The sequence below is a fragment of the Maccoyibacter intestinihominis genome, from assembly GCF_040096355.1.
Taxonomy (GTDB): Bacteria; Bacillota; Clostridia; order Lachnospirales; family Lachnospiraceae; genus Maccoyibacter; species Maccoyibacter intestinihominis.
Map to the genome: position 1 here is coordinate 1 of NZ_JBBMEX010000010.1, position 57,671 is coordinate 57,671.

General features: G+C 42.8%; 54 protein-coding genes, 3 tRNA genes and 1 rRNA gene (1 of these 58 running past the window's edge). 7 read left to right on the forward strand and 51 right to left on the reverse strand.

Annotated features, from left to right (window positions below):
- From WMO43_RS10115 to WMO43_RS10190, 16 genes are all read right to left on the reverse strand, one after another.
- Positions 1-157: ribosomal RNA gene (locus WMO43_RS10115) — 16S ribosomal RNA — on the reverse strand; the annotation flags it as partial.
- A 280-nt stretch (positions 158-437) separates the two neighbouring features.
- Positions 438-527, reverse strand: a tRNA-Ser gene (locus tag WMO43_RS10120).
- 44 nt (positions 528-571) lie between these two features.
- A tRNA-Ser gene (locus WMO43_RS10125) sits at positions 572-657 on the reverse strand.
- Positions 658-759: 102 nt separating this feature from the next.
- On the reverse strand, positions 760-1,554 hold the full coding sequence (gene ispD / locus WMO43_RS10130) for a 2-C-methyl-D-erythritol 4-phosphate cytidylyltransferase (protein WP_177963544.1): 795 nt from the start codon (positions 1,552-1,554) through the stop codon (positions 760-762).
- Positions 1,554-2,582, reverse strand: coding sequence for a tRNA (adenosine(37)-N6)-threonylcarbamoyltransferase complex transferase subunit TsaD (gene tsaD / locus WMO43_RS10135; RefSeq protein ID WP_177963543.1), 1,029 nt, complete (start codon positions 2,580-2,582; stop codon positions 1,554-1,556). Before tsaD ends, ispD begins: the two co-directional genes overlap by 1 nt.
- Positions 2,575-3,156 carry a DUF6715 family protein gene (locus tag WMO43_RS10140; protein WP_353531086.1) on the reverse strand — a complete coding sequence of 194 codons (582 nt, stop codon included), beginning with the start codon at positions 3,154-3,156 and terminating at the stop codon, positions 2,575-2,577. The genes tsaD and WMO43_RS10140 overlap by 8 nt, the downstream gene beginning before the upstream one ends.
- Entirely contained in the window at positions 3,153-4,067 is a 915-nt protein-coding gene (locus WMO43_RS10145) for a ribonuclease Z (protein ID WP_353531087.1), read from the reverse strand. The genes WMO43_RS10140 and WMO43_RS10145 overlap by 4 nt, the downstream gene beginning before the upstream one ends.
- 13 nt (positions 4,068-4,080) lie before the next feature.
- Positions 4,081-4,287: a hypothetical protein gene (locus WMO43_RS10150; RefSeq protein WP_177963540.1), complete on the reverse strand. Its 207-nt coding sequence runs from the start codon at positions 4,285-4,287 to the stop codon at positions 4,081-4,083.
- A gap of 40 nt (positions 4,288-4,327) precedes the next feature.
- On the reverse strand, positions 4,328-4,789 hold the full coding sequence (gene rimI, locus WMO43_RS10155; RefSeq protein ID WP_353531088.1) for a ribosomal protein S18-alanine N-acetyltransferase: 462 nt from the start codon (positions 4,787-4,789) through the stop codon (positions 4,328-4,330).
- Positions 4,790-4,794: 5 nt separating this feature from the next.
- The gene (gene tsaB / locus WMO43_RS10160) at positions 4,795-5,505 is read right to left on the reverse strand and encodes a tRNA (adenosine(37)-N6)-threonylcarbamoyltransferase complex dimerization subunit type 1 TsaB (RefSeq protein WP_177963538.1); all 711 of its coding nucleotides are present in this window, start codon (positions 5,503-5,505) and stop codon (positions 4,795-4,797) included.
- Positions 5,506-5,515: 10 nt separating this feature from the next.
- Entirely contained in the window at positions 5,516-5,941 is a 426-nt protein-coding gene (gene tsaE / locus WMO43_RS10165; RefSeq protein ID WP_177963537.1) for a tRNA (adenosine(37)-N6)-threonylcarbamoyltransferase complex ATPase subunit type 1 TsaE, read from the reverse strand.
- 10 nt (positions 5,942-5,951) lie between these two features.
- A complete protein-coding gene (locus WMO43_RS10170; protein WP_177963536.1) occupies positions 5,952-6,449 on the reverse strand; it encodes a YcxB family protein in 498 nt (165 codons plus the stop codon).
- A 6-nt stretch (positions 6,450-6,455) separates the two neighbouring features.
- Positions 6,456-7,058 carry an ECF transporter S component gene (locus WMO43_RS10175; protein WP_177963535.1) on the reverse strand — a complete coding sequence of 201 codons (603 nt, stop codon included), beginning with the start codon at positions 7,056-7,058 and terminating at the stop codon, positions 6,456-6,458.
- A gap of 24 nt (positions 7,059-7,082) precedes the next feature.
- Entirely contained in the window at positions 7,083-9,230 is a 2,148-nt protein-coding gene (locus WMO43_RS10180; RefSeq protein ID WP_353531089.1) for a Tex family protein, read from the reverse strand.
- A 158-nt stretch (positions 9,231-9,388) separates the two neighbouring features.
- A complete protein-coding gene (locus WMO43_RS10185) occupies positions 9,389-9,592 on the reverse strand; it encodes a hypothetical protein (protein ID WP_353531090.1) in 204 nt (67 codons plus the stop codon).
- 136 nt (positions 9,593-9,728) lie between these two features.
- Complete coding sequence (locus WMO43_RS10190; protein WP_353531091.1) at positions 9,729-10,166, reverse strand: hypothetical protein; 438 nt, start codon at positions 10,164-10,166, stop codon at positions 9,729-9,731.
- Between the two features lie 182 nt (positions 10,167-10,348).
- On the opposite strand from WMO43_RS10190, the gene WMO43_RS10195 reads away from it, so the two are divergent.
- The 3 genes from WMO43_RS10195 to WMO43_RS10205 are packed head-to-tail and all read left to right on the forward strand — an operon-like array spanning position 10,349 to position 11,963.
- Positions 10,349-10,729 (forward strand): hypothetical protein, encoded by a 381-nt coding sequence (locus tag WMO43_RS10195; protein ID WP_353531092.1) that lies wholly within the window; start codon positions 10,349-10,351, stop codon positions 10,727-10,729.
- Positions 10,730-10,757: 28 nt separating this feature from the next.
- A complete protein-coding gene (locus tag WMO43_RS10200) occupies positions 10,758-11,210 on the forward strand; it encodes a hypothetical protein (RefSeq protein WP_434784182.1) in 453 nt (150 codons plus the stop codon).
- 24 nt (positions 11,211-11,234) lie between these two features.
- Positions 11,235-11,963, forward strand: coding sequence for a DUF975 family protein (locus WMO43_RS10205; RefSeq protein WP_353531093.1), 729 nt, complete (start codon positions 11,235-11,237; stop codon positions 11,961-11,963).
- A gap of 56 nt (positions 11,964-12,019) precedes the next feature.
- Here the strand turns inward: WMO43_RS10205 and WMO43_RS10210 are convergent, their stop codons facing one another.
- From WMO43_RS10210 to trxB, 14 genes are all read right to left on the reverse strand, one after another.
- Positions 12,020-13,225 (reverse strand): aspartate kinase, encoded by a 1,206-nt coding sequence (locus WMO43_RS10210; protein ID WP_177963788.1) that lies wholly within the window; start codon positions 13,223-13,225, stop codon positions 12,020-12,022.
- Between the two features lie 45 nt (positions 13,226-13,270).
- On the reverse strand, positions 13,271-14,470 hold the full coding sequence (locus WMO43_RS10215; protein WP_353531094.1) for a cofactor-independent phosphoglycerate mutase: 1,200 nt from the start codon (positions 14,468-14,470) through the stop codon (positions 13,271-13,273).
- Positions 14,471-14,482: 12 nt separating this feature from the next.
- Entirely contained in the window at positions 14,483-15,685 is a 1,203-nt protein-coding gene (locus tag WMO43_RS10220; RefSeq protein WP_353531095.1) for a homoserine dehydrogenase, read from the reverse strand.
- A 4-nt stretch (positions 15,686-15,689) separates the two neighbouring features.
- Entirely contained in the window at positions 15,690-16,133 is a 444-nt protein-coding gene (locus tag WMO43_RS10225; protein ID WP_177963791.1) for an ACT domain-containing protein, read from the reverse strand.
- Between the two features lie 653 nt (positions 16,134-16,786).
- Positions 16,787-17,903 (reverse strand): peptide chain release factor 2 gene (gene prfB, locus WMO43_RS10230; protein WP_178024360.1). Its coding sequence is split into 2 segments (ribosomal slippage): positions 16,787-17,827 and positions 17,829-17,903, totalling 1,116 coding nucleotides; the frame shifts between segments, so codons are not numbered across the junction.
- Between the two features lie 23 nt (positions 17,904-17,926).
- On the reverse strand, positions 17,927-19,207 hold the full coding sequence (locus tag WMO43_RS10235) for a S41 family peptidase (protein WP_353531096.1): 1,281 nt from the start codon (positions 19,205-19,207) through the stop codon (positions 17,927-17,929).
- Positions 19,208-19,296: 89 nt separating this feature from the next.
- Positions 19,297-20,562, reverse strand: coding sequence for a murein hydrolase activator EnvC family protein (locus WMO43_RS10240; RefSeq protein WP_178024356.1), 1,266 nt, complete (start codon positions 20,560-20,562; stop codon positions 19,297-19,299).
- A gap of 60 nt (positions 20,563-20,622) precedes the next feature.
- Complete coding sequence (gene ftsX, locus WMO43_RS10245) at positions 20,623-21,531, reverse strand: permease-like cell division protein FtsX (RefSeq protein WP_177963793.1); 909 nt, start codon at positions 21,529-21,531, stop codon at positions 20,623-20,625.
- On the reverse strand, positions 21,521-22,204 hold the full coding sequence (gene ftsE / locus WMO43_RS10250) for a cell division ATP-binding protein FtsE (RefSeq protein WP_177963794.1): 684 nt from the start codon (positions 22,202-22,204) through the stop codon (positions 21,521-21,523). The genes ftsX and ftsE overlap by 11 nt, the downstream gene beginning before the upstream one ends.
- 17 nt (positions 22,205-22,221) lie before the next feature.
- On the reverse strand, positions 22,222-23,310 hold the full coding sequence (locus tag WMO43_RS10255; protein ID WP_177963795.1) for a PucR family transcriptional regulator: 1,089 nt from the start codon (positions 23,308-23,310) through the stop codon (positions 22,222-22,224).
- Positions 23,311-23,451: 141 nt separating this feature from the next.
- Positions 23,452-24,318, reverse strand: a complete 867-nt coding sequence (locus tag WMO43_RS10260) for a YitT family protein (RefSeq protein ID WP_353531143.1) — start codon at positions 24,316-24,318, stop codon at positions 23,452-23,454.
- A 2-nt stretch (positions 24,319-24,320) separates the two neighbouring features.
- Positions 24,321-25,004 (reverse strand): WecB/TagA/CpsF family glycosyltransferase, encoded by a 684-nt coding sequence (locus tag WMO43_RS10265; RefSeq protein WP_353531097.1) that lies wholly within the window; start codon positions 25,002-25,004, stop codon positions 24,321-24,323.
- A gap of 923 nt (positions 25,005-25,927) precedes the next feature.
- Positions 25,928-27,148, reverse strand: a complete 1,221-nt coding sequence (locus WMO43_RS10270; protein WP_177962958.1) for a C40 family peptidase — start codon at positions 27,146-27,148, stop codon at positions 25,928-25,930.
- Positions 27,149-27,273: 125 nt separating this feature from the next.
- Entirely contained in the window at positions 27,274-28,188 is a 915-nt protein-coding gene (gene trxB, locus WMO43_RS10275) for a thioredoxin-disulfide reductase (RefSeq protein WP_353531098.1), read from the reverse strand.
- Between the two features lie 529 nt (positions 28,189-28,717).
- Between trxB and WMO43_RS10280 the strand changes: the two genes are divergently transcribed.
- Positions 28,718-28,906: a YjfB family protein gene (locus tag WMO43_RS10280; protein ID WP_177962956.1), complete on the forward strand. Its 189-nt coding sequence runs from the start codon at positions 28,718-28,720 to the stop codon at positions 28,904-28,906.
- Positions 28,907-29,007: 101 nt separating this feature from the next.
- Here the strand turns inward: WMO43_RS10280 and WMO43_RS10285 are convergent, their stop codons facing one another.
- The 6 genes from WMO43_RS10285 to WMO43_RS10310 all read right to left on the reverse strand — a co-directional run bounded on the left by WMO43_RS10285 (position 29,008) and on the right by WMO43_RS10310 (position 32,999).
- On the reverse strand, positions 29,008-29,925 hold the full coding sequence (locus WMO43_RS10285) for a CPBP family intramembrane glutamic endopeptidase (RefSeq protein WP_353531099.1): 918 nt from the start codon (positions 29,923-29,925) through the stop codon (positions 29,008-29,010).
- Positions 29,926-29,936: 11 nt separating this feature from the next.
- Entirely contained in the window at positions 29,937-30,311 is a 375-nt protein-coding gene (locus WMO43_RS10290; RefSeq protein ID WP_353531100.1) for a RidA family protein, read from the reverse strand.
- Between the two features lie 29 nt (positions 30,312-30,340).
- A complete protein-coding gene (locus WMO43_RS10295) occupies positions 30,341-31,174 on the reverse strand; it encodes a CvfB family protein (RefSeq protein ID WP_353531144.1) in 834 nt (277 codons plus the stop codon).
- The gene (locus WMO43_RS10300) at positions 31,170-31,886 is read right to left on the reverse strand and encodes an acyl-[acyl-carrier-protein] thioesterase (RefSeq protein ID WP_353531101.1); all 717 of its coding nucleotides are present in this window, start codon (positions 31,884-31,886) and stop codon (positions 31,170-31,172) included. Before WMO43_RS10300 ends, WMO43_RS10295 begins: the two co-directional genes overlap by 5 nt.
- Before the next feature lie 330 nt (positions 31,887-32,216).
- Positions 32,217-32,288, reverse strand: a tRNA-Gln gene (locus WMO43_RS10305).
- 57 nt (positions 32,289-32,345) lie between these two features.
- A complete protein-coding gene (locus WMO43_RS10310) occupies positions 32,346-32,999 on the reverse strand; it encodes a YigZ family protein (RefSeq protein ID WP_434784180.1) in 654 nt (217 codons plus the stop codon).
- Positions 33,000-33,169: 170 nt separating this feature from the next.
- Here WMO43_RS10310 and WMO43_RS10315 point away from each other — a divergent pair, with 170 nt between their 5' ends.
- Positions 33,170-35,893, forward strand: a complete 2,724-nt coding sequence (locus WMO43_RS10315) for a transglycosylase domain-containing protein (RefSeq protein WP_353531103.1) — start codon at positions 33,170-33,172, stop codon at positions 35,891-35,893.
- Between the two features lie 128 nt (positions 35,894-36,021).
- On the opposite strand, the gene WMO43_RS10320 is transcribed toward WMO43_RS10315, so the two are convergent.
- From WMO43_RS10320 to ftsH, 12 genes are all read right to left on the reverse strand, one after another.
- Entirely contained in the window at positions 36,022-37,788 is a 1,767-nt protein-coding gene (locus WMO43_RS10320; RefSeq protein WP_353531104.1) for an ammonium transporter, read from the reverse strand.
- Positions 37,789-37,920: 132 nt separating this feature from the next.
- Positions 37,921-40,059, reverse strand: coding sequence for a glutamine synthetase III family protein (locus WMO43_RS10325; RefSeq protein WP_434784181.1), 2,139 nt, complete (start codon positions 40,057-40,059; stop codon positions 37,921-37,923).
- 4 nt (positions 40,060-40,063) lie between these two features.
- Complete coding sequence (locus tag WMO43_RS10330) at positions 40,064-40,237, reverse strand: hypothetical protein (RefSeq protein ID WP_353531105.1); 174 nt, start codon at positions 40,235-40,237, stop codon at positions 40,064-40,066.
- Between the two features lie 147 nt (positions 40,238-40,384).
- Positions 40,385-41,251, reverse strand: coding sequence for a class II fructose-1,6-bisphosphate aldolase (gene fba, locus WMO43_RS10335; RefSeq protein WP_177962949.1), 867 nt, complete (start codon positions 41,249-41,251; stop codon positions 40,385-40,387).
- Between the two features lie 78 nt (positions 41,252-41,329).
- A complete protein-coding gene (locus WMO43_RS10340) occupies positions 41,330-42,220 on the reverse strand; it encodes a diacylglycerol/lipid kinase family protein (RefSeq protein ID WP_353531106.1) in 891 nt (296 codons plus the stop codon).
- Positions 42,221-42,228: 8 nt separating this feature from the next.
- Complete coding sequence (gene whiA, locus WMO43_RS10345; RefSeq protein WP_177962947.1) at positions 42,229-43,095, reverse strand: DNA-binding protein WhiA; 867 nt, start codon at positions 43,093-43,095, stop codon at positions 42,229-42,231.
- Between the two features lie 3 nt (positions 43,096-43,098).
- Positions 43,099-43,974, reverse strand: coding sequence for an RNase adapter RapZ (gene rapZ, locus WMO43_RS10350; protein WP_177962946.1), 876 nt, complete (start codon positions 43,972-43,974; stop codon positions 43,099-43,101).
- A complete protein-coding gene (gene murB, locus WMO43_RS10355) occupies positions 43,971-44,888 on the reverse strand; it encodes a UDP-N-acetylmuramate dehydrogenase (protein WP_353531107.1) in 918 nt (305 codons plus the stop codon). Before murB ends, rapZ begins: the two co-directional genes overlap by 4 nt.
- Before the next feature lie 10 nt (positions 44,889-44,898).
- Positions 44,899-46,293: an aminopeptidase gene (locus WMO43_RS10360; RefSeq protein ID WP_353531108.1), complete on the reverse strand. Its 1,395-nt coding sequence runs from the start codon at positions 46,291-46,293 to the stop codon at positions 44,899-44,901.
- Between the two features lie 31 nt (positions 46,294-46,324).
- Entirely contained in the window at positions 46,325-47,266 is a 942-nt protein-coding gene (gene hprK, locus WMO43_RS10365) for an HPr(Ser) kinase/phosphatase (protein WP_353531109.1), read from the reverse strand.
- Between the two features lie 67 nt (positions 47,267-47,333).
- A complete protein-coding gene (gene uvrC, locus WMO43_RS10370; RefSeq protein ID WP_353531110.1) occupies positions 47,334-49,241 on the reverse strand; it encodes an excinuclease ABC subunit UvrC in 1,908 nt (635 codons plus the stop codon).
- Complete coding sequence (ftsH, locus tag WMO43_RS10375) at positions 49,234-51,303, reverse strand: ATP-dependent zinc metalloprotease FtsH (RefSeq protein WP_353531111.1); 2,070 nt, start codon at positions 51,301-51,303, stop codon at positions 49,234-49,236. The genes uvrC and ftsH overlap by 8 nt, the downstream gene beginning before the upstream one ends.
- A gap of 233 nt (positions 51,304-51,536) precedes the next feature.
- On the opposite strand from ftsH, the gene pyrG reads away from it, so the two are divergent.
- Entirely contained in the window at positions 51,537-53,141 is a 1,605-nt protein-coding gene (gene pyrG, locus WMO43_RS10380; protein ID WP_177962940.1) for a CTP synthase, read from the forward strand.
- Positions 53,142-53,313: 172 nt separating this feature from the next.
- Here pyrG and WMO43_RS10385 read toward each other — a convergent pair whose 3' ends face one another.
- Positions 53,314-53,718, reverse strand: a complete 405-nt coding sequence (locus WMO43_RS10385; protein ID WP_177962939.1) for a hypothetical protein — start codon at positions 53,716-53,718, stop codon at positions 53,314-53,316.
- Between the two features lie 594 nt (positions 53,719-54,312).
- Here WMO43_RS10385 and WMO43_RS10390 point away from each other — a divergent pair.
- The gene (locus WMO43_RS10390) at positions 54,313-54,879 is read left to right on the forward strand and encodes a glycerol-3-phosphate responsive antiterminator (RefSeq protein ID WP_353531112.1); all 567 of its coding nucleotides are present in this window, start codon (positions 54,313-54,315) and stop codon (positions 54,877-54,879) included.
- A gap of 425 nt (positions 54,880-55,304) precedes the next feature.
- Here the strand turns inward: WMO43_RS10390 and WMO43_RS10395 are convergent, their stop codons facing one another.
- Positions 55,305-56,522 (reverse strand): cation:proton antiporter, encoded by a 1,218-nt coding sequence (locus WMO43_RS10395; RefSeq protein ID WP_353531113.1) that lies wholly within the window; start codon positions 56,520-56,522, stop codon positions 55,305-55,307.
- A 517-nt stretch (positions 56,523-57,039) separates the two neighbouring features.
- A protein-coding gene (locus WMO43_RS10400; protein ID WP_353531114.1) for an AAA family ATPase crosses the window boundary here: on the reverse strand, positions 57,040-57,671 show its 3' portion. Its footprint extends 1,753 nt past the window's final position; the window shows 632 of its 2,385 coding nt (coding positions 1,754-2,385); its start codon lies off the right edge, out of view; the stop codon is at positions 57,040-57,042.

Sequence of the window (57,671 nt, forward strand, 5' to 3'; positions counted from 1 at the left end):
CGGTATGGGGCAGGTTCCCCACGCGTTACTCACCCGTCCGCCACTCAGTCACTAAACCGTCATCCCGAAGGAATCGTAGTAAAGTGCTTCGTTCGACTTGCATGTGTTAAGCACGCCGCCAGCGTTCATCCTGAGCCAGGATCAAACTCTCATAAAAAGTTTTTATCCTTCCAGAATCCTCTGGCTGAATATCCGTTCCCCTCTTACCTTAAAGCAAAAGGTTCCCATTTACTGTTTAGGTGCATCTTTCGATGCTGTTCTTTGAATTATTCTCTCTGAATCTTTCAAGGTTATTTCACTGTTCAGTTATCAAGGTTCTTGCCGCATTTTGCTGTCGTTTTTTGTTGACCGCCGTTTGCGTCAGCTCATTTATAGTATCATGTGTTCAAGTGTTTGTCAACAACTTTTTTAATTTTTTTGATATTTTTTTGAGCTAGCGGAGAAGGAGGGATTTGAACCCTCGCGCCGCTGTTAACGACCTGCACCCTTTCCAGGGGTGTCCCTTCGGCCAGCTTGGGTACTTCTCCGAATGAATGTTGTTATTCATTTGCTATGCGCCTTTGGCATATAGCGGAGAGGGTGGGATTCGAACCCACGCGCCCTTGCGGACAAACGGTTTTCAAGACCGCCTCGTTATGACCACTTCGATACCTCTCCATGTGCTCTCTGAATCGACGCAAAAGTTATTCTATCATCATTGATGAATTGTGTCAATAACTATTTTGTATATTTTTTCTACTTTTTCTATTTTCTGCTCTTTTACTGCTTTTTTTCGCAGAGTGCTTCCGCTATTTTCAGGTCTTCCGGGGTGGTGATCTTTATATTCTGATAGCTTCCCCTGACCAGTTTGACCGGTATGTCTGTGAGTAATTCGACAACCATTGCATCATCGGTTACATGCACCTGCCCCCGGTTTTCCTGTAATTTTTTTACTTTCTGCTTATTTAACAGGCTGTCATATGGCAGTGTCTGTTCCGGCTCTGCTGTGTTTTCCTCACTCGTTATCAGGACCCGGTATGCCTGATAGATCAATTCATAGGAAAATGTCTGTGGTGTCTGTATCATCCACAGTTTACTTCTGTCGGGCGTTGCAGCCGCAAATTCTTCTTCATCGGATATTTTGATGGTGTCTTTGACCGGCATTCCTGCCACACATGCCTGATATTCGCGTACTGCCTGTATGTTTCTTTTTATGATCTCCTCATCTAAAAACGGTCTTGCCCCATCATGTATCAGTACATAGTCTGCCCCTTTTATAGCTTTTAATCCACAATAGACAGAGTGATACCGCTCTGCCCCTCCCTCGATAATATGGGATATTTTCTGAAAACCGTATTTTTCTACGATTTCTTTTTGGCAGTATTCGATCTCACCTTTGCCGACCACCAGTACGATCTCCTGTACCGGACTCTCTTCAAATGCCTTTAATGCATAATATAAGACGGGTTTCTCATGTAAAAGCAGGTATTGCTTATGTACACTGCTCTCCATGCGTTTTCCCCGTCCTGCTGCTAATACAACTGCTGCAAAGACTTCTTTTTTTCCTGTCTCCATTATCGTTCTCCCAGTTTGAGGTTCGGAACGGCATTCAGATCCCAGCCATCCCTTCTTCCCTGCAGATACTCATAATACGCCGCTGAACCGATCATTGCGGCATTATCCGTACAAAATATAGGGGACGGATGGTAAAACTGTATTCCGCGCTCTTTACATGCTTTTTCCATTGCCTCACGGAGTGTCTGATTCGATGCGACACCGCCTGCTATGGCAAATTTATCGATCCGGTATTCTTTTGCCGCATGAACGGCATGCTCTACTAAGACATCGATGACTGCTTTTTGGAAGGATGCCGCAATATCTGCCTCGTTGATCTCCTGCCGCTTCATTTTACATCCGTTGATGTAGTTTAAGACGGCAGACTTCAAGCCGCTGAAACTGAAATCATACGGATTTTCTGCCACTTTTGCCTTTGGAAATACGATTGCTTTATCATTGCCTTCTTTTGCTTTTTTTTCAATCTTCGGTCCGCCCGGATAGCCAAGTCCGATGGCTCTTGCCACTTTGTCAAAGGCTTCTCCTGCCGCATCATCCCTGGTTCTTCCGATAATCTCATATTTTCCATAGTCTGCTACTTTTACTAAATGCGTATGACCACCGGATGCAACCAGGCATAAAAACGGTGGTTCTAACTCTTTGTTTTCAATATAGTTGGCACAGATATGTCCTTCGATATGGTGCACTCCGACCAACGGTTTTTTCGCTGCATAGGCGATTGCTTTTGCTTCCGCCACGCCTACTAAGAGTGCACCGACCAGTCCCGGCCCGTAGGTGACACCGATCGCGTCTATCTCTTCTAACGTAGTATCCGCATCCTCTAATGCCTGTGTGATGACCTGATTGATCTTTTCAATGTGTTTACGCGACGCAATCTCCGGCACCACTCCGCCATACAGCGTATGCAGTGCGATCTGGGAGGATATGACGTTAGAACGTACCTCCCGTCCGTTTACCACAACTGCTGCCGCGGTCTCATCACAGGAACTTTCGATTGCGAGTATTTTTACTTCTTCCTTACTACTCATCTGAAGAATCTCCTTTTGTCAGTTGATATCCTAATATTTTCCACTGCTTATTCGTATCTTTCCGAAGCACATATTCTTCATAGGTACGGGTATAGGAATTGCCTTCTTTGACAAAATAAGAGGCTGTCACATAGGCACACTCCTCCCCCTTTACTTTCTGATATTTGATATCACTGCTGTTTGCCACCGTGGTATCTGAAATCGTCTTGCCCTTATCCTTAGAATCCTGAATATCGCTCTCTAACAGCGTCAGGTACTGTTCCTTCGGGTTATTGGCCAATAAAGCATCATCCATAAGCAGACGAGCCTGTCCTCCAAGCTCCTCGATCTCACTTTTGCTGCAATCCTCATTATAAAAACACTGCAGCAGCTTGTTATAAAATTTGACCACTTCCCGCGGAGTCGGTGGATAATCTTTCGCCAGATCCCGGCTTAATGCCTCATCCACTTTGCTGATTTCCGTGCTGTTCTCTACGTCTTTTTTTCCGTGGTTTGACAGATAATAGTAATATCCGACAATGATTCCTATACATATGATCGCAATTCCGACGATCCTGATTCCTTTCTTCATCATTCGTCCTCCTCAAAATCCAGTTCTATGCTTTTTCCATCTTTCCCAAGATAGGATGCCGGAAAAATTTTTCTCACCTGTTCCATGTATCGTTCCGCACCGACTAATGACGGACTGAAATGTGTCAGCCACATCTGTTTTGGCTCTGCTTTTTTTGCCAGCTCCGCTGCCTCATAAAAAGTCATGTGCTTGTATTGTTTTGCCTTTTCTACCTTTTCCGGTTCTGCATACATCCCTTCGCAGATAAATAAGTCTGCGTCTTTGGCTGCATTTGCTATTTCCACAACCGGTCTGGTATCCGTACAATAAGTAACTTTGATCCCTTTTCTGGCAGGTCCAAGCACCATTTCCGGCGTATAGGTCTGTTCTCCGTCTTCGATGATCTCTCCTTTTTGCAGGCGGCTCCAGTATTTTTGCGGTATCTGATGTCTGTTTGCCTCTTCTACGCTGAAACGCCCTGCCCGGTCTATACTGAGGCTATAGCCATAGCATACGATATTATGGTTAACGCGATACGCCTGTATCCTGTAACCGGCAATCGTAATCTCTTCTTTGGGATCGGTCAGTTCTATAAACTCTATTGGAAACGGCAGTTCCGGTGCAATGACCCGCAGTGCACTGACTACCCGTTCTAATCCTTTTGGCCCGATCATGGTCAGTGGCTCCGTACGGTCCGTATTTCCCATGGTCAGAAGCAGTCCCGGCAGTCCGCTGATATGGTCTGCGTGATAATGCGTAAAGCAGATGACATCGATTGGCTTAAAACTCCAGCCTTTTTCTTTGATTGCTACCTGCGTTCCCTCCCCGCAGTCAATTAAAAGATTGCTCCCATTATATCTTGTCATCAGTGCCGTTAAACGGCGGTAGGGAAGCGGCATCATTCCTCCGGTTCCTAACAAACAAACATCTAACATAGTTTCTCCTTTTCTAGAGGAGTTCTGTTAGCAGCTCCTCTTCGAGTGGTATTTTGAATGTTTTTGCGATCCGTTCAAAACATTCCTCGCATATTTTTCCTCTCTGAATTGTTCCATCCCTGTCAGAAAAATATCCCCACTGTTTTTCAATATTGATATATTCTTCCTGTTCCAGTACTCTTCCACAGCAGTTACAGATGCTTTTTCCTTCGTTTCTCATTTGCATACCTCCTAAGATTTTCTATCTCTATTATAAAATCTTAATCCTCTCCCATGGTAGTGGAAATCTCTGGTGTATATACCATAACATAGGCATCTTCTTTTGGTTTTTCATAAAATCCCCTGCGGGTTCCGCAGATGGAAAATCCCATTTTCTGATAGAGTGCGATCGCACCCGTATTACTGCAGCGCACTTCTAAAAAGATACTGTGGGTTCCACGCCCTGCGGCTTCTTTTTGCATTTCTGCCACCAGTGCTTCTGCGATATGGCGCCTGCGGTATTCCATCTCTACGGCAACATTTGTGATCTCCGCCTCATCCGCAGCAAAATAAGCTCCAATGTAACCCACGCAGTGTTCTTTTTTCTTTGCGACGAAAAATACGGTATATTCCTGTTCTAACGCCTCTAAAAAGGACTGTTCTGACCATGGCGTGGAAAATATCTTTTCTTCTATGCGGGCAGCATCTGTGACATCCTCTGTCTTCATTCTGCTAATGACCATTTTTCTTATCTCTCTGCCTTTTCTTTTTCTAAACGTTCCCGTTCTGCCTGTGACAGTCTTAAATAGTCCGGCTTATGCTCTGCTGCACTCTGATATTTTCCCTGCTTATAATATTCCATTCCAAGCACACCGACGGCACCTGCACGCTGTCGGTTTAAATGTGCCGGCGCATAGCTGTAAGGCACTCTGCATTTTTCTTCTATTATAGCACGAAATACGGGAACGCCGTCTCCTAAAAATACAACCGGACGGCCATATTCATTTATTTTTTCTAAAATCTCTTCGATTCCGACGGCACAGGACTCTACCAATATGTTCATGCCGTCTGCCGTAAATTCATACAATCCGGTATAGGTCTGGTTTCTTCTTGCATCCATCAGCGGGCAGACGAAATCTTTATGGCCCCAGAGATTGTATGCAAGCCCGTCCACCGTCGGAACATGCACGATGGGTTTGTCCAGTGCTAGTCCTAACCCTTTTGCCGTAGCAGAACCGATACGAAGTCCGGTAAAGGAACCCGGTCCGCCTGCAACGGCGATCGCATCTATGGACTGCAGATCCAGTTCTATCATTTTTGCCAGTTCATCTAACATCGGAAGCAATGTCTGGGAATGCGTCTTTTTGTAATTCATGGTATATTCACCCATCAGATTTTCATCCTCTATAACGGCAACGCTAGCGGTCAGCCCTGAACTGTCCAATGCCAATATTTTCATGTTATGCCTCCTAAATTGACTCTATTGTAATCTTTCTGTAGTCAAATCCTTTTTCTATATCTTTTTCTATGGTGATCTGCTGATAATGTTCCGGCAAAATCTCTTCGATCAGATTTGCCCATTCGATCATTGTCAGTCCGTCCCCATAAAAATAGTCCTCATATCCAATCTCATCCATTTCTTCGATATCTCCGATCCGGTAGACATCGAAATGGTAAAATGGCATCCTGCCCTCCTCATAGACCTGTACGATCGTAAACGTCGGGCTGTTGATCGGTTCTGTAATTCCGAGACCTTTTGCAATTCCCTGCGTAAATACTGTTTTTCCTACGCCCAGATCACCGATCAGGGTGCAGACGGTTCCCGGCTTTGCTTCTTTCCCGAAATGGATTCCCAGCTCTTCTGTTTCTTCCGGGGAAAATGTTTCTATGACCATAAATAAGCACCTACTTGATTTTCAAACGATAACTTTCTAACTGCTGTTTCATGATATTGCATACGCCCTCGTAATGTTCTCCTAATTCTCTTTTTGGAAAAACATAGGCGTTGACTCTGGTACTGTATACCAAAAGATTGCTCTTGGTGTCTACTACTTTATAGACCTGTTTCCACTCTAAGAGTGCCTCTTCACCATCCTGTGAGATCGTCACGCCTTTTTCATCTATCGTAAAATGCTGTGTATTCCGTAATGCTTCGGAACGCTGCAACAGCATTTTTGCATGAAACCAGAGGCTCAGTGGGATATAACCTATAAAAAGTGCCGCTAACACCAGATAAATCGCGCTGTATGTTGCATCGAGATCGCCCCATGTCACAATGGTTACAACGATGACAAGTGCTGCCATCACGATCGAGAGTATCCCATGAAATCCATGATAGGTATGATACATATTAAAACGGTACATATCCTGAGGGGTCAGGTTAACGTCAAATTCTTCTTTCATGATCTTTTACCTTTCCTGTGCTCCTTTGATGATCGGAGATATGTGTTTGTAAACTAAAAATGTGATCAATACGTTCATCATTCCTTTGATAAAAGTGAACGGCATATTAAAGATCACCAGACACTTTAAAAGTGTGTCTGCCTGTGGCAGTATTACCTGATATGCATTGATGATCGCCTCCATCGGCATAAACGCGGTGTATACCGGATATACGATAAAATAGTTTGATGCCACGCTGACAACTGACATCAGCACTGCTCCGACTAAGGAACCGATCAATGCTGATTTACGACCTTTTCTTTTCTTATAAAAAAGTCCCGCCGGAATGACAAACATTGCTCCTAAGATGAAGTTGGACAATTCTCCGACTCCGCCGGTGGAACTCATCGGAAGATGCAAGAGGTTCTTGATCAGGCAGATGACGGTTCCGCTCAACGGTCCCATTGCAAAAGAACCGATCAGTGCCGGAAGCTCTGAAAAGTCCAGTTTGATAAAGGACGGCATAATCGGTATGCTAAATTCTAACATCATCAGCACAAACGCGATGGCTGAAAGCATGGCGGTCATGGTCATGTATCGTACGTTTACTGGTTTCTTTTTGGTATTCATAATCTAAAATCTCCTTGGTATTATTTATTTTGCAATTTTCATCGTAAGCTGTATTCTCTGTTTTTTCAAGTCTACGGACATGACCTGTACTTCTACAATATCCCCGACACTTACTACTTCTAACGGATGTTTGATATAACGGTCACTCATCTGCGAGATATGCACCAGTCCGTCCTGATGGACTCCGATGTCCACAAATGCACCAAAATCTATGACGTTTCTGACGGTTCCTTTTAATATCATACCTTCCTTTAGGTCTTTCATTTCTAAGACATCTGTTCTTAAGATCGGTTTTGGCATCTCCTCACGCGGATCTCTTGCCGGCTTTTCTAATTCTTTTACGATGTCTTCTAAAGTCATTACCCCAATGCCCAGTTCGTCTGCTAAGGCTGCTTTGTCTTTTATTTTTTTAGAAAGTCCTTTCAGGTTTCCGCCTGCAATGTCTTCTTCCTGACATCCAAGTTTTTTCAACAGTTCTTTTGCTGCTTCATAGCTTTCCGGATGGACGCTGGTTGCATCTAACGGCTGCTTTCCACCTGTAATACGCATGAATCCTGCACACTGTTCATATGCTTTCGGTCCGAGTTTCGGGACTTTTAACAATTCTTTTCTGGTTAAAAATCTGCCGTTCTCTTCACGATAAGCAACGATGTTCTTAGCGATCACTTTGCTGATACCGGAAATATATTCTAACAGGGAAGCGGATGCCGTATTCAGATCCACACCTACACGGTTGACGCAGTCTTCTACTACTCCGCCTAATGCTTCTCCTAATTTTTTCTGGTTCATATCATGCTGATACTGTCCGACTCCAATGGATTTCGGATCGATTTTTACCAGTTCCGCTAACGGGTCCTGAATCCTTCTTGCAATGGATGCGGCACTTCTTTGTCCAACATCAAAATTCGGAAATTCTTCTGCTGCTATTTTGCTTGCAGAATATACGGATGCTCCTGCTTCATTTACGATCACATAACGAACCGTAACCGGAAGCTCTTTTAACAGCTCCACGATGATCTGCTCCGACTCTCTCGATGCCGTTCCGTTTCCAACGGAGATCAGGGTAATGTGATATTTAGCAATGAGCTGCTTTAATACTTTTTTCGACTCCTCTACTTTGTTCTGTGGTGCAGTCGGATATATGACTGTGGTGTCTAACACTTTTCCGGTTGCATCTACAACTGCTAATTTACAGCCTGTCCGAAATGCCGGGTCCCAGCCTAACACTACCTGATTTGCGATCGGCGGCTGCATCAGTAACTGCTCTAAGTTCTTTCCAAAGACACGGATTGCCCCATCCTCTGCCTTTTCGGTCAATTCGTTTCTGATCTCACGCTCGATCGCCGGTTCGATCAGTCTCTGATAGCTGTCTTCTATGGCTTCACGCAGAATCGGTGTGGTGTACGGATTTTGTGCCACAATAACTTTCTTTTCTAAATAGGAAAGGATCCTGTCTTTCGGTGCCTGCACTTTTACGGTTAAGATTTTTTCTTTTTCCCCGCGGTTCAGTGCTAAGATCCGATGTCCCGCTAATTTTTGTATCGGCTCTTCAAAATGATAATACATTTCATAGACAGACTCTGCATTTTCATCTTTTGCCTCTGAGAGCATCATGCCCTCTTTTTCTGTCTGCTTACGGATATGCATACGGTAAGCTGCTTCGTCTGAAATATGCTCTGCTATGATGTCCTTTGCTCCGGCGATGGCTCCTTCTACGGTATGCACTTCTTTTTCTTCATTAAGATATGCTTTTGCTTCTTCCTCGATCGGATGTGTGACCTGTTGCAGTAATATCAGATTTGCAAGCGGTTCTAATCCTTTTTCTTTCGCTATGATCGCTCTTGTCCTTCGCTTTGGACGATACGGACGATAAAGATCATCTACGACTACTAAGGTCTGGGCTTTTTCTATCTGCTGCTTTAATTCTTCCGTCAGCTTTCCCTGTTCTTCAATGCTTGCTAAAACCTGTTCTTTTTTCTCTTCTAAATTTCTAAGATAGTTCAACCTCTCATAGAGATTTCTGAGTACCTCGTCATTTAAGGCTCCGGTTGCTTCTTTCCGGTATCTTGCAATGAACGGTATGGTATTTCCCTCATCGATCAACCGGACTGCGGTCTCTGCCTGAGAAGTTTTTATCTGTAATTCTTCTGCAATCTGTTTTATGATATCCATGTTTTCTTTCCTTCCATGTTATATACCGTTCTATTATAGCGAAAAAGGCTTTTTGCTTCAAGTACGACATAAGGCTTTCCGTGACTCTTTTCGCACAGAAAGCCTTACTTTTTTACTTTTATTTTCTTACTGACTAATAACTTATTTTTTTACGATACTTATTGTAAACGCTTTTTTTTCATCGTCGCAGTCTTTACCTTGCTGTAATTTCCATAAATCTTATTGCCAAACGGATCTTCCACAAATCCTTTGGCCTGTACATAATATTTTCTTAAAATTGGAAAACGGGTAGTTAACGTTACTTTTTTCCTGGAATTACCGTCGCCAAACGAAATGGCTTCTTTTGCAAGATTTCCACTCATATTCTTTTTCTTGGCTACTTTTACATAATATCCCTGGCAGTCTCCACTGTTTTTCAGTTTAACATAAATATCCGTGTAATTCGTTCCGAAAAATTCATTATGTGCCGTACCGCCTACTCCGGTAATTGTTGGCTTTTTAATATTGAGCTGTCTTGCTGGTATTGTTATCCTCTGCTTCCCAGTTTTTAGTCGTCTTATAGGATACTTTTATATCGAAAGATGTTCTCCATGCATAGTAACCATCTTCTACCTTCAGATAATAAGTACGATTTCCTTTTGATGAATAGTTTGGAAGAGAATACGTTACTCCTGATACTTCCGGAATGATCTCATTGTTATTGGAATCATAAAGACTTGCGTCTAATTCCTCATTACCGGTTGGATTGGTATTTTTTATGGTAACTGTAAAGTTTCCGGTATTTGGCACCCGGAATGCATAGACTCTTTTGCCAAATTCCTCGATTGTAATGTTCTTTGTCTCATTTAAGTTCAGAGTCCCATCTGCTGCTCTTACCTCTTTTGGCATACCTAAAAATGTAAGGACACAGCATATTAACAGTGCTCCACACCACAATGGCAATTTTTCATGCTTTTTTCATTTCTACTTTCCTCCTTTGCAGACATTTCCTTATGTCTGAAATCATATCATGTATTCTGACAATTTCAATCTTTTTTCTTCTCTTTTCATGGAATGATTGTCTTTCACTTTTCCCAATGATATAATAAGAAAAAACGAATAGATCTGGAGGTTCTTTTATGAATAACTATGGATTTCAATCAGAACCGGAAAACTCTTTTCATGAGAATTACAACCTTTACCATGATAAACGTTCCCAGTCTTTTGCGACCGCAGGATTTGTATTGGGACTCATCGCTGCTCTGACTCCATACTTTGTATTTACGAGTCTGATCTGCGGACCGCTTGCCATTATTTTCGGTCTGTTGTCCAAAGGCGGGGAAATGACCATGGATACCAAAGGTAAGGTTGCTGTTATTCTCGGGATTATTGGTCTTGTACTGACAGTCCTTATCATTCTTGTAGCTTTCCGTGTTGTGATCATTGATGAATTTGGTGGATTTGAAAACTTTTTAAAATACTATCAGATAAACTCACCATCTTCTTCAGATATGATTTAAGTTGAACGAAAGGAGTGTGGATTTTATGATGATCGGAAATGTTTCAGATGCTTATAACGATTATAAAATTTATCCTTATGCTTTAGGAAATGACCGTGCCGAAAAAGATTCTGCCGTTTCTTCCAGCGAAGAATGCCAGACCTGTAAAAACCGTAAATATCAGGACGGTTCCGATGAAATGGTTTCTTTTAAATCGGCTGCCCATATTTCTCCACAGGCTGCTGCCGGAAGAGTCCGTGCCCATGAGGGCGAACATGTTTCAAATGCTTACGATAAAGCCGCACAAAAAAACGGCACCGTGGTTTATGCCTCTGTTTCCATCCACACCTCTGTGTGTCCGGAATGTGGAAAAACTTATGTTTCAGGCGGAACAACGAATACTGCTATCCGCTATCCGAATGAGGATAACCCATACCAGAAAAACAGAAAGGCCGCAGATGCAACCATCCTTCCGGGGGCAAATTTTGACGTTGCAGTCTGAGGTTAGAAAGGGAGATTTACTACTATGAAAACATCATCTGCTGAACTTAAGAGGACTGCTCGCGAGAATCTGAGCGGCAAATACGGCGTGGCTATGTTAGCCATGATTACTGTCTCATTGATTCCGTCTGCTTTACTCTATCCTTTTGCAGATAACGCCAGTCACGGCGGTGCATCACAAAAGACAATTTATTATCTGGCTTCTATTATTATTACTGTGCTTCAGTTGATTTTAACCTGTGGTCAGTTACGACTTCATTTAAATATCGCAACCAGACAACCTTATCAGTTTTCTGATATTTTCTTTAGTTTCCGTGCTCATCCGCAAAAAATTGTAGGTGCCTACCTGCTTCTAATGCTGTATATGATTCCGGCTGTTTTACCGGGCGGTATTCTGCTTGCCTTGGCTCTGTCGCTGTTTGCAAATTCAGCTCCAATTACCGGGCTGGCAGTCATTGTTCTATTAGCCGGTATGATTATTGATATCCGTATTGCTTTACAGTGCTCACTGGTATTTTTTATGCTTGTGGACAACCCGGATGCTCCGATTCGCAGTACCTTCCGCAGAAGCAAGGAACTTATGGAGGGCAACAAACTTCGCCTGCTTTACTTGCAGCTTAGTTTCATCGGTTTTTATCTGCTGGCTGTTTTAAGCTGTGGTATTGGTTTATTGTGGCTGATGCCTTATATGCAGCAGACCATGGTAAGTTTTTATCTGGATGTTCAGGACGTAAAAGGAGCTGCACATAGCTGATGTAAATCAGCTATGTGCAACTCCTCTTTTCAGGTTCTTTTATAGTTCTATATCTCTTAGTCCTCGATAAATTTGTCATGTACTGCTTTTGTTGCAGTATCTACATCTGCCTCATCGATTAATACGGTGATTCTGATCTCTGAAGTAGCAATCATGCGGATATTGACTCCGACATTATAAAGTGCCTCAAACATCATTCCTGCAACTCCTGCATTAGACTGCATTCCTGCACCGACCACGGATACTTTGGCAACCGTTGTGTCTGTCTCTAATTTTTCAAAAGTCAGTCTGGTTCTGTTTGCCTCTAAGATTTTTTCTACTTCTGCTACATCATCTCTTGCAACGGTAAAGGAAATATCCTTTGTACCATCACGTCCGATGGACTGTAAAATTACGTCTACATTGATGTTTTTCTTTCCTAATAAATCAAATACTTTAAATGCAATTCCCGGCTCATCCTTTAATCCGATTAATGCAACTCTGGCTGCATTTTTATCTACAGCTACTCCGCTAACAAGCATACTTTCCACGTCTACGTCCTCCTTCACCACTGTTCCTTCTGCTCTGTTGAGACTGGAACGAACAACTAACTGTACTCCATATTTTTTTGCCATCTCCACGGAACGGTTATGCAATACTTTTGCTCCGAGGGTTGCAAGTTCTAACATCTCGTCGTATGTGATCTCTTTCATTTTCTTTGCATTTGGCACAACTCTTGGGTCTGCTGTGTAAACACCTTCTACGTCTGTATAGATCTCACAGGCATCTGCATGCAGTGCTGCGGCAAGTGCAACGGCTGTTGTATCGGAACCGCCACGACCTAATGTGGTAATGTCATCATATTTGTTGACTCCCTGGAATCCTGTAACAATGACAATTTTCTTATTGTCTAATTCATGACGGATCCTGTCGGAATCGATTCTTTTAAATCTTGCATTTCCATAACTGGATGAGGTATGCATTGCTACCTGAAATGCATTCAGAGAAACAGATGGAACTCCAAGGGTTGCCATCGCCATAGACATCAGTGCTACGGATGTCTGTTCTCCGGTTGCTAAAAGCATATCCATCTCTCTTTTGGACGGATTTGGATTGATATCATGTGCCATATCAATCAGATGGTCTGTTGTTTTGCCCATTGCAGAAAGTACTACGACAACATCATTGCCCTTTTTATACTCTTCTACACATCTCTCTGCAACGTTGAGAATTCTTTCTTTGTCGGCGACTGAACTTCCGCCGAACTTCTTAACTATCAGCATAACTTCCTCCTAGATGTTTTACATCTTATTCTAAACCCTTCGCTACTATGAAAAAAGTTCATCTATCAGCTTATGACCTTCCTCTTTTAAAATTCCAGTCTCGGCTGCTTCTTTTTCATTGTAATGATAGGTATGATGTTCTTCTTTTCTGCTGTCATATAGCAGATACGGAACATTGTCCGCGGTATGTGTACGGATACAGATTGGTGTCGGATGATCCGGAAGTACCAAAAGTCTGTAATCTTCTCCTGCATCTCCCATTCCCTGTACGATCGGGCGGATGACACGTTCATCTAAGTTCTCTATTGCTTTGACTTTCTTTTCTACACTGCCCTGATGTCCCATTTCGTCAGGAGCTTCTACATGAACGTATACAAAATCGTATCCGTCTTCGGTCAGCACTTTTACGGCTGCCTCTGCTTTTCCTTCATAATTGGTATGAAGTCCGCCATTGGCTCCTTCTACCGTAATGACTTTCATGGATGCACCAACCGCAATTCCTTTTAACAGGTCTACTGCTGAGATCATGGCTCCGCTCTTTCCTGTCTTTTCCTCAAATGAAGACAGTGACGGTTTTGTGCCGGCTCCCCAGAACCAGCAGGAGTTCGCCGGATGAAGTCCTTTTTTTCTACGCTCTACATTGATCGGATGATTGACTAAGATGTCATAGCTTTTTTTCATCATCTCTCTTAAATCCTGATCTTCCGGCAGCTTGTCGCCAATCTTTTGTCCTAAAATATCATGTGGCTGCACTAAATCCACAACCTCGCCTTTATCCCAGATGAGCAAATGGCGGTAGCTGGTTCCTACATAGAACTGATACTGTTCTGTCTGCAATTCTCTTTTTACTGCTTCTAATAAAATTGCCGCATCCTCTGTGCTGATCTCATCGGAACTATGATCGATGATGGTTCTTTCTTCATAGGTATCTTCGTCCTCAGAAAGTGTTACCAAATTGCAGCGCAGTGCAATATCGGTATCTTTCATTGGTGCACCAATACTCAATGCCTCTAACGGAGAACGTCCGGAATAGTATTTTCTCGGATTGTAGCCTAATACGGAAAGATTTGCCGTATCACTTCCCGGTTTCATTCCATCCGGGATCGTATGGACCATTCCGATTTCTCCTAATTGTGCAAGACTGTCCATCATGGGTGTCTTTGCATACTCTAATGGTGTCTTATCTCCTAATTCCGGAATTGGCTGATCTGCCATTCCATCACCTAACACTACAATATATTTCACAAAAACTGCCTCCTAATCTACACGGATCATCTGTTTGATGCCGCTAAGCTGTTTTGCTTTTTCTAAATATGTTTCTTCTTTCATTTTTGCTGTTACAAATGCTGTCTCGCCTGTCACTTCTTTGATCTTGATCAGTGCCGGATTGTCGAAAACGGCTTTGACCTGTTCTTCGCTGTCTGTCGTTCTGACAAAGTATGCGTATTCTGCCTGTTTATAATCCAACAGGTTCATTTTTTCAGCACTGTAGGTGATCATGATATTGCGTTTTAAATGCTTTGCTATGTCTACGATATCTGCTGCTACTGCACTTGCGGTTGGGAGTTTTCCTGCTCCGCTTCCATAGAACATCGCATCTCCTAACATGTTTCCATGTACAAAAATGGCATTGAACACTCCGTTGACATTATTTAACGGATGATCTTCTCCTAACATAAACGGTGCTACCATTGCATAATATCCGTTTCCGTCTCCACGACTGGTTGCTAATAACTTGATGGAACGTCCCATTGCTTTTGCATACGCGATGTCTTCCGGTGTGATCTTAGAAATTCCTTCAGTATGTATTTCTTCAAAATCTACGGTTTTTCCACATACTAAGGATGTTAAAATTGCAATCTTACGACATGCATCATAACCTTCTACATCTGCTGTCGGATCTGCCTCTGCGTATCCTTTTGCCTGTGCGTCCTTTAACACTTCATTATAATCGGAACCCTCGGTACTCATTTTGGTAAGCATATAGTTCGTGGTTCCATTCAGGATTCCTGTAATTTCTTCTACGATATCGGCTGTCAGTGAAGTTACTAACGGACGGATGATCGGGATTCCACCACCTACACTTGCTTCAAACAAGAAGTTGATCTCTCTTTCTTTTGCAATCTCTAAAAGCTCTGCACCATGTTTTGCAACCAATGCCTTATTGGATGTTGCAACGTGCTTGCCTTCTAGTAATGCGCCTTTTACAAAAGTATATGCCGGCTCTACGCCACCCATTGCCTCTACAACGATCTGAATCTCCGGATCATTTTTGATAATTTCATAATCGTGTACGATTTTTTCCTGGATCGGATCTCCCGGGAAATCTCTTAAATCCAAAACATATTTTACTTCAATCTCCTGACCTGCGGTCTGTGTGATATGTTCACGGTTTGTCTCTAAAACTTCTACCACACCGGAACCAATAGTTCCATATCCTAATACTGCAATTTTAATCATCGAATCACTCCCTAGCTAATATTTTTAAATAATGGATTCCTTCATGCTCCTCCATTGTCCGTGTCATTGCCGCAACATCACCGGTTTCCGGCAGCACATCCACACTCAATGTTAAGGATGCGATCCCATTGACCGGAATACTCTGATGTATCGTCAATATATTGGCATGATATTCTGCCACGGTCCGGAGTACGACAGACAAAAGCCCCGGCTCATCATCCATCTGAAGAACCATCGTGATGGTCTTTCCTTTACTGTTTTCATGGAAAGGAAAAATATCATCTTTATATTTGTAAAAAGAACTCCTGCTGATACCTACTCGCTCTGCAGCTTCCTGCACAGATGCGACTTTTTCTGATTCCAGCAGTCTCTTTGCTTCGACTACTCTAAGCAGTACATCCGGGACTGCTTTTTCTTTTAAAACAAAGTATGAGGTTTTCTCTTCCATTGTCTGATTTGACCTCCTGTGTTTGCGTCAGAAATACATTTGTGCTCGTAAGAAAGATAATAGCATATTTTGTTAGTGGATTGCAACTGGTTTTTCGTATTTTTTGAGGTACATGATACTGCTTCCCCGGCTATTCCCACAGACATGCTGCGTTTCCTGTTCGTCTCACACGCCTTTTTGCTCATGTTTTGTGCAACTCGCCCTACGGGCTCAAACAGACACAAAACATGAGCGGCAGTGTGCTCCTCACGACGGAAGCCTCGCAACTGTCTGTGGGAACAGTCGGGGAGGCGGCATTGTGCATATCTGGAGATTTCTAAAACAAAAAATGCCACTCATTCTTTTGAGTGACACCTTTTATTTAACTCTTCCTCATTTTCTCTGTAAATGATCTTGGGAAATCTCCCCCAACTGTCTTAGAAAGCGTATATCCCAGCGAGCTCCCACCAATGATGAAGAGTTTCTTTTTGTGCTATGGAGATGAAACTCCCGGAAGCGTGGAGCCCTCTGGCGAACACGATTCCTGCTTTGGGGGAGGTTCATCGGAATGCCCAGCACAAGGAAACTTGGAATCATTGGCAGGAGCTCGCTGAACATTCCCTCTTCCTAACACGCCTCAGGTTTCATAGAGAGTTTCATCAAAATAAATGCTCCTACTTCACACCTTTCTGTGCCACATACTTCAGATATGCATTAATAAAAATATCGATCTTACCATCTAACACACTGTCGGCATTTCCTGTTTCTTCATTTGTCCGATGATCCTTTACCATAGTATACGGCTGCAATACATAGGAACGGATCTGGTTGCCCCAGCCGATTTCGGTAACATCTCCACGGATGTCCGCTGCTTTTTTTGCATTCTCTTCCTGCTTTAACAGATACAGCTTTGCTTTTAACATCTGCATAGCCTTATCCTTGTTCATATGCTGGGAGCGTTCATTCTGACACTGCACTACGATTCCTGTCGGTAGATGTGTAATACGGATTGCCGAGGAAGTCTTGTTGATGTGCTGTCCACCCGCACCGGAAGAACGATAGGTATCGATCCGGATATCATCGTCTGCGATCTCAATGTCTATGTTGTCCTCTATATCCGGCATTACATCGCAGGAAACAAAGGAAGTCTGACGTTTTCCTGCCGCGTTAAACGGCGAAATGCGTACCAGTCTGTGCACTCCTTTTTCAGATTTCAGATAGCCGTATGCGTTTTCTCCACTGATCTGGAAGGTGATCGACTTAATTCCGGCTTCATCTCCATCTAAGGAATCCAGTACTTCTAACTGATATCCTTTATCCGAAGCCCACCTGCTGTACATTCGAAAGAGCATTGCTGCCCAGTCACAAGACTCTGTTCCGCCTGCCCCTGCATGCAGGGAGAGGATTGCATCATTGTGGTCATACTCGCCGGATAGCAGTGTTTTGATACGAAGCTGCTCATAACTTTCTTTCAGACTGTTTAGTTCCTCTTCGATCTCAGGAATGATCGAAGCATCATTTTCTTCATAGCCCATTTCGATCAAAGTCTCTATGTCTTCATAGCTTGTTTCTAACTGACGATATACCTCTACATCATCTTTGTAACTTTTTAACTCCTTCATCTTCTTTTGGGAAGTCTCTGTATCATCCCAGAAGTTTGGAGCCTCCATTTCTCTTTCGAGTTCTTCGATCCGCTTTTCCTTATTTGCTAAGTCAAAGTGAATCCCTCACTTCACATAATGGTTCTTTGTAATTGTTCAATTCTGCTTTGAACTGGTCTAATTCTACCAACATGCCACCTTCTTTCATAAAAATTATTTATTATTCAATATTTCTATTGCCTTTTGAATCTGATTATCATATGCCTTATCATAATCGGCATTTTTATCACCGGTATATTCATATTCTAATTCCACATCCGGTTCAATTCCCACTTCATGGATATAGTTCCCTTTTGGTGTGTAGTACTTTGCTGTGGTCAGTTTAATGGCACTGCCATCGGATAACTGGCGTACACTCTGTACGATTCCTTTTCCAAATGTTTTTGTGCCGATCAAAGTTCCATATTGATAATCTTTAATTGCACCCGCAAAAATCTCAGATGCACTTGCACTGTTCTCATTTACCAGCACTGCCATCGGATAGTCCATCTTGTGCTCTTCATCCGAGGTATAATTCTGCCGGTTTCCATACTTATCTTCTGTATAAACAGTCAGACCTTCCGGGAGGATATCATCTAAAATCTCTGTGACTGCCGTCAGGTATCCGCCCGGATTGTCACGCAAGTCTATAATTACTGATTCCATTCCCTGATCTTTCAAAGAGTTGACAGCCTGCATAAACTGTTCCTCGGTCGGCTCTGCAAATTCTGTGATTGCAATATATCCGATATGATTGTCTAACATTTCAGATGTAACGGTCGGAACCTCTACTTTATCTCTTTCAATATCAAGCTCAAGATAGTCCGCTTCACCTTCTCTGGCGATCTGCATATGTACCGTTGTACCTTTGTCGCCACGGATATGCGTCACCAGTTCGGACAGTTCCATTTCTGCTGCATTGATGTCCTCTACTTTCACGATCACATCCCCATCTTTTAACCCCGCTTTTTCTGCCGGTGTGTTTTCATATACATGAAGGATGCTGACCTGCATTGTTTTTACATCCTGACTTAAAACAGCTCCGATTCCAAAGTAAGTACCACTGGTTGATGCCATCATGGATTCATATTCTTCTTTGGTATAGTAAACGGAATAAGAATCTCCTAAACCTTCAAACAATCCCTTATACAGTCCGTCTGTCAGATCCGCCTTGTCGGTGTCTTTATAATAATACAGATCGATCTGTCCTAACAGCTCTTTGATCTTCGATTCCGACTCTGCATCTAAGACATCCTGTGAATCCGCTGCTTTTTTATTAATAAAACTTACCATATAATGATTTCTTACTGCTACCGTAATAATGAGCATCAGGACCAATACAATGGCAACACCCACGGCTATTCCTGCCCGGATCCCCCGTTTAAAACTTCTTTTTTGTTCGTCTGCCTCAGGAAGTTCTTTCACTTCTTCGATCTGTTCCTTTTCTTCTATCATACCTGTTCCTTTCCGTGTTCCGCTATTTTTTCACAGCTTCTCTTTTTTACAAAAGTATATGTCTGCTTTTTAACGGTCAGTACTTACGCCTAACTTACATATCCCCATGGACTTACATAGACACCGTTCAGTGTTACGCCAAAATGCAGATGATTTCCGGTTGAGATACCGGTGCTTCCTACTTTTGCAATAACCTGTCCTTTCGACACGGTCTGCCCTGCCGACACTGTTAAAGAAGATGCATGCATATACACGGTACACAATCCGCCGCCATGATCAATGATCACATAATTACCGCCACTGCTGCTGTAAGTCGCTACTAACACCGTTCCTCCGTCCGCTGCCACAATATCTGCTCCATAAGCCGCACCGATATCAATGCCTTTGTGGTTCGAGGACGCTCCATTTGTCGGGGAGGTACGCGGTCCGTAATCACTGGTCACCCTTTTGCTGCTTGGGCATGGCCACATCATACTTCCGGTGGACTGTCCGTTCCCGGATGGTGTGGTGTTCTGGGCAGTATTCTGATTTTCTCCGGCTGCATCTGTCGCACCCTGATTTTCTTCTGCCGCCTGTGCCTGTTGTTGCGCCGCCTGCTGTTCTGCTGCCCTCTTCTGGGCTGCCTGAATCTGTGCGATCACTTCATTTTGTGCCTGAATCTCTGCCTCATATGCTTTTGCAACAGTCTGTGCATCTGTCAGATCATCCGCAACATCATTCAGTTCCCCTTTTTTTGCCGACTCTAAGGCTGCAACTGCCTGTTTTTCCTCCTGCACCTTTGCCTGCAGGGATTGCAGTGAAGCATAATCGGTCTCCAGTGTCTTTTGCGTATCCGCTATGGTCACCTGCATGTTCTGATATTCCTTTAACATTTTACGGTCATATTGTGAAATCTGTGTGATATACTCCACCGCATTTAAAAAATCCGTAAAACTATCCGCAGAAAGAAGCATTTCCACATAAGAGGTCTGTCCGTTCTCATACATGAACTGGATCCGTTTCTTCATATTCCGATACTGCTTCTTTTCCTGTTCCTTCGCTTTATTTAACGCACTCTCCGTATCGGCAATCTCCTGACGTTTTTTCGAAAGCCGGCTCTCTAATTCTTTGACCTTACCGGAAATCTCATTTAACTGCTTATCTAATTTCTCAACCTCGCTTTGGATGTCTTCTTTTGAGCCTTTGAGCGAATCGATCAATTCTTTTGCCTTTTGCAGATCGTTTTCTAACGTCTTCTTCTCCTGCTGCGCTTCGCTTAAATTACTTTCTTCTGTTGCCTGAACATTGCAAACCGGCTGCATACAGAAAATAAGTGTCAGCATGATGGCTGTAATGATTTTAAGTCTGTTTTTCATGGTATTTTCCCTATATTATCAAAACATCCCAATAGAGCATCACACCCTATTGGGACAAATTTACACGTTCAAATGTCTCTTTGTTGTTACGCGGCTTCCAAGAAATCCGATGCCGACACCTAACAGCAACGCTACCGGAACCAATACACGGAATACCTGTCCTACCGGAAGGAAATTCAGCATACTGCTTAAAAATACAAACTTCTCCGAAACATAAGTAATAACACTGCTGTATACGAAGTAAAGTAAGATCAGCGGTAACACGGAACCGATCAGTCCGATCATTACACCCTCTACGATAAATGGTGCCCGGACAAAATAGTCCGTCGCTCCGATCAGCTTCATGATCGCAATCTCTTCCCGCCTTACGGAGATACCCGTTCGTATAGTGTTACTGATCAGGAACACTGCAACAGCAATGAGAATCAGAATAATGCCTGCTGAAATATATCCGATCAGAGAATTCAGATCTGACAGAGTATTTGCTGCCACCTCTGACTGATGTACCTCACGCACGCCGTCTAAGCCCTTCAAATAAGTAACCAGTGCCTTTTGCATAGACACATCATTGAGATAAATCTCATAATGTGAGGAATTTGCAAGCGGGTTATCTTCTTCAAAACCTTCGGCTGCTTCTTTGTTGCCTTTAAAGTATTCCTTCTGGAAATCCTTCCATGCCTCATCCGCAGATACAAAATCATACTTTGCTACCTCCGGACGTTTTTTGATCTCTTTTCCAATCTCATCTATTTTGTCCTGTTCTATGCCTTTTTCAAAAAACACGGTAACAGCGACTCCCTCTTCTGCCGTCTTGACCATGGTCTTAAAATTGGTCACAACAGAAAAGAAGATACCAAACAGAAAAATACATGCTGCCATTGTCGCAATGGAAGCTAAGGAGAACATCTTATTTCTCCCGATATTTTTCATTCCCTGTTTTACGGAATAAAGAAATGTACTAAATCTCATTTGTGCCACCTAAATCTTCATCGCTGATTACGACGCCTTTCCGCATGGTAATTACACGCTTTTTCATCGCCTTTACAATATCCAGATTGTGTGTGACCACAACGACGGTTGTTCCTCTTTCGTTAATCTCTTCTAAGAGCTTCATGATCTCCCATGCATTGTTCTCATCCAGATTTCCGGTCGGCTCATCTGCTAACAGGATCTTTGGCTCATTGACCAACGCTCTCGCAATCGCTACCCTTTGCTGCTCTCCACCGGAAAGCTGCCTTGGCAGGGATTTATATTTTGCTGCAAGTCCCACCATGGAAAGCATCTGTGGTACTCTGCTGCGGATCGTTTTGGTACTTGTGCCAATGACACGCTGTGCAAAAGCAACATTTTCATATACGTTCCGGTCTCTCAGCAAACGGAAATCCTGAAATACAACACCGATGTTCCGGCGGAGTTTCGGAATCTGTTTTCTCTTTAACCGGTTAATTTCCTGACCATTAATGAAGATTTTTCCCGAGGTCGGCTCAAGTTCTTTTAACAGCAGACGGATAAAGGTGGATTTACCGGAACCACTCTCTCCGACTACGAACACAAACTCGCCCTCTTTTATATGCAGACTGACATCATTCAATGCCGGTATTCCTGCAGAATATGCCTTACTGACATGTTCGAGCTTAATCATGTGTGCCTCCTAAACTTCTAGTAATCTAAAGACTCCATATACTTCATATATTTTACTACCATCAGGGCAATCTTAAATGTGATCGCATCTTCAAAGACGCGCAAGTCCAATCTGGTACTCTTTTGTAATTTATCCAACCGGTAAACTAAGGTATTACGATGAATATAGAGCTGTCTGGAGGTCTCAGACACATTCAGGCTGTTCTCAAAGAACTTGTTGATCGTCGTCAATGTCTCCTCGTCAAAATCATCCGGGGATTTTCCATCGAAGATCTCTTTGATAAACATTTTACACAGTGGAATTGGAAGCTGATAGATCAATCTTCCGATTCCAAGTGCCGAATATGCAATGACTTCTTTTTCTTCAAAGAAAATCTTACCTACATCCAATGCCATTCTCGCTTCTTTATAAGAACGTGATACCTCTTTGATCTCATTAACGATCGTACCATATGCAATATGGATGCTGTGATTTGCATCTGTCGGGAAAAGACTTAAGATCACATCTGCCGTCTTTTTCAGATCATCATAGCTCTCATTGTCAGCCAGTTCTTTGACCAGTATGATGTTCTTCTCATCTACCTCGGTTACAAAATCCTTGGATTTTCCACCAAAAAGGCTTCTGACCTTCTCTAACTCATTGCCATCCTTCTCGCGGTTGGTCTCTATTATAAATACCACACGTCGTACCTCAGTATCAATATGTAGTTTCTTGGCACGGTTGTATATATCTACCAGAAGCAGATTGTCTAAAAGCAGATTCTTGATAAAATTATCCTTATCAAAACGCTCTTTATATGCTACTAAAAGATTCTGCACCTGAAAACTTGCAATCTTTCCAATCATAAATACATCATCGCTGTCACCATTTGCCAACAAGATGTACTCTAACTGATGCTCATCGAACACTTTAAAGAACTGACATCCCTGTACTACCTGGCTGTCTGCCGGAGATTCCACGAAAGCCGCTGCCGGACCAATGTATTTGTCCGCATCCGGAAACGTAGTTGCCAGAACTTTTCCCTCCGTATCGATAATGCATAAATCCACACGCGTGATTCCTTTTAATCCATCTATTGTGCTCTGTAATATTTGATTTGAAATCATATGCCTACGCCCCTTCTCTCCTTTTGCCACTATGCAAATTTCACAATAATTCTTTGTGATTTTTCACAAAAACGGCTTTCTCTTTTTATATTTTAATGCAAAACGTCAAAAAAATAAAGAGTAAATCTCGTTTTTCTTATGCTAATTTTCCAAAAAACCCTCTCCAAAGACCTCGCGCGCATCCGTCACAATCACAAATGCCTTCGGATCGATCTTCGCCACGATGTCCTTAAGCTCCACGATCTCTTTTTTAGCAACCACACAATAGAGCACGGTCTTCTTATCGCCTGAATACATTCCCGTCGCATCCAGACCGGTCAGTCCACGGTCTAACTGTGTCATGATCGCATCTGCAATTTCTTTATAGCAGTCTGTAATAATGAACGCAGCCTTGGAATATTTCATACCTTCCATCAGTGCGTCGGAAACTTTCGAGGTGATAAAAATTGCCACAATCGCATAAAGTGCCGGTTTAAGACCGAATACATAAAGTCCTGCCAAAACGACCATTCCGTCAATGACCTGCAAGATCTGTACCACGGAATAGTGACGCACATATTTCTGGATCAGCGCTGACACCATATCGGTTCCACCGGTCGTTGCCTTTGCCAGCAACACAAATCCGATTCCGATTCCTGTGATCACGCCGCCAAATACGGCAGAAAGCATATAATCTCCCTGCGTTAAGTCAACCTGTGGGATCACATAAAGCCAGAAAGACAGAAGAACCGTTCCGATCACGGTTCTGCCCAAGAACTTTCTTCCTTTTATAATTAGTGCTGCGATAAACACCGGAACATTCAATGCAAGGTTTGTCAGCCACAGTGGGACACCGCCCTCTACGATTCCGGCGGTCATTTTTCTTATGATAATCGCTATACCGGAAAAACCTCCCGTAACCAGTCCGATCGGTTCAAAAATACACTGAATGGCAAGCGCCATGATCCCGGTTCCCATAAAGATGAATAAATAATCCACATACCATGGACGGCTGTTCATAATCCTCATCTTCACTTCCGCTCCTCATCTTCATTTTCATATTGTTCTATTCTTTTGAGCAATACATGTTTATGAAAAATTTTCCGAAAAATTTTTTTCAAAAACGTGTCAGAATACAATCCGGTCACTTCTCCGATCCCGTACCAGACCTTTGCCGACATTTTGCTCTTATAGTTCATTAAAAATTCTTCCTGCTGCGGAGACGGGATCACTGAGATCACAACATCTGCTGCCTCACCGTTTACTTCATTAATAATACTCTCGTAATCTCCCGGACAGTCTTCTAACGCAAACACACCGGAAACCGTAACCCTTGGATAATATTCCTTTAAGAATCCGACCAGCGCTTTGATCTGCTCTGATTTTTCTCCTAAAATATAGACAATCTTATGATTACGCGCGATCCGCTTCATAAACTCATGAAAAAATTCATGTTCTACCGTCTCTTTCAGCCGCTGTGGAGTCTCCACTTCCGCAGCCGTAAGGATCTCTTTCTCACCGATAATGGTCATATCCAGTTCCTGCAATGCCTGTCCGAGTATTTCATTGTTCTCAGACTCCATCAGCATCTTCATGGATATATCTTCAATTGCATTTAAGGATGTTCCATTTAAATAACTCTCCGCTAACAGGATGGATTCCCGCACGGAGTAGTTGTCAAGCTTCATCCCCAATATCTGTATCTTCTTCTTCATCACTACACCTATTATTTTTTGTTTTTCAAGATAATATACATGAGTATAACAAAATCAAGGTCAGATTTCAACCTTGCCTGTCCAAAGACGAAATTCGTCTGTATATTTTCGAAACATTTTTGACATTTTCTGATAACTTTCGTAATATTTTTACTTTAAAAAAGTCAAGACTTTTTCTCCTTTTTTTGACAAACTTATCAACTTTATTATTTGTGTACAAAACCTCTGTTCTCTTTTTTTGCTATGTAAACCTATAATTTTTGCTTTTTTTCTGTGGATAACGTTTATAACTTCGTGTATAACTCCTTTTTTTCGATATTTCCACCTTTTTCGATGTTGATAACTTTTTCTCCTCTGGTTGCAAAAAACGACACCAGTTCTACGGAAATTTGTAGAATTTGTGCAACTTGTATAATCGTTAGTCTGTCATATAAACATTTCCATAACACCCTTACCTATCATTGCGCATCTGCCCCCTTACGAAGCATTTCCACTCTACAGGAAGTACAACTTCCATGCTTAAACGCAACACAGCATTTCTTATAGAAATTAATGTGTCAAAAATCTACTCATAGCTTAGCAGCTAGTACCTTGCACAAAGCTGAGACTGCTTTTGTGACTTTGGGAGAAAATTAGTAAATCTTAGTCTGCCTGTTCATGTATAGTGTTTTGCTGCCATGGACGGCAGCAAAAGTCTTAAGCCCCATGGACGGGGCGTTTAAAACGTACACGTCACTTCATCACAACCTGACTCAGGCAGACTTAGATTTTCTTATTTTCGTACAACGGAACAAAAAAGACTCGGCTTTGTGCAACCTGCCAATCAACAAATGTGAAACCACCTTTTGACACCCTGATCTTATAAAGCAAAAAAGCTGCCATTCCTTAGAATGACAGCTTTGTCAATATTCAAATATTCACTCTTAGAAAATTCTTCTTACTGTAATAATGCTGCGGTATGCTGCCGGAGATGTATACTTGATACCTGATTCCGGTGTACTTGCATGTACGATGGTATTGTTTCCAACATAAATTGCAACGTGTCCACTGTAACATACGATGTCACCCGGCTGCATGTCTGCCTGGCTTACTTCATATCCTACGCCTCTCATTGCACTGGAGGAATGAGGAAGTGATACACCAAATGCTGCATATACGCTCATTACGAATCCGGAACAGTCTGCTCCGTTTGTCAGGCTGGTTCCACCATATACATATGGGTTTCCAACAAACTGACCTGCATAGCTTGCAACTGCTGCTCCATTACCGCCTGAAGGTGGTGCATAGCTTCTTGCCGGAGCACTGCTTGCTGCCGGTGCGCTGCTCTGCTGCTGTGATGCTTTTCTGGCTGCTGCTGCCGCTGCTTCCTCTGCTGCTTTTCTTTCAGCCTCTTCTTTTGCAAGTCTTGCTTCTTCTTCTGCTTTAGACTCTGCTTTTACAAACTCTGTAGAAAGGCTTACATAATCTGTAGATACAAATCCTTCGCCCTCTTCTACGCTGACTTTTACCCAGCCGTCTCTCTCTTCTGTAACGGTCAGATCATCTCCGCCCGGTACTAATCCTAAAACAGGTGCGTCTGTAGATGCATCTGTACGCACTTTTAAAGTCTCTGTGTTAACCTTTGCCATTCTTCTTCCAACGGCTCTTGCTAACTCTTCGTTACCAACTACTACGAATTCTTTCTTTACATAACCGGTAACACTTCCGGATGTAATCTTATACCATCCGTTCTCTTCGCCTTCCACTGTAGCTGCGGATTTGTCATAGAGCTTTCCTAAGACTTCTCCATCCTCGCCCGGTGTGCTGCGGACATTTACATAGTTGTCCACCTGTGCGATTGCGATATCTGCATACTCTGATTTTACAACCGGAGTCTCATTTTCTGCCTTCTCACTCTTGTCCTCGGAAGAATTGTCTGTATTTTCTTTATTCTCATCAGCTTTCTGGCTGTCAGAAACAGCTTTTGCAAATGTAAGAGTTCCACCTGCTACGGTAGATTCTTTTGTTACACTGCTGATTGTTGTACTCAGTTCGTCGGATAATCCTGCTGCCGGAGCTGCGTTAACTGCCATACTGCCGGAACCTGCAAGCATTATTGTTGCCGCTAAACAGCATGTTCGTATTCTTAATCTGTTACGATTCATGTGTGCCTCCAATTTATTGATAAGTCTTTACCTTTTGTTACAAATTTATTACATTTATCGTACAACATTATATCAAAGCGTTTCTACACTGTCAACCCTATTCCTTTACAAAACCCGACAAAGAATTACAGCTCATTCAGATATTTTTCGATAGAAGTTACAACATTCGCCCCATCGGCAGCCGCTGTAATGACCTGCCGAAGCTGCTTGGTACGCAGATCTCCCGCCGCAAAAATCCCTGCACAGCTTGTCACGCCATCTTCACCGGCAATGACATAACCGGCTTCATCTAAATCCACCACGCCACGATACATTTCCGTGTTCGGCAGGATGCCCACTGCTATAAATACTCCGTTGACCGAAAGTTCCTGCTTTTCCTCTGTCTTCTTATTATATAAGGAAAGACTCTCAACCTGATCCTCTCCCTGAATCTGCTCAATAACCGTATCCCAGAGAATTTCGATGTTCTCACTTGTCTTTACCCGTTCCTGCAACACCTTTGCCCCGCGGAATTCATCTCTTCTGTGGATCAGATACACTTTTTTACAGAGTCTTGCTAAAAACAGGGCATCCTCTAACGCTACATCTCCGCCTCCGACTACTGCCGTTGTCTTTCCTTTAAAAAACGCTCCGTCACAGGTGGCACAATAAGAGACTCCCATTCCCATGAGTTCCTCTTCCCCCGGCACACCTAAGGTCCGGTGTGTCGCACCACTGGCTAATATGATCGTCTTTGTCTGATAAGTTTCCTTATCTGTCACAATGACCTTATGATCTGCTTCGTTTTTAATCTCTAACACTTCTGCCGTTACAAACTGACATCCTACGGCATCGGCATGCGCCCGGAATTTACTTCCAAGATCAAATCCACCGACCCCAGGGATTCCCGGATAGTTATCCACTTCATAAGTGTTTAAGATCTGTCCTCCGCTCATTGGTGCTTTTTCTAATACCAGTGTCTTTAACTTTGCCCGCTCTGCATAAATCGCAGCACTCAAACCTGCCGGACCACTTCCTATTATAATTACATCATACAGCATATATTTTTCTCTCTTTCTTTTTCATTTTGCCTATAAAGATTAGGATGTCAAAAGGCGGCTTACAACTTAGGGGCTGGCAACTTGAACAAAACTGGGACTACTTTTGTGACTTTGGGAGAAAATTAGTAAATCTTAGTCTGCCTGCTAATGTATAGTGTTTTGCTGCCATGGACGGCAGCAAAAGTCTTAACACCCCATGGACGGGGCGTTTAAGACGTACACGTCACTCCAGCACAGCCTAACTCAGGCAGACTTAGATTTTCTTATTTTCGTACAACGGAACAAAATAGACTCGGCTTTGTGCAAGTTGCCACTCAAAAAACTTGAAAACGCCTTTTGACACCCTAATCATATAAAACTATTTTATCATCTTTCCCGGAAAACCTCCATCTTATTTTGAGGCTTATTTTTCTCTTGGCTTTCACTGCCTTCGGGATTCTGTTTTTCTCTTTTATTTTTCAAAACTTATTGCACTTTTCACACCTCCGAAGTACAATAAACTTATCAATAGACGAAAGGTGGTGCCAGTATGGATGTAACAGCTCTTAATAACATTGCATTGAGTCAGATCTCCCCAAGTACATCTCCTTCTGATATCAGTGTTGCGATCTTAGGAAAACAGCTTGATGTCACACAGAAGCTCGGAGACACGATGATACAGGCAATGGAACGTTCAGTGAACCCGCATATTGGCGGCAACATTGATATTTCTGTTTAGTACAAAATAAAAAAGCAGGAGTCGGCATTCACGCAGCTCCTGCTTTTTTGTTTTAGAATCTTTTTATTTTAGAATTTTTTATTTCAGGCTCTTTAATTTTCTTAAAAAATCTCAAAGACTACCATAAATGCGACTGCTAATACCATTCCGATCACAAGGGTCGGTGTTATGATTCTTTCACGCTTTGCCTCATTCATCTTCTGTTGGATGAGTTCCAGTCTTCCATTTTTTCTTGCCAGATGAACCCAGATGGCACAGCCGCCTGCGGTCGTAAACACAGCGATCACTCCCCATACAAGAAGCCCTGCTAATAAGATCTTTGGCTGGCTTGCTAAATTACTGCTCTGCTGTACGGCATCACTCACGCTCGCATTCCTGATACTTCCATTGAGTCCTGAGAGCAATACTCCGTTCAGATTCAGTAAAAAATGACAGATCATGGAAGTCACAATGCTTCCGGTTGCTTCCATCATAAAGACTAAGATCATGCCAAAGACACAGGTATATAAGAACTGGTTAAAGTTCATGTGCATACAGCCGAACAGAAGTCCGCTGAGCACCAGTGCTGCCTTCATGCTGCTCTTCCGGTAGGTCTGATAAAAGACTCCGCGGAACACAAACTCCTCCACAAAGGCTGGCAGCAATGCCACAAACAGGATATTGAGGAACAGATTCTCCTGTCCCATTGTTGTCGCAAGCTCTGCTGAGGTATTGTCCACAAAAAACATCGTCAGCAGATTCATGACCAGCATCAGCGGGTAAAACAGATACGTCATAACCACCGCTAAAAGGGCATCGGAAATCCTGATTTTTTTATAGGGGATCAATTCCCCTGTCTTCGTCCCCGATATTTTCAGATAGACAAACGGCGGGACACATACGAGGAGCTGTGAAACAGCAATATCTACATAAAATGAGTCCACAAAACGTTTTCCTATCAGCGACCATAAAAAACTGCCGCCCACATAGATCAGAAAAGTAATGAGAAATGTGCGGTTTACGCCTTTATTTGTCGTCATATGTTCTCCTGTTATTTTACGGCTACGGCTTCAATCTCTAAGAGTACATCTTTCGGAAGTCTTGCTACCTCCACACAGCTTCTTGCCGGGAAATCTGTAGTAAAGAATTCTTTGTATACCTCATTGATCGTTCCAAAATCATTCATTTCTTTAATGAATACTGTTGTTTTAACCACATTATCCATAGAAGTTCCTGCTGCTTCTAATAAATTAGAAAGACTCGTCATTGCCTGTCTGGCCTGTGCTTCTGCACCGTCCGGGATCTCTCCGGTTGCAGGATTTACCGGGATCACACCGGAAGTATATACCATTCCATTCACTTCAATTGCCTGTGAGTACGGTCCGATCGCTGCCGGAGCGTTCTGTGTACTGATTACTTTTTTCATCGTGATTCCTTCTTTCTTTTGTTTTGTATTTATAATTTTCGGATCACCTTATCGGTAATCTCAATCTTATGCTCTTTATAGAGATGTCCGACTGCCCGCTTAAAAGCATTTTTACTAAGTCCGGTCTCTCTTTTGATGACTTCCGGAGAAGCCTTGTCGTTAAATGGCAGAACTCCCGCATATTCATCAATGATCTCTAACACTTTTTCTGCATCCGGGTTCATCTGAAGATATGCTTTCTGCCGCATGGTAAGATCCAGCTTTCCATCCGGTTTTACTTTTGTCACACGCGCTTCTATGATATCACCGATCCGCAAGAAACTGCAATCCTCATGACGTGGAATCATGGCTGAGTACCGGTCATCTACGGCTATGAAAGTTCCGAAATTATCACTGAACTCATAGACTCTTCCCTGTACCGTATCTCCCTCTTTATAAGGAGATTCTTTTGACAGCAGATCGTAGATCCCTTTCATGGTCGCACAGAGTCTGCGGCTCTTATCAATATAAAGTGTGACTAAGATCTCATCTCCCGGCTCGACCTTTCTGGTCATCTCTTTAAACGGTAAGAACAGATCTTTTTCTAAGCCCCAGTCTAAAAAGGCTCCGATCTTTCCGATTTCTAACACTTCTAAGACTGCCAGTTGTTCCAGTTGTAATTTTGGTGTATTGGTTGTTGCGATCAGCCGGTCTTTGGAGTCTTTATATAAAAACACTTTCAGCACATCACCGATCTTTACCTCCTGCGGCACCTGCTTTGCCGGAAGCAGCACGCGTGTCTCATCCTCCGGTTTCTGTGCTAAGTATACTCCAAACTCTACTTTTTTTACAACAATCAGTTCCTGATATTCTCCTAATTTAATCATTTCTTCCTCCGAAAAATTCTATGATCGCATATGGGCTCTTTTCTTTGTCCGCTAACACCACCGCGATCTTCTCCTCTGTATTTTCCACAAACGGATACATGATATCGCCTAACACTGCTGCTTTTCTGTATTCTACCCTCAGCTCGCTCACAAGAAACTGCTCCGGTAAAAATTCTTCTGCCATCAATACATATTTGCCGTTGTTCACATGATGGTTAGAATCAATGCAAAAACGGTGTACCGCAAACGGCTCTTTCGCTTCTAAATGCTTTGGCATTGGGATTTTTCTTGCAGCATATTCCATCGGATAAGGTTCCCCTAACTCATATGCATTTGCAACCTCGTCCGGGATCCGAACCGGTTTTCCGGTTTCCGTATTTACAAATATCCAGTTAGAATTTGCATAGACTAAATCTTTTCCATGCTCATCCTGCAGCATCAGATTTCTGTGTCCGAAAAAATTCTTAAATGCATATGGATTTGCAATGATCCGTATCTGCTCTCCCAACTTCGGATATTCCTTTATGACGATCTGCCAGGAAGCTAACAGCCACGCTCTCTTTTGCCCTTTTAAAAATTCGAGACCGCCTCCGACATCCTCGGAGTGAAAGGTACAGCAGTCCTGAAAGTAATCCAGAACAGACTCCAGTTTTATCCTATGCGTTTCATCCACTTCACTATAGCGCACACGCGCATCCATCTGATACATTGCCTGTCCTCTCTTTCGCCCGAAGGGCTTTTTATTCTATAGGAAATTCTATAGTAAACACAACTTTCATACTTTAATGTAACATATTTTTTCTTATAGAGGAACAAAAGTGTGCTTCGCACACTTCCGCGCTCCAATTTCTTCTATAGCACAGCTTTTGTTCCGCGCGCGAGCGGTGCTGCATCGCAGCTACTTACCCCTCAGCGAGCTGCGCATCTTCGCCCGAAGGGCTTTTTGCTCTATAGGAAATACAAATTTTCACGCTTTAATGTAATACGGTATTTCCTATAGAGCAAAAAAGCACCATATCTGCATATGGTGCTTTCAAAACTGGCCCACAAGGATTCGAACCTTGAAATGACGGAGTCAGAGTCCGTTGCCTTACCATTTGGCGATGGGCCAATGTCGTGTCAACAATGGGTATTATACATGATGATTTTACCAAAAGTCAAGCACTTTTTAAAAAATTTTTAAATCTTTTTCAACAATTGCAAAAACGACCTCTTTTTCCCAGTCGATCTCTGCTTTTCCATTCGTACCCTCGATCAGTTCTTTTTCTAACTTTTCCTGCTGTTGTGCCGGAACGACCACCTGAATGCTGACATTTTCTCCATAGATACTGTCTGCGATCGGGATATTGTTCTGCGCTAATATATACTGGATCTTTCCGATCCCATTATAATCGGTTACGATATTTCCAAAAACGCCACGTTGCTTCTCTATAATAACGCTGGACTCCAATCCGCTCCGGGTCGCCTTTTGATATGCCCGCACCAGTCCGCCGGTTCCTAAAAGTACACCGCCAAAATAACGGGTCACCACGACTACGGTATTGTGGATGTCTTCATGCAGGAGCACATCTAACATCGGACGGCCTGCGGTACCGTTTGGTTCTCCGTCATCGGAACATCTTTGTAGCTCCTGACGCTCGCCGATGGCATAGGCATAGCAGTTGTGTCTTGCATCCCAGTATTTCTTTTTCATCTTCGCGATAAACTCCAATGCCTCTTCTTCCGTTTCTATCGGAAGTACGGTAGCAATAAATCTGGATTTTTTTTCTATGATCTCTCCCTGTCCACCTTTGTAGACAGCCCGGTATCCATTTGTCTCCATAGTCATCTCTCTCCTGTTTTTCTGCTCTCATTATAACGGTATTTTGATTTTCCGTAAATACCAAATTGTCCGAAAAGTGCCTGCAAATCAGTTAATACTTTATTCTTATGCCGTTTTTTGGTATAATGTATCATAATATAGTTTAAGACTAATTACAAAGGAGGTCTGTTATGAACTATGGAAAGAACCGCACATCGAAAAAGGAGAAGGATTTAGCCTCCCAGCAGTCGATGGCACATAAACGGTTCCGTGTAATGTTTTTAAAGACATTTCTTATCTGCATTCTGATCGCAGTTGTGGTCGGCGCGATCGCCGTCTTCAATATGGTAAGAGGCATTATCAAGTCCGCACCGGACATTAAGGATATCGATGCTACACCGACCGGATATCTCTCCACGGTATTAGACAATAATGAAAATGAAATCGCAACGTTGGTGGCTTCCGGCTCCAACCGTGTCTATGTGACCATAGATGAGATTCCAAAAGATTTACAGCATGCATTTGTTGCAATTGAAGATGAGCGTTTTTACGATCATAACGGTATTGACTTACAGGGTATTTTACGCGCGGGAGTCCGTGGTATCACACATGGTTTTCACTTTTCAGAAGGTGCATCCACGATCACGCAGCAGCTTTTGAAGAACAATGTATTTACAGGCTGGACAAGCGAATCCAGTTTTTCGGACAAGTTAGAGCGTAAATTGCAGGAACAGTACTTAGCCGTACAGTTAGAAAAATCCGTAAGCAAAGACTGGATCTTAGAGAACTATCTGAACTCCATCAACCTCGGTCAGAATACACTTGGTGTCCAGTCGGCATCCAGACGTTACTTTAATAAGGATGTTTCGGAACTGAATATTTCAGAATCGGCCGTCATTGCGGCGATCACACAGAATCCGAGCCGTTATAATCCGGTCAGCAACCCTGACCAGAATAAAAAGCGCCGTGCCAAGGTATTAAAAAACATGTTAGATCAGGAATACATCTCTCAAAAGGAATATGACGAAGCCATGAAGGATAAGGTCTATGACCGGATCCAGGTTGCCAACCTTGAGGTTGCCGATGATAACGTCACTTCCTATTTTGTAGATGCGCTGACAGATCAGGTGATCCAGACATTGATCGATGAAAAAGGTTATACGGAAACACAGGCATACAAAGCACTCTACAGTGGAGGGCTGACCATTTATTCCACACAGGACAGCAACCTGCAAAAGATCTGTGATGAAGAGGTCAACAACGAAGCAAATTACGGCGCAAATCCGGAGTATTCTTTCTCCTACCGTCTGACCATCCAGAAAAAAGACGGTACTTATAAGAACTACAGTGAGCAGACCATGCTTTCTTACTATCAGGCAAATGACAAAAACTACAATATCCATTTTGCCTCCAAAGAAGCTGCTGAGGCTGCCATTGAAAAATACAAAAACGAGATGTTAGAGGATGGCGATACCATTCCGGAAGGCGGCGAAACCGTTTCTTATACGTTACAGCCACAGGCTGCGATGACACTGATCGACCAGTCCACCGGCGAAGTAAAAGCGTTAGTAGGTGGCCGTGGTGAAAAGACAGCAAGTAAGACCCTGAACCGTGCCACTTCAACTGCAAGACAGCCGGGTTCCACTTACAAAGTCCTTGCCGCTTATGCTCCGGCATTGGATTCCGCCGGCATGACACTTGCAACCGTACAGGATGATGCTCCTTATTCCTATGAAAACGGAACTTCACTCCGTAACTACGACAATAACTACCGTGGATTTACCACACTCCGGGAAGCCATTACAAATTCCATCAATGTCGTAACGGTAAAGACTTTGACCGAGATCGGCACACAGGTAGGTTTTGATTACCTCGATGATTTTGGCTTTACTACCATTGTACCGGAGGACAACACCCAGTCACTCTGTCTCGGCGGTCTGACAAAAGGTGTCTACAATTTAGAATTAACGGCTGCCTATGCCACGATCGCAAATGGCGGCACTTATACGAAACCAAGATTTTTCACAAAAATCCTTGACCATGACGGCAATGTACTGATTGATAATACACCTCAGACACATACCGTATTAAAAGATACGACCGCATGGCTGATCACTTCTGCGATGAAAGATGTTATGACACAGGGAACCGGTGTTGCAGCGAATATCAGCAATATGCCGGTAGCCGGAAAATCCGGTACTACAACGAAAAACCGTGACTCTCTATTCGCAGGATTTTCTCCATATTATACCTGTGTTGTCTGGGGCGGATATGATGACAACTCTCCGTTAAAGAGCACAAGGTATACCAAAAACGTATGGAAAGCCGTCATGCAGCGTGTGAACGAAGGATTGGAATACCGTGATTTTGAAAAACCGGAAGGCATTGAGACTGCTACCGTATGTAAGAAATCCGGTAAACTTGCCGTTGCAGGCATCTGTGACTGTGATCCACGCGGCAATCAGGTTTATACCGAATATTTTGCATCAGGAACCGTTCCTACGGAAATCTGCGACCACCATGTTCGTGCAACAATCTGTACGGCATCTATGAAAATTGCAAATGAGTTTTGTCCGGAAGAAACGAAGCAGACGAACATCTATATCATTGGCGGTTCTGCAAACTCCGGAGATGGTCCATATCTTCTTTCCGATGAGCTTGCAAATTCTACCTGTGATGTGCATAATGCTTCTACGAATACAACCGATGCACTCGAAAATATTGGTGGTTTCTTAGATAAGAATGAGAAGAAGGATAAAAAGGACAAAAAAGATAACACGAATGACAATGACAATCCGAATGATGATAACAAGAATCCGGATAACAATAACAATCCTGATACTCCTTCTGATGATAACAAGAATGACGATGATAACAATAACGACTTTGAAAACCCTTCCGAAGAAGGCGAGTAAATGATTCAATAATAGGTCATCAAGGAACAGAAAGAACCCCGACGTTTCCGTCGGGGTTCTTTCTGTTGATGTATATACACTAAGGGGATTAGATATACTAATCTTTCCAGATTAGCTCATATTTGTGCTTACTCTACATCCTGTAAAGCAGCCGTTCCAGCTTCTCCTGTACGAACTTTGACTACCTGTTCTACATTGTATACGAATATCTTTCCATCTCCTATATGTCCTGTATAAAGTACTTTCTTTGCGGATTCGATGACATCCTCTACCGGGATCTTGCTGACCACCACTTCGACCTTCATCTTTGGAAGGAGTGTTGCATCCAACTCTGCACCACGGTAACGGTCTCCGGAACCTTTCTGCACACCACAGCCCATAACCTGTGTACAGGTCATACCGGTAACACCAAGTTCATTCATGGCTTTCTTTAACTTGTCATAACGTGACAGTTTTGAAATAATAACCACTTTATAGATGCCTGTCGGCTCATGTGGCATTGCTGCAACCGGAACTGCTGCATTCCGCAGAGTTTCTGATGCACTTTCATAATCAGCCACACCAAGGTCGGTATTTTCATTGACATCCATTGTAGAACCAGAGATATCCATAATTGCAAATCCTGCGTATGCTGATGGAAGTCCATGCTCTGTTGCATCCAGACCTGTGATCTCTTCCTCTTCGGAAACACGAAGACCGATGGTCTTTTTTAATACGATAAATACGATCGTAATTGTAACAATTGTCCAAGCTGCGGTAATGAACATACCTACAAACTGTAAACCTAACTGTTTGAAGCCGCCTCCATAGAAGAGACCTTCTTTAATACCTGCTAATTCAAAGCCCGGTGCTGAAGATGTTGCAAATAAACCTACTGCAATCGTTCCCCAGATACCGTTAAACATATGTACTGCGACTGCTCCAACCGGGTCATCGACATGAAGTACATTATCGACAAACCATACACCAAAGACTACTAAAATTCCTGCTACTGCTCCAATAATTGCTGCTCCTACACAATCTGTTACATCACAAGGTGCGGTAATTGCTACCAGTCCTGCTAAAGATGCGTTCAGACACATCGATACATCCGGTTTTCCATATTTGATCCATGTAAATGCCATACATACGACAGTTGCTACTGCCGGAGCTACGGTTGTTGTTAAAAAGATAGATCCCAGTGTCGGAACATCGGTAGCTGCTGCACCATTGAATCCATACCAGCCAAGCCAGAGGATAAATACACCAAGGGAACCGATAACCAGGTTGTGTCCCGGAATTGCGTTAACCTTTGTAATTTTTCCATCTTTATCTTTACTGAATTTTCCAATACGAGGTCCAAGGAATGCTGCACCGATCAATGCACAGATACCACCAACCATATGGATACAGTTAGAACCTGCATAATCATGGAATCCCATATTGACTAAAAATCCATTGCCCCATGTCCAGTGTGCTTCTATTGGATAGATGATACCGGAAATAACGGCTGAATAAATACAATACGTTATGAATTTTGTTCTTTCTGCCATCGCACCTGATACGATGGTTGCTGTTGTTGCACAGAATACTAAGTTAAATACAAATCCCGAATAACTGAAATTTGCATAGTCTGTGAATACCCCAAATCCCGGTGTTCCGAGAATTCCTAAGATATCACTTTTTCCTTCTGCTGCCGGAAGCATTAAAGATGCTCCGATGATGAACCACATTACGGTTCCAATACAGAAATCCATTAAGTTTTTCATAATGATATTTCCGGAGTTCTTTGCTCTGGTAAAACCTGCCTCTACCATTGCAAATCCTGCCTGCATCCAGAATACTAATGCCGCACCAATTAGAAACCAGACGCCGTAGACATTGTCATTAATCACTTTCATAATTTCATCTGTCATAATTTCTTCCTCCTCTTTCTCCTGATATAAATATAAAAAAGGAGACAACACCGAATGTCAGATTTTTCTAACCTTCTATGCTATCTCCTTTGATAACGCTTATAACTCTATTTCTTCCATTTTCAATTTTAATTATACTTCAAAGATTAAATCTCCATAGGATGGCATTGGCCATACATCCTTATCAACGATCATCTCTAATTTGTCGATCGGTGCACGAAGCTCATCCATTGCTACCTTAACCTCATCTCTGTATGCAACAGCCTGTACCCTGCCTTCTTCTATAGCAGCAGCTTTTTCTGTTACTTCATGCAGCTTCTTCAATGCTGTCTGTGCCTCTGCTAATAATGTAGAGGTCTCTGTTAACAGCTCTGTCTGAACGCTGACATCTGCTCCACATGCAGCAGTAACTGCATTAACGGAGGTTGCAAGTGAGGTTGCATATTTGATGACTGCCGGAATAATCTGTTTTCCTGCAATGTTCATCATTGCTTTTGCTTCAATGTTGATGGTCTTTGCGTAGGTCTCATACTCTACTTCCACACGGGACTCTAACTCTGCTCTTGTAAATACACCAAATCTCTCAAATAAAGCCACAGATTTGTCAGTAGCCAGATAAGGAATGGCATCTACCATAGAGCGGATGTTTGGAAGTCCACGTCTTTCTGCTTCCTCTACCCATCCATCGGAGTATCCGTTTCCATTGAATACGATTCTCTGATGCTCTGTTACATTTTTCTTGATCAGATCATGTACTGCCATATCGAAGTCATCTGCTTTTTCAAGCGTATCACATACTTCTGCAAATGCTTCTGCAACGATGGTATTTAATACTACGTTTGGCTGTGCGATGGATGCTTTAGAACCTACCATACGGAACTCGAATTTGTTTCCTGTAAATGCAAATGGTGAGGTTCTGTTTCTGTCAGTTGCATCTTTCATGAAGTCCGGTAATGTTGCCACACCGGTTTTCAGCATTTCGCCTTCTATACTATGTGTAGCTTCACCTGTGCTGATTAACTGTTTTAACACATCCTCTAACTGTGCTCCTAAGAAGATGGAGATGATTGCAGGCGGTGCCTCGTTTGCTCCTAATCTGTGGTCGTTTCCAACATCTGCTGCGGACTCACGAAGTAATTCTGCATGCTCATCTACTGCTTTTAAGATACAGGATAAGACTAACAGGAACTGGATGTTCTCATGTGGGGTATCGCCCGGATCTAACAGGTTGATTCCATCGTCTGTGGTCAGTGACCAGTTATTATGTTTACCGGAACCGTTCACGCCTGCAAATGGTTTTTCATTTAACAGACAATATAATCCATGACGGCCTGCTACTTTTTTAAGTGTTTCCATAACTAACTGGTTATGGTCTACTGCGATATTTGCTTCTGCATAGATCGGTGCTAACTCGTGCTGTGCCGGAGCAACCTCGTTATGCTGTGTCTTTGCGGATACACCCAGTTTCCAGAGCTCTTTATTGACATCTTTCATATAAGAAGCAATTCTCTCACGGATAGCTCCGAAGTAATGGTCATCCATTTCCTGACCTTTTGCCGGTGGTGCTCCGAATAAGGTACGTCCTGCATAGATCAGGTCTTTTCTCTTTAAGTATTTTTCTTTATCTACTAAGAAGTACTCCTGCTCCGGTCCTACGGACGGTGTTACTTTCTTAGATGTTGTATTTCCAAATAATCTTAAAAGACGTAAGGACTGCTCATTGATTGCTGCCATAGAACGAAGCAATGGTGTCTTCTGGTCTAATGCCTCACCTGTATAGGAGCAAAATGCTGTTGGAATACAAAGTGTTGCACCTGCTGCATCCTGACGTACAAATGCCGGTGAGGTACAATCCCATGCTGTATATCCTCTTGCTTCAAATGTCGCTCTTAAACCTCCTGATGGGAAAGAAGATGCATCCGGCTCTCCTTTGATCAGTTCCTTACCGGAAAAGCTCATCAGTACTTTGCCATTCGGCATTGGTGCGGTAATAAAAGAATCATGTTTTTCTGCTGTGACACCGGTTAACGGCTGAAACCAGTGTGTGTAGTGTGTCGCACCTTTTTCGATTGCCCATTCCTTCATCTCATGTGCTACTACATCAGCAGTCTCTAAATCAAGTTCTTTTCCTTCTTCAATGACTTCCCTCAACTTCTTGTAAACCTTTTTCGGAAGACGCTCCTGCATAACGGAATCGTTAAATACGTTTTCTCCAAAAATGTCTGTTACATTGAAATAATCCGGTGTTTTTTCTAACATTCTCTCTTCCATATCCTTACATCCTTTCTTTACCATTTTCTACAAATGCATCCCCTAGTGCTTCTGCTTTTGTATTTTCTTTATTATGTCTTGTAATTAGAATAAAGAGCCACATCCTCACGGAGTGTTTTACTTTATAGGCAATTACTTTATATTTCCCTATAACAGTAAAAAAGGGCGCTCCACTCATATGGAACACCCTTGTTCTAATCTCTGCTAATAAGATACCCCAATTGTTTTGAAATTGCAAGAGAATTTTTTATTTTTTCTCTTCTTCTCTGTTTTTTACAATTAATTCTGCTTTTTCTTTCTTTTTTTGTAAAATATAACAAAGAGCTTATTCTGCTTTTCCAATGGAGCCAAACATTTCCATCTTATCGCGGACAGTCTGTTTAATTGCCTCTGTACCCGGTTTTAATAACTTACGCGGGTCAAATCCTTTACCAACTAAGTCTTTTCCTTCTTCAATATACTTACGAACCTCAGCCGTAAATGCAAGCTGGCATTCTGTATTGACATTGATCTTACATACACCCATGTCGATGGATTTCTTTACCATATCCTCCGGGATTCCTGTACCACCATGAAGTACTAATGGGAGATGTCCTGTTGCCTTGCGGACTGCCTCTAAAGTCTCAAAGCTGAGTCCTGCCCAGTTCTCCGGATATTTTCCATGGATATTTCCGATTCCTGCTGCTAACAGGTCAATTCCTGTCTCTGCAATTTCTCTGCACTCTTCCGGATCTGCGCACTCACCTGCTGCAAGTTTTCCGTCCTCTTCTCCTCCGATCGCTCCTACCTCTGCTTCTACGGTAATCCCTTTTGCATGAGCCATCTCTACGATCTCTTTTGTCTTTTTCAAATTCTCTTCAATGGAATCATGGGAGCCGTCATACATGATAGAAGGGAATCCGGCTTCGATGCATTTGATGCAGGCATCGTAACCGCCGTGGTCTAAGTGAATGGAAACCGGTACTGTGATATTCAGTTCCTCTAACATTCCTTTTACCATTCCTACTACAGTCTTATAGCCACCCATATATTTTCCGGCACCTTCGGATACTCCCAAGATCACCGGTGAATTTAATTCCTGAGATACTTCTAATACTGCCTTCGTCCATTCCAGATTATTAATGTTAATCTGTGCTACCGCATAGTGTTCTTTCTCCGCTTTTTCAAGCATTTTCTTTGTTGATACTAACATACATCGCCCTCCATAATCTCATTTACATTTATAATTATAGTATACTGAAATTTTCGTTAAATTCAAGTATTCTATAGATTATTTCTCGTTTATCATAATGTCCACCGCTTTGCAGTGGTCCTTGATCTGCACCTCTTTGTGGTCACCGCCAAACTCTCCGTCAAGTGTCCACGGAATCTCTTCCTCGGAATAAAATTTTACGCTGTCTGCCCGGAAAGAATCGATCAGGTCCGTCTCATCCTTCAGATTCGTCAGACTGGCAATGATCGTATTCAGCTCGATAATATTTTTCGGCTTATGGATCAGTGTGACCTCAAACAGGCCATCGTCTAACTTCACATCTTTGCCTGTCATATTCTTAAATCCACCGACAGAAGTAGAGTTCGTGATCATTCCTAACAGGAAATCGCCCTCTATCTCATTTCCATCATATTCTACCCGCATATGATAGGTTTTAATTGTATAAAGTCTTTTTGCTCCTTCTAAGATATATGCCACATGACCGAGTGCATTTTTCAACTCCTGGCTGGTTGCATAAGATACATCCGTAAAAATCCCAAAAGCTGCAACATAGATAAAGTAGTCTCCGTTGAACTCTCCCACATCACATGAAAACGGCACTCCCAATACTGCAGTCTTTGCTGCCTGTATCATATCTTTTGGAATCTCCAGAGAATTGGCAAAATCGTTTGTACTTCCTGCCGGGATATAACCAAGCGGGGTACGCACTTCACTCTGCATCATTCCCGTAACTGCCTCATCCAAGGTTCCGTCACCGCCGCTGCACACGACAAGATCATAGTATTTTGCCTGTTCACGGACAACCTTCGTTGCATCTTCCCGTTCCTGTGTCGTATGCACCTGAACATGGTATCCTTCTTTTATCATGATATCTATAATATCTAACAGTTTATTCTTGATCTGACCCTTGCCAGAATGTCCATTGACTACAAAAAGTAACTTTTTCATCTCTTCCTCTATTTTCCTGCCATTCTTAAATCTTCTGCCATTGCCTCGATTTTTCGCAGACGATGGTTAACCCCTGATTTTCCAACCGGCGGTTCTAAATAAGTTCCCAATTCCTTCAGGGTTGCATCCGGGTACTCCAGACGCACATATGCGATTTCCCGAAGCTGCACCGGCAGATGTTCAAGTCCCACGGTCTTTTGCAGATAACGGATATCCTCTAACTGCCGTACCGCCGCAGACACTGTCTTATGTATATTTGCCGTCTCACAATTGACCTGTCGGTTCACGCTGTTACGCATTTCTTTCAAAATACGGATATTCTCAAACTTCATCATGGAAATCGGCGCTTCCATGATATTCAGCATATCTGAGATCTGTTCGCCCTCTTTCAGATATACCACATAATTCTTCTTTCGCTGTACCGTCTTAGCATCCATCCCAAAGCTGTTGATCATTTCCTGTAACTGCACTGCCTTTTGTTCACTGTCGCATACAATTTCAAAATGATAGGCTTTTTCCGGATCACTCATCGAACCTGATGTTAAAAACGCCCCCCGGATAAATGCTCTCTTACAGCAGGAATTTTGCAGATAACGGCTCTTTACCGTCAGATCTTCATGAAAAAGATTGCCTGTGATCTGCTCTTCCTCTACGTTCGTAATACATACTTTAATATTATATGTTTTTCTGACTAAAGTAAAGTATTTTCTAACCAGCTCTTCGTTCTCCGATTCAAAGGACAAAAAACGGTGTTCCCCCATTCCTGCCTTAATACCGGAAAAATTCAAAAAAGCCGCCAGCTCCGCCAACTGGCAATGACGGCTCTTGCTGACATGCTCTGTCAGTTCTTTTTTTACCTCACCGGAAAATGACATCTTCTATTTCCCTCTCAACGCATCTTTTCCTATATCCCTGTGCTCGATCTTGATCCCATAGCCGGAACATTCTTTCAACCGGTCATATAGTTCGTTTGCAAGTGTAACGGAGCGGTGCTTGCCACCCGTACAGCCAATACTGATGACTAACTGTGTCTTTCCTTCCGTCACATAGTTCGGGATCAGGAACTTGATCATATCTTCTAACTTGTCCAAAAATTCATGTGCCTCTTTGTACTGCATGACAAAGTCCTGTATCTCGATATCGTTTCCCGTCTTCTGACGGAGTCCTTCCACATAATATGGATTCGGCAGAAAACGCACATCGAATACCAGGTCTGAATCCGTCGGAATTCCATACTTGAACCCGAAGGACAGTACGGTAATATATAAGTTCCGGTAATCCTCGTCCCTTACAAAAATCCTCTCAAGCTCTGCCTTTAACTCTCTTTGCAGCAGACGGCTGGTATCGATGATATAATCTGCCTGCTCTTTTAAAAAAGCAAGTTTTTTACGTTCGAGTCCGATCCCTTTATCAATCCTTCCACCTCCGGCAAGCGGATGGCTTCTTCTCGTCTCTTTGTATCTTTTGACAAGAACCGAATCATCTGCCTCTAAGAACAGGATCTCAAAGCGAATACCCTTTTGGCGGATACGCTCTAAGACTCCCTCTAATTCACTCAGTGCATTGCTGTTACGGATATCGATACTGACTGCCACCTTTTCTAACTCATCCTCCGATTGCAGGGTAAAATCTACAAACTTTTCTACTAAGGGAATCGGAAGATTGTCAACACAGTAATATCCCATGTCTTCCATGATCTTGACTGCCGTACCTTTTCCTGCTCCTGACATTCCTGTTACAATGACTAATTTCATCTGAAATCCCCCACCATTTTTACTTCTGTTTCTAACTTTACACCAAACTGCCGGTATACTTCCTGCTGCACTTCCTGTATCAGCCGATAAACATCGGATGCGGTTGCCTTCTCTTTATTGATGACAAATCCACAGTGTTTTTCAGATACTGCTGCACCGCCGACCTGAAATCCACGCAGACCTGCATCCATGATCAGTTTTCCCGCAAAATACCCCTCCGGTCTTTTGAAGGTACTGCCTGCACTCGGATATTCTAAAGGCTGTTTCTCTACACGCTTTTCCTTTAACTCTTCCATTTTAGCACGGATCTGTTCCTGACTGCCTGCCTCTAAAGCGATCGTTACGCCCAACACCATGTAGTGTTCCTCAGTAATACTACTATGGCGGTAACTCATGTCCAGTTCGCCCGGAGTCAGTTCTTTCTCCTGTCCATCCGCGGTAAGTACCGTAACACTTTTTAAAATGTCTTTCATCTCGCCGCCGTAAGCACCTGCATTCATCACAACCGCTCCGCCAACACAGCCCGGAATTCCTGCTGCAAATTCCATCCCGGTCAGTCCTGCTTCCAGGGCTGCATGTGCGGTCTTAGAAAGCATTGCTCCTGCCTGTGCGTATATGGTGGTACCATCCACGGTAATCTCATCCATCTGTTTTCCAATCTCGATAACGACACCTGAAATGCCTTTGTCCGAAACTAAAAGATTACTGCCGTTCCCAATGATCAGGTATTCCTTTTGATATGTGAGACAGAGGCGGAGTACCTCCGCCACCTGTTCTTTTTTCGGACGGAGATAATACTCGGCCGGTCCACCCACCCGGAATGTGGTGTGATGTTTCATCGGTTCATCTTTTAAAATCTCATCCTCTGAGAGAATATTTTTTAAAGCCTCATCAAATATCTTTTCTGTTGTCATAATCTCCTGTCTATGCTTCCTTTAAGAATACTACATATCCACGGAATGCTTCATATAAATCCACTTTGCTGATAATCTCCCAAGGTGCATGCATATTTAATACTGCCACACCACTGTCGATGACCTGCATTCCATAGTTTGCAAGAATATAGGCAATGGTTCCACCGCCGCCCTGGTCTACTTTTCCAAGCTCTGAAGTCTGGTATGCAACTTCTTCTTTATCTAATACGGCTCTTAAATGTGCCATGTACTCTGCATTTGCATCGTTAGAGCCGGATTTTCCTCTTGCTCCGGTGTATTTATTAAATACCAGTCCTTTTCCGAAATATGCTACATTTTTCTTTTCGGATACGGATGGGTAATTCGGGTCAAATGCTGCACTGACATCGGAAGAAAGCACCTGTGAATTGCTTAATGCACGGCGCAGTGCCAACTCGGAATACTGACCGCAAAGCTCCATCACTTCTGCTACTGCATTTTCAAAGAAACGTGACTGCATACCGGTTGCACCGACACTTCCGATCTCTTCTTTATCGACTAACAGGCACACACTGGTCACTTCCGGTGTATCTACCTCCAGCATTGCACGGAAAGACGGATAAGCACACACACGGTCATCATGTCCGTAACCCATGACCATGGAACGGTCAAATCCATAATCTCTTGCAGCGCCTGCCGGTACGACTTCAATCTCTGCAGATAAGAAATCTTCCTCTTCTATATCATATTCTTTCAGCAGGATATTCAGTACATTTGCTTTGACAGTCTCTTTTACTTTGTCTTTTTCTTCTACGTCTGCCGGAATGCTTCCGATCAGGACATCCAGATTCTCCCCCTCGATGACCTTGGATGCTTTTTTCTCTAACTGGTCGCCTGCTAAGTGGATCAGTAAGTCGCTGACTCCGAATACCGGATCATTTTCCTTATCACCAATGCTGATGTTGACCACGGTTCCGTCTTTCTTTGCCACTACTCCGTGAAGTGCAAGCGGGAGTGTTACCCACTGATATTTCTTGACACCACCATAGTAATGTGTATCAAACATTGCCATTTCCGTATCTTCGTAAAGCGGTACCTGTTTTAAGTCCAATCTTGGAGAATCAATATGTGCACCTAAGATGTTCATGCCTTTTTCCAGCGACTCTTTACCGATGATGAACATGGCAATGGATTTTCCCATCTGATTTACATAAACTTTATCTCCCGGCTTCAGGCTCTTCTTTTCTTTGATGGCATCCTCTAATAACTGATAGCCTGCTTCTTTTGCTTTTGCCTCAAAAAAGCTCGTACATTCTCTCTCTGTCTTACATGCAGAAAGGAATTTGCGGTAATCCTCTGCAAAATCAAAAACCTGTGTTCTTTTTTCCCCTTCCGGATATTTCATCCAAGCATTTGTTTTTTCCATTTACTATTTACCTCTTTTCTTTTTATTTTTTCTATTCATCTTCTTCTGTCTTATTCAGATTCTCCTGTACACGCCGGTACAATTCCTGTGCAGCGTTATAACCCATCTTCTTCTGCCTGTGGTTTACGGCAGCCGATTCACAGATGACTGCAAGGTTTCTTCCCGGACGGATCGGGAGTGAATGACAGACTACCTGATTTCCTAAAATCTCTGTATATTCTTCCTCAAGTCCCAAACGGTCATACTCATTTTCTTTTTTCCAGTCCTCTAATTTGATGACCAGATCAATGTTCTGTTTTTCTTTGACCGCCTCTACACCAAACAATGTCTTGACATCAACGATTCCGATTCCCCTTAATTCAATAAAATGTCTGGTAATCGCCGGGGATGTTCCCACCAGTGTATGTTCATTGATCTTACGGATCTCTACGACATCATCCGTAACCAGACGATGACCGCGGCGGATCAGCTCCAATGCAGCTTCGCTCTTACCGATTCCGCTCTCTCCGGTGATTAGAAGTCCTTCGCCATACACATCGACCAGTACCCCATGGATCGTCACACATGGCGCCAATTCTTCACTCAGGCACAGGATCAGCTCTGCCATAAAAGAAGAGGTCGTACGGTGTGTTCCAAGCAGCGGCACATCTTTTTCTTCCGCAATCCGTAAAAAATCCTCATCCGGTTCAAAATCACGGCTGAAAATAATACACGGGATCTCCCTCTCTAACAGTGCATTATAGATTTCGATCCGTTTGTCCGGGTCCATCTGCTTTAAGAAACTGTATTCTACCATTCCGATGATCTGTACACGGTTCGGCTCAAAATACTCAAAATATCCGCTCAACTGCAATGCCGGCCGATTGACATCGGACAAGGTTACTTTATGTTTTTTTATATCTAATTCTTTTGTAAATACCTTCAGATCCAACAATTTTGCTAATTTTGATACACTTACACTTTTCTGGCTCATACGCTTCTCCTTTATCTACCGTTTTTCCCCATTACTCTATTCATCATATCATAGAAAAATCCCTGCTTCAACAATCCGGTGCCTCTTTTGAGGAAGAGTTTTGTAAATCTTCTTCCTGATCTTCCTTATGAAAAAACTCATAGACCGATCTGGCACTTCTTGCATCCATGCTGTCTATTCCTGCAAGGGTCTCCTCCGAGGCATTTCTGACCTCTTCTATCGAATCAAAATATTTCATCAACGCTTTTCGTCTGGTCGCCCCAATCCCCGGAATGTCATCTAAGATTGAATGTACCTGACTCTTACTTCGCAGGGAGCGGTGGTATTCAATGGCAAATCGATGGGCTTCATCCTGAATTCTTGTGATGAGTTTGAAGCCTTCGCTGTCCCTTGCGATCGGGATCTCTTTATTTTGAAAATACAGACCTCTGGTGCGGTGGTGGTCATCTTTTACCATTCCACAGACCGGAATGGACAGCCCCAGTTCCTCTAACACCGTCAGGGCAATATTGACCTGTCCTTTTCCACCGTCCATCATCAAAAGATCCGGAAAACGGCTGAATTTTCCAAGTTCCTGTTCCCGTCCTTCTAACTCCTTCTGTTCCTCTAAACCATGCCGGAAACGTCTGGTCAGCACCTCATGCATCGATGCATAATCGTCCGGTCCGGATACACTCTTTAATTTGAATTTGCGGTAATCACTCCGTTTTGGTCTACCCCCTTCATAGACCACCATAGAACCTACGGTTTCAAATCCGTTGATATTGGAAATATCATAAGCCTCTACCCTTCGGATTCCATCCAGTTCTAACAGCCCTGCGATTTCTTTTAATGCTCCGATCGTTCTTCCTTCTTCTCTCTTGATACGCTCTTTGTCCTGACTTAATACCATCCGGGCATTTTTCTTCGCAAGCTCTACCAGTCGTTCCTTCGTTCCTTTTTTCGGTACCCGCAGATACACTTTCTGGCCTTTTCGCTTTGCCAGCCATTCCGAGATCACCTCTTCTTCTTCGATCTCGCTTTGCAGCACGATCTCTCTTGGAATATAAGGCGTTCCCGCATAAAACTGCTTGACAAAAGAGGTCAGGATTCCCTGTTCTTCTTCCCCGTCTGCAATCCGCAGATAAAAGTGATCTCTTCCAATCAGCTTGCCGGAACGGATAAAGAACACCTGAACCACGGCATCCCGTTCATCTCTTGCTAATGCAATGATATCCTTATCTTCGCCATCGGTATTTGTGATCTTCTGTTTCTGTGCCACTGCCCGCACACTTCCTAACAGTTCCCGATACTCAATCGCTTTTTCAAAATTCATCTCATCCGAAGCCTGCTGCATCTTACTTTCGAGCTCCGTGATGATCTCCTTATAATTTCCATTCAGAAAATCCATCACTTTTCGGATGTTTTTTGCATATTCCTCTTTGGTGACATACCCCTGGCATGGTGCCTGGCACTGATGGATATGATAGTTCAGACACGGACGCTCTTTTCCGATATCCCGTGGCAGCTTACGGTTGCAGGTGCGCACCTGATAGAGCTTGTGGAGCAGATCTATGGTGTCCTTGACTGCCCCGGCACTGGTGTAAGGTCCGAAATACCGTGACTTATCTTTTTTCATCTGACGACAAAAGAGGACCCTGGGATATTCTTCTCCCAGCGTCACTCTGATATACGGATAAGTCTTATCATCTCGGAGCATCGTATTGTACTTTGGACGATGCTCCTTTATTAAATTACACTCTAAGATCAGCGCTTCTAATTCTGAGTCCGTAACAATATATTCAAACCGTGCGATCTGCTGCACCATATGATCTTTTTTGATCCCTTCATTATGGCTTGGTCTGAAATACTGTCTGACACGATTTCGCAGTTTGATCGCTTTTCCAACATAGATGATGGCATCGTTTGCATCATGCATGATATAGACTCCCGGCTTTTCCGGCAGTTTTTTTAATTCTTCCTCAAAATCAAACATCGGTCTCCTGTTCAAAATCCTCTTCCCTGGAATTCTCTTTATTTGGATCTTCTTCCTCTGACTCTTCTTTTTCCGAAGTTGCCTTATTCAGATCTACTCTGTGAGTTGCTTCTTCTCCAACCCGGAAATCTACGGAAGAACCCTGTTTTGCCACATTCTCTTCCTCCGGCTCCGGGATTCCTTTCAATTCGCGGTAAATCTTCATAAATTCTTTTCCTGTAATATTCTCTTTCTCATAAAGATGTGCTGCAATCTTATCGAGTACCTCCCGATTTTCTGAAAGAAGCTGTTTTGCTTTCTCATAGCTTTCCTTCAACATCTTCATGACTTCTTTATCAATCTCGGCTGCGGTCTCTTCACCACAGTTCAGTCTTGCTTCTCCGTCTAGATACTGGCTCTCTACCGTTGCAAGTCCCATCAGTCCGAACCGCTCTGACATTCCGTACTGTGCTACCATGGCACGGGCAATTCTTGTTGCCTGTTCAATATCATTTGACGCTCCGGTTGTTACAGAATGAAATACGATCTCTTCTGCTGCACGTCCTGCCATAAAGGTTACTAAATCTTCTTCTAATTCCTCTTTAGATTTTAAGAATTTTTCTTCCTCCGGCACCTGCATCACATAACCAAGTGCTCCGTGGGTACGCGGTACAATTGTAATCTTCTGTACCGGCTCTGTATTTTTCTGCAATGCAGTCACTAACGCATGACCAACCTCGTGATATGCTACGATCTTCTTTTCCTTCGGTCCCATAATGCGGTCTTTTTTCTCTTTTCCTGCAATGACCACTTCTACCGATTCAAACAGATCCGCCTGGCTGACATATTTTCTGCCATGCTTTACGGCATTAATCGCTGCTTCATTGATCATATTTGCCAGATCGGAACCGACCGCTCCTGAGGTTGCCAATGCGATCGCATTCAGATCTACGGTCTCATCCATCAGGACATCTTTGGCATGCACCTGAAGGATTGCCTCTCTTCCTTTTAAATCCGGTTTATCTACAATGATCCGTCTGTCAAAACGTCCCGGACGAAGTAATGCCTTGTCCAATACTTCCGGACGGTTGGTTGCTGCTAAAATCAGCAGTCCCTTGGATGCATCAAAACCATCCATCTCTGAAAGTAACTGGTTCAGCGTCTGCTCTCTCTCATCGTTTCCGCCATAACGGGCATCTCTGCTCTTTCCGATGGCATCGATCTCATCAATAAAAATAATACATGGTGCCTGCTTCTGTGCCTCTTTGAAAAGATCACGCACTCTGGATGCACCGACACCGACAAACATCTCTACAAAACTGGAACCTGCCAATGAGAAAAACGGTACATTTGCCTCGCCCGCAACGGCTTTTGCAAGTAACGTCTTACCGGTACCCGGAGGGCCTACTAACAACGCTCCTTTTGGCAGCTTCGCACCAATCTCTGTATAACGTTTCGGATTGTGCAGGAAATCCACGACTTCCTGTAACGACTCTTTGGCTTCATCTTCTCCTGCAACATCTTTAAAGGTAACTCCGGTCTGTTTTTCCACATAGACCTTGGCATTGCTCTTACCAACGCCCATTACTCCGCCGCCGCCCATCCGGCGCATTAAGAATCCAAGCAGTACCCATACCAGTACTAACGGGATCACAAAACTTAAAATATTATAAATCCATACGGAGGTATTATCCGGGATCGTTCCTTTGATATTGACATCGTGTTTTTCCAAAGTCTTTAACAGATCCGGATTTTCCACGATTCCTGTGTAATAGGTCTTTTGGATCGTAGTAAGACCGTTATTTACCTTTGTGTCTTTTTTCTCCTCTTTCGGAGTGATCTTGATCTCTGACGAACCGATCTCGACACTCTCTACCTTGTCCTCTTCCACCATTTTCAAAAACCGGGAATAGGTAATCTCCTCACTCGACATCTGATCCATCTTGCTGTTCACATAGCTCATAATAAACAGCATTACCAGTGAAACCAGTAAAAACGCTAAAAACATCTGCCCGTTTTTGTTGTTCCGATTATTATTGTTATTATTATTGTTGTTATTTCCGTTCATCTGATTGTTATCCATGCTCTCCTCCATGCTGCATCATAGTTCTTGCAGTATCGTACTTATTATATGTTTCTTTTCTATTAAAATCAATACGAATATCGTGAACTTTTCTTGTCCTTTCTAAAGTTTTTCTAAACTTTTTTGATTTCTTTTTCTAAAATTGTGGATTTCTTTTTTCTCTAGTTGTATAATATATGAGTTATTTTAAATTCAGGAAACATTTATATATAATTTTTAAGGAGGAAACACCTATGCCTGTAAAATATGTCTTTGTCACCGGAGGAGTTGTTTCGGGACTCGGAAAAGGCATTACTGCCGCATCTCTCGGCCGTCTTTTAAAAGCCAGAGGTTTTAAGGTAACAATGCAGAAATTTGACCCTTATATCAATATTGATCCGGGCACGATGAACCCAATCCAACATGGAGAGGTTTTTGTAACAGATGACGGTGCAGAAACTGATTTAGACTTAGGTCACTATGAACGTTTTATTGATGAGAGCTTGAGCAAAAATTCCAACGTTACAACCGGTAAAGTATACTGGTCTGTACTTCAGAAAGAACGCCGCGGCGATTTTGGCGGAGGTACTGTTCAGGTAATTCCTCATATCACAAATGAGATTAAGAGCCGTTTTTACCGCAATTTTACCTCTGAAGATACACATATTGCGATCATCGAGGTCGGTGGTACGGTTGGAGATATTGAAAGTCAGCCTTTCTTAGAGTCCATTCGCCAGTTCCAGCATGAGGTCGGACATGAAAATGCCATGCTGATCCATGTTACACTGATTCCTTATATTAAGGCATCCGGCGAATTAAAAACAAAACCGACACAGGCAAGTGTAAAAGAATTACAGGGAATGGGTATCCAGCCGGATATCATCGTCTGCCGTTCCGAGCAGCCGTTAGACCAGGGGATCAAAGATAAGATCGCTCTTTTCTGTAACGTACCAAACGATCATGTATTACAGAATCTGGATGTGGAATATTTATATGAAGCTCCGCTTGCAATGGAAGAAGAGCATCTTGCACAGGTTACCTGTAAATGCTTAAATCTGGAATGTCCAACACCGGACTTAACCGATTGGAAAGATATGGTCAATGCCCTGCGTCATCCGAATAAGGAAGTAGACATTGCACTGGTCGGAAAATATATTCAGCTCCACGATGCTTACCTCTCTGTTGTGGAAGCATTAAAACACGGCGGTATTGCAGAACGTGCAACGGTCAACATCCACTGGGTGGATTCTGAAGAACTGAACGAAGAAAATGTGGACGAGGTATTAGGCTCTATGCAGGGTATCCTGGTTCCTGGCGGTTTCGGCAGCCGTGGTGTAGAAGGAAAAATCCTTGCAGCAAAATATGCCCGTGAGAACAAAATCCCATATCTTGGTCTCTGCCTTGGTATGCAGGTTGCAATTATTGAGTTTGCCCGTAATGTCTGTGGTTTCCATGATGCACACAGCATCGAGTTAGACCCGAACACTACTCATCCGGTTATTGCATTGATGCCGGATCAGGACGGTGTAGAGGATATCGGTGGTACTTTAAGACTTGGCGCATATCCTTGTGAACTGGACAAGGATTCCAAAGCCCACGCTGTTTACGGCGAGTCCACCATCCACGAAAGACATCGTCACCGTTACGAAGTCAACAATGATTACCGCAATGCACTGACAGAAAAAGGATTGAACCTCTGTGGTCTTTCTCCTGATGGAAGGATTGTGGAAATGATCGAGATTTCCGATCATCCATGGTTCATTGCTACACAGGCTCATCCGGAGTTCAAGTCCAGACCGAACAGACCGCATCCGTTATTCAAAGGATTTGTGGAAGCTGCCTGCAAATGTGAGCGTTAATTTCATGTAAGTTAATTACAGAAATGCTTTTATAAAAAAATATAGAAAAAGTCCCATGTGGTTCATACAGATTAAAATGTCATACTCTGAAATCTGTACGGACCGCATGGGACTTCTTTTTTTATTATTTACTATGGATCTCAAAAAATCCTATGTAACTATGCATTATTTATTATTCATCATTGTCTAAGAAACGCATCTTGTTCTTCTCAAGGTCGTTTCCTGCATACTCGTATTTAGAACTATTCATAATTTTCAGACACCGGCTGCAAAGTGTTCCGAAGGTAACTTTTGCTCCACATCTTGCACAACGGATGGATACCAATGCCCGCTTATCTCCATCTTCCTTATACTCAATCCTTCCTTCTTTGATCCACGCCTTCACTTTCTTTTGCGGGATTCCAAAATGCTCGGCTACCTGCATTTCCGTGACATCATTTTTACGAATGTAATCTCTGACCTTATCAAACAGTTGGTTCTCCTCACATGTCGGGCAAAGCTCTGCTTCGTAGGTCGGTGAAAGCACTCTTCCACAATTCTTACAATATCTGTACGCGCCTTTATCCTCTTCTGTCATATATCTTCACCGTCCCTCTTACTTACTTCTCTTCTATGTTATCTGCAATGGATTCTATTGTCAAGATATTGTCTATATTCAGGTAAAAAAATTGGAATGTTTTTCATTTTATACAATATCGGCTCTTGCATTTTCCATATTTAGGTGTTATACTTACCGCAGTAAATAAATAATGTAAGCCACAGAGACGAATGAGCAAGGTAAAAAAGATGCGAGAGCATCCTTATTTTCCTGCTCTTTTTTTGTATCTTGGTATGTAACTTCTGTCAATTTCCCTACCCAATATTGATAGAATCTACATAGATTTGACGGCGATGCCGTCAACCCATTTCCAAATTCGCTTGCAGCAAATGACTTCGTAATATATACAGACTACCCGGTCTGTTGCTCATGAGGGGAGCTATTAAGAATATAGGCTGCAAACATATGGATTTCTCCCATCTGCATCCGGACATACCCCGCCGGATGCAGATTAATCCAACCCAATCCAAAAACTGAATAATTCTTTTCATTTTTCACTATTTCATATATAATGAAGGATAGGATGCCGGATGGCATACTGTCCTTTTATTTTTTTATACAAGGAGGTACTTTATGCATTCTGAATTTATGGAAGCCTTAGAAAACTCTCCTGTCATCGCCGCCGTGAAGGATGATGACGGATTAAAAAAATGTTTAGAAACCGATAGTTCCATTGTGTTTATTCTCTATGGCGATATCTGCAATATTCCTCAGATCGTAAAAACAGTCAAATCTGCCGGGAAGATTGCCATGGTGCATGTGGATCTGATCCACGGACTCAGCCCGAAAGAGATCGCCATTGATTTTATCCACCAATATACAAAAGCTGATGGTATTATTTCCACAAAGGCTCTGCTGATCAAACGTGCCAGCGAGCTTGATCTGTATACGATTCACCGTTTTTTTGTGATCGATTCCATGGCATACGAAAGTATTTTTAAAACCATGCGTACCGGAAAACCGGACTGTATCGAGATTCTTCCTGCACTTATGCCAAAGGTCATTCAAAAGCTCTGCAAATCCTCGCCGATCCCGGTCATTGCCGGCGGTATGGTTTCAGAAAAAGAAGACATTATGGCTCTTTTACAGGCAGGTGCCGTTTCCGTCTCATCGACCAATCAGGAGACCTGGTTTATCTGATATAATCAGGGGGTTCAAAAGGCGACTCACAACTTAGTGGCTGGCAACTTGCACAAAACCGGGACTGCTTTTGTGACTTTGGGAGAAAATTAGTAAATCTTAGTCTGGCTATTCATGTATAGTGTTTTGCTGCCATGGACGGCAGCAAAAGTCTTAGCACCCCATGGACGGGGTGTTTAAGACGTACGCGTCACTCCATCACAGCCTGACGCAGGCAGACTTAGATTTTCTTATTTTCGTACAACGGAACAAAACAGACCCGGATTTGTGCAAGTTGCCAATCAAAAAAACTTGAAATCGTCTTTCGACACTCTGATCCTATAGAGCAAAAAACCGCCATCGGTTCCACTCAGGTTCCAATGACGGTTTTCTTTTTCTCTATCTTTTAAATACTGCCCTCTTATGTATTTCTCTGCCGGAAGATTCTAAATCCCTGCACCCTCTGCCGGAGCTGCCGGTGTATCCTGCGGTTTTTCTCCCTTAAATACCATACTTAAGAGAATTGGGGTGATCAGGGTTGTAACAATAACCACCAATACGATCGGTGCAAATAAGTCATCGCTTAACATGCCTGCCTGATAACCTTTCTGTGCCACGATCAAGGCAACCTCACCACGGGAGATCATGCCGACACCAATCCGCAATGCTTCTTTATTGGTACACTTGCATATTTTAGCACCCAGACCGCATCCCACAACTTTTGACAAAATAGCAATGACTAACAGGATGATGGAAAACAGGATCATGCTGCCGTTCAAACCATCTAAGTTGGTCTTCATTCCGATACTTGCAAAGAATACCGGTGAGAAGATTAAGTACGCAGGTATCTCAACTCTTCGATTGACATAAGTTTCGATCTTCATAGAGCAAAGCATCAGTCCTGCAAAATATGCACCTGTAATATCTGCGATTCCAAAGAACTCTTCGGATACATATGCCATTAAGAAACAGAATGCCAATGCAAGGATTGCAGTTCTTCTCAATCGATCCTGTGACTCTAAGAATGGTTTCAGTTTTGCCAGTACAAACCAGATGACTGCGATCACAACAAAGTAAAGTGCAATCTTACCAAATACGGTTGCCGGATTGACACTGGTATCTTCTAAACTGGTTACGATTGTCAATACGATGATACCAAGGATATCGTCAATAATCGCTGCTCCTAAGATCGTAGAGCCGACCTTTCCTTTTAAATGTCCTAACTCTCGCAGCGTCTCGACCGTGATACTAACCGAGGTTGCCGTCAGCACCGTTCCGACAAATACTGCTTTCATACACTCATGAAAACTTGATACATCTACATGGAAGTATAATGCATATGCAATAAATCCTCCTGCTAACGGAACGATAACTCCACACATTGCAACAATAAAGGAAGCTACACCGTTTGCCTTTAATTCCGATAAATCGGTCTCAAGTCCTGCACAGAACATCAGTAAGATAACACCGATCTCTGCCATGTATGCTAAGAAATTTCCATCACTCTCCATCTGTACCAGATTCAATACGGATGGTCCTAAGATAACGCCCGCCACCAAAGCACCTACAACCTGTGGCATCTTAACTTTTTTAGAAAAAATACCCAGTACTTTTGTGGAAACTAAAATAATCGCCAGAAACAGCAAAAAATTAAATGATTCCATATTGCTATTCACTCCTTTTTATTTTCTTAATTACAGTCATGCAACTTCCCCGATATAAGCCTATATCTTCATGCGTTGACTTTTCTGTTACATATAATACTCTCATTTGTTAAAAAAAGCCACCTAAATTTTATAAACATTTTTTAAGATTTTAATAGATTTTATTGTGAAAATTTACGAATTTTTACAATAAACACAGGGATTTTGCGGATTTTAAGGGTGGTGCTAAAAGAATGTTAAGATTTTAACAAATTTGATAAAATGTACAAATAAAATCCAAAGATAAACTCTGATAAATCCTGATAAACTGGGAAAAGTCCTTAGGGCTTGCGGTTCCTAAGGACTTTCCGAGGAGTTTAGTTATGAAAATGTTAATCTATATATAAGGTAATTGCTGCCTCATTCATTTGATGTTTTCATTATAGGAACTATTTATGACCAAACTGTGACGCAAAACTTAAAGGATTCTAAAATAAATCTAAACCTTTCTTTTATATTTTTTATACTTGGTTAAGATTTACAGTTCCCAGTGCAGGCTGCTGCCCCTCTCCCCCTTAGAAACAACCAGCTTTTTCTCCATCTGCTCCTTTAATTCATTGACATGCGAGATGATCCCGATCTGTCTTCCACTGCCGGTCAGTTCTTCTAAGACATTTAATGCCTGCGTTCTTGAGATGTCATCCAAAGAGCCAAAGCCTTCGTCGATAAACATCATTTCCAACTGTACCGCTCCCGCAGTCCTCTGCACAATGTCCGAAAGTCCCAGTGCCATCGAAAGTGCCGCCATGAATGCCTCTCCACCAGATAAGGTACGGACATCTCTGATCGCATTTGTAACCAGGCTGTGTACTACCAGATCCAATCCCTCATTTTTTCCCTTGCCGCTCTCCTGACCTTCTTTTAACTGTAAGACAAAGCTTCCACGGCTCATTTTGATCAGTCTTCGGTTTGCTTCCTTTAAGATCTGTTTAAAATACTTCCTCTGTACATAGGTCTCAAAGTCCATCTTCACACTTCCACTCAACCGTCCGTTTGCCGTGCGGTTCAGCGTATCTGCAACTGCTGCCTGCTCTTTGAACTGCTCCCGTTTCGCATCATACTTTTGCAGGTTCTGACGGATACGCTCATTGATCTCCTGTGTGGTATGAA

Bases quoted from the DNA above. Each gene is read 5' to 3' on its own strand.
- WMO43_RS10220 (WP_353531095.1), bottom strand. From the start codon at position 15,685: ATGATTAAAATTGCAGTATTAGGATATGGAACTATTGGTTCCGGTGTG.
- pyrG (WP_177962940.1), top strand. From the start codon at position 51,537: ATGCCTGTAAAATATGTCTTTGTCACCGGAGGAGTTGTTTCGGGACTC.
- WMO43_RS10255 (WP_177963795.1), bottom strand. From the start codon at position 23,310: ATGATTTCAAATCAAATATTACAGAGCACAATAGATGGATTAAAAGGA.
- fba (WP_177962949.1), bottom strand. From the start codon at position 41,251: ATGTTAGTATCAACAAAGAAAATGCTTGAAAAAGCGGAGAAAGAACAC.
- trxB (WP_353531098.1), bottom strand. From the start codon at position 28,188: ATGCTGTATGATGTAATTATAATAGGAAGTGGTCCGGCAGGTTTGAGT.
- uvrC (WP_353531110.1), bottom strand. From the start codon at position 49,241: ATGTTTGATTTTGAGGAAGAATTAAAAAAACTGCCGGAAAAGCCGGGA.
- tsaB (WP_177963538.1), bottom strand. From the start codon at position 5,505: ATGAAAATATTGGCATTGGACAGTTCAGGGCTGACCGCTAGCGTTGCC.
- WMO43_RS10270 (WP_177962958.1), bottom strand. From the start codon at position 27,148: ATGAATCGTAACAGATTAAGAATACGAACATGCTGTTTAGCGGCAACA.
- WMO43_RS10390 (WP_353531112.1), top strand. From the start codon at position 54,313: ATGCATTCTGAATTTATGGAAGCCTTAGAAAACTCTCCTGTCATCGCC.
- WMO43_RS10145 (WP_353531087.1), bottom strand. From the start codon at position 4,067: ATGTTAGATGTTTGTTTGTTAGGAACCGGAGGAATGATGCCGCTTCCC.
- WMO43_RS10235 (WP_353531096.1), bottom strand. From the start codon at position 19,207: ATGATAGAAGAAAAGGAACAGATCGAAGAAGTGAAAGAACTTCCTGAG.
- WMO43_RS10180 (WP_353531089.1), bottom strand. From the start codon at position 9,230: ATGGATATCATAAAACAGATTGCAGAAGAATTACAGATAAAAACTTCT.
- rapZ (WP_177962946.1), bottom strand. From the start codon at position 43,974: ATGAAATTAGTCATTGTAACAGGAATGTCAGGAGCAGGAAAAGGTACG.
- WMO43_RS10290 (WP_353531100.1), bottom strand. From the start codon at position 30,311: ATGAAAAAAGTAATCAGTACACAGAACGCTCCGGCAGCGATCGGACCG.
- WMO43_RS10360 (WP_353531108.1), bottom strand. From the start codon at position 46,293: ATGGAAAAAACAAATGCTTGGATGAAATATCCGGAAGGGGAAAAAAGA.
- WMO43_RS10280 (WP_177962956.1), top strand. From the start codon at position 28,718: ATGGATGTAACAGCTCTTAATAACATTGCATTGAGTCAGATCTCCCCA.
- tsaE (WP_177963537.1), bottom strand. From the start codon at position 5,941: ATGGTCATAGAAACATTTTCCCCGGAAGAAACAGAAGAGCTGGGAATC.
- WMO43_RS10175 (WP_177963535.1), bottom strand. From the start codon at position 7,058: ATGAATACCAAAAAGAAACCAGTAAACGTACGATACATGACCATGACC.
- WMO43_RS10395 (WP_353531113.1), bottom strand. From the start codon at position 56,522: ATGGAATCATTTAATTTTTTGCTGTTTCTGGCGATTATTTTAGTTTCC.
- WMO43_RS10320 (WP_353531104.1), bottom strand. From the start codon at position 37,788: ATGACAGATGAAATTATGAAAGTGATTAATGACAATGTCTACGGCGTC.
- WMO43_RS10205 (WP_353531093.1), top strand. From the start codon at position 11,235: ATGAAAACATCATCTGCTGAACTTAAGAGGACTGCTCGCGAGAATCTG.
- tsaD (WP_177963543.1), bottom strand. From the start codon at position 2,582: ATGAGTAGTAAGGAAGAAGTAAAAATACTCGCAATCGAAAGTTCCTGT.
- WMO43_RS10185 (WP_353531090.1), bottom strand. From the start codon at position 9,592: ATGAGTGGAAATCTTGCAAAAGAAGCCATTTCGTTTGGCGACGGTAAT.
- WMO43_RS10330 (WP_353531105.1), bottom strand. From the start codon at position 40,237: ATGAGTGGAGCGCCCTTTTTTACTGTTATAGGGAAATATAAAGTAATT.
- WMO43_RS10285 (WP_353531099.1), bottom strand. From the start codon at position 29,925: ATGACGACAAATAAAGGCGTAAACCGCACATTTCTCATTACTTTTCTG.
- WMO43_RS10340 (WP_353531106.1), bottom strand. From the start codon at position 42,220: ATGAAAAAGTTACTTTTTGTAGTCAATGGACATTCTGGCAAGGGTCAG.
- WMO43_RS10200 (WP_434784182.1), top strand. From the start codon at position 10,758: ATGATCGGAAATGTTTCAGATGCTTATAACGATTATAAAATTTATCCT.
- WMO43_RS10325 (WP_434784181.1), bottom strand. From the start codon at position 40,059: ATGGAAGAGAGAATGTTAGAAAAAACACCGGATTATTTCAATGTAACA.
- WMO43_RS10315 (WP_353531103.1), top strand. From the start codon at position 33,170: ATGAACTATGGAAAGAACCGCACATCGAAAAAGGAGAAGGATTTAGCC.
- WMO43_RS10210 (WP_177963788.1), bottom strand. From the start codon at position 13,225: ATGCTGATAGTTAAGAAGTTCGGCGGAAGTTCAGTCGCCGACAAAGAA.
- WMO43_RS10265 (WP_353531097.1), bottom strand. From the start codon at position 25,004: ATGAAGAAGAAGATACAGATATTGGGGATGAAGCTTGACAACTACTCC.
- ftsH (WP_353531111.1), bottom strand. From the start codon at position 51,303: ATGGATAACAATCAGATGAACGGAAATAACAACAATAATAATAACAAT.
- WMO43_RS10240 (WP_178024356.1), bottom strand. From the start codon at position 20,562: ATGAAAAACAGACTTAAAATCATTACAGCCATCATGCTGACACTTATT.
- ispD (WP_177963544.1), bottom strand. From the start codon at position 1,554: ATGGAGACAGGAAAAAAAGAAGTCTTTGCAGCAGTTGTATTAGCAGCA.
- hprK (WP_353531109.1), bottom strand. From the start codon at position 47,266: ATGAGCCAGAAAAGTGTAAGTGTATCAAAATTAGCAAAATTGTTGGAT.
- WMO43_RS10150 (WP_177963540.1), bottom strand. From the start codon at position 4,287: ATGAGAAACGAAGGAAAAAGCATCTGTAACTGCTGTGGAAGAGTACTG.
- WMO43_RS10225 (WP_177963791.1), bottom strand. From the start codon at position 16,133: ATGGAAGAGAAAACCTCATACTTTGTTTTAAAAGAAAAAGCAGTCCCG.
- ftsE (WP_177963794.1), bottom strand. From the start codon at position 22,204: ATGATTAAGCTCGAACATGTCAGTAAGGCATATTCTGCAGGAATACCG.
- WMO43_RS10140 (WP_353531086.1), bottom strand. From the start codon at position 3,156: ATGATGAAGAAAGGAATCAGGATCGTCGGAATTGCGATCATATGTATA.
- WMO43_RS10385 (WP_177962939.1), bottom strand. From the start codon at position 53,718: ATGACAGAAGAGGATAAAGGCGCGTACAGATATTGTAAGAATTGTGGA.
- WMO43_RS10260 (WP_353531143.1), bottom strand. From the start codon at position 24,318: ATGAGGATTATGAACAGCCGTCCATGGTATGTGGATTATTTATTCATC.
- WMO43_RS10300 (WP_353531101.1), bottom strand. From the start codon at position 31,886: ATGTATCAGATGGATGCGCGTGTGCGCTATAGTGAAGTGGATGAAACG.
- WMO43_RS10195 (WP_353531092.1), top strand. From the start codon at position 10,349: ATGAATAACTATGGATTTCAATCAGAACCGGAAAACTCTTTTCATGAG.
- WMO43_RS10310 (WP_434784180.1), bottom strand. From the start codon at position 32,999: ATGGAGACAAATGGATACCGGGCTGTCTACAAAGGTGGACAGGGAGAG.
- rimI (WP_353531088.1), bottom strand. From the start codon at position 4,789: ATGGTCATTAGCAGAATGAAGACAGAGGATGTCACAGATGCTGCCCGC.
- whiA (WP_177962947.1), bottom strand. From the start codon at position 43,095: ATGTCATTTTCCGGTGAGGTAAAAAAAGAACTGACAGAGCATGTCAGC.
- ftsX (WP_177963793.1), bottom strand. From the start codon at position 21,531: ATGAGATTTAGTACATTTCTTTATTCCGTAAAACAGGGAATGAAAAAT.
- WMO43_RS10170 (WP_177963536.1), bottom strand. From the start codon at position 6,449: ATGAAAGAAGAATTTGACGTTAACCTGACCCCTCAGGATATGTACCGT.
- murB (WP_353531107.1), bottom strand. From the start codon at position 44,888: ATGACAACAGAAAAGATATTTGATGAGGCTTTAAAAAATATTCTCTCA.